The organism is Kitasatospora sp. NPDC001527, from assembly GCF_040298605.1.
Taxonomy (GTDB): Bacteria; Actinomycetota; Actinomycetes; order Streptomycetales; family Streptomycetaceae; genus Kitasatospora.
The window spans coordinates 1-57671 of the sequence record NZ_JBEPAM010000023.1 but is presented as its reverse complement, the minus strand read 5'-3'; the positions used below and the strand labels follow the sequence as shown (position 1 = coordinate 57671).

Annotated in this window: 46 protein-coding genes and 3 tRNA genes (1 of these 49 running past the window's edge); 15 read left to right on the top strand and 34 right to left on the bottom strand. The window is 74.4% G+C overall.

The genetic code is table 11. The features are described 5' to 3' along the window. From ABT238_RS21350 to ABT238_RS21310, 9 genes are all read right to left on the bottom strand, one after another. Nucleotides 1–1032 carry the 5' portion of a polysaccharide biosynthesis protein gene (locus ABT238_RS21350; RefSeq protein ID WP_350557926.1) on the bottom strand. 603 nt of this gene lie to the left of the window's left edge, so the window shows 1032 of its 1635 coding nt (coding positions 1–1032); the start codon lies at nt 1030–1032; the stop codon falls past the left edge of the window. Between the two features lie 88 nt (nt 1033–1120). Then, nucleotides 1121–2101 carry a response regulator gene (locus ABT238_RS21345; protein ID WP_350557929.1) on the bottom strand — a complete coding sequence of 327 codons (981 nt, stop codon included), beginning with the start codon at nt 2099–2101 and terminating at the stop codon, nt 1121–1123. Between the two features lie 310 nt (nt 2102–2411). Beyond that, complete coding sequence (gene galE, locus ABT238_RS21340) at nt 2412–3377, bottom strand: UDP-glucose 4-epimerase GalE (RefSeq protein WP_350559159.1); 966 nt, start codon at nt 3375–3377, stop codon at nt 2412–2414. A 211-nt stretch (nt 3378–3588) separates the two neighbouring features. Further along, complete coding sequence (locus ABT238_RS21335) at nt 3589–4257, bottom strand: LuxR C-terminal-related transcriptional regulator (RefSeq protein WP_350557932.1); 669 nt, start codon at nt 4255–4257, stop codon at nt 3589–3591. Nucleotides 4258–4437: 180 nt separating this feature from the next. Continuing rightward, nucleotides 4438–4510, bottom strand: a tRNA-Thr gene (locus ABT238_RS21330). Nucleotides 4511–4577: 67 nt separating this feature from the next. Further along, complete coding sequence (locus tag ABT238_RS21325) at nt 4578–5924, bottom strand: MFS transporter (protein WP_350775118.1); 1347 nt, start codon at nt 5922–5924, stop codon at nt 4578–4580. Between the two features lie 74 nt (nt 5925–5998). Continuing rightward, complete coding sequence (locus ABT238_RS21320) at nt 5999–7273, bottom strand: S8 family serine peptidase (RefSeq protein WP_350775107.1); 1275 nt, start codon at nt 7271–7273, stop codon at nt 5999–6001. Between the two features lie 98 nt (nt 7274–7371). Then, complete coding sequence (locus ABT238_RS21315) at nt 7372–9054, bottom strand: WXG100 family type VII secretion target (protein WP_350775097.1); 1683 nt, start codon at nt 9052–9054, stop codon at nt 7372–7374. 43 nt (nt 9055–9097) lie between these two features. Beyond that, entirely contained in the window at nt 9098–9589 is a 492-nt protein-coding gene (locus tag ABT238_RS21310) for a DUF2563 family protein (RefSeq protein WP_350775089.1), read from the bottom strand. A gap of 431 nt (nt 9590–10020) precedes the next feature. Here ABT238_RS21310 and ABT238_RS21305 point away from each other — a divergent pair, with 431 nt between their 5' ends. Next, nucleotides 10021–11931 (top strand): FUSC family protein, encoded by a 1911-nt coding sequence (locus ABT238_RS21305; RefSeq protein WP_350775084.1) that lies wholly within the window; start codon nt 10021–10023, stop codon nt 11929–11931. 68 nt (nt 11932–11999) lie between these two features. Here ABT238_RS21305 and ABT238_RS21300 read toward each other — a convergent pair whose 3' ends face one another. The 7 genes from ABT238_RS21300 to rsmI all read right to left on the bottom strand — a co-directional run bounded on the left by ABT238_RS21300 (nt 12000) and on the right by rsmI (nt 20129). Then, entirely contained in the window at nt 12000–13841 is a 1842-nt protein-coding gene (locus tag ABT238_RS21300) for an ABC-F family ATP-binding cassette domain-containing protein (protein WP_350557950.1), read from the bottom strand. Nucleotides 13842–13977: 136 nt separating this feature from the next. Further along, on the bottom strand, nt 13978–14913 hold the full coding sequence (locus ABT238_RS21295) for a 4-(cytidine 5'-diphospho)-2-C-methyl-D-erythritol kinase (protein ID WP_350557953.1): 936 nt from the start codon (nt 14911–14913) through the stop codon (nt 13978–13980). A gap of 10 nt (nt 14914–14923) precedes the next feature. Next, complete coding sequence (rsmA, locus tag ABT238_RS21290) at nt 14924–15820, bottom strand: 16S rRNA (adenine(1518)-N(6)/adenine(1519)-N(6))-dimethyltransferase RsmA (protein ID WP_350557956.1); 897 nt, start codon at nt 15818–15820, stop codon at nt 14924–14926. Nucleotides 15821–15882: 62 nt separating this feature from the next. Beyond that, nucleotides 15883–16761 carry a TatD family hydrolase gene (locus tag ABT238_RS21285; RefSeq protein WP_350557959.1) on the bottom strand — a complete coding sequence of 293 codons (879 nt, stop codon included), beginning with the start codon at nt 16759–16761 and terminating at the stop codon, nt 15883–15885. A 41-nt stretch (nt 16762–16802) separates the two neighbouring features. Then, a complete protein-coding gene (metG, locus tag ABT238_RS21280; protein ID WP_350557962.1) occupies nt 16803–18422 on the bottom strand; it encodes a methionine--tRNA ligase in 1620 nt (539 codons plus the stop codon). Between the two features lie 98 nt (nt 18423–18520). Then, nucleotides 18521–18970, bottom strand: coding sequence for a hypothetical protein (locus ABT238_RS21275; protein WP_350557965.1), 450 nt, complete (start codon nt 18968–18970; stop codon nt 18521–18523). Between the two features lie 304 nt (nt 18971–19274). Next, the gene (gene rsmI / locus ABT238_RS21270; protein WP_350557968.1) at nt 19275–20129 is read right to left on the bottom strand and encodes a 16S rRNA (cytidine(1402)-2'-O)-methyltransferase; all 855 of its coding nucleotides are present in this window, start codon (nt 20127–20129) and stop codon (nt 19275–19277) included. A 106-nt stretch (nt 20130–20235) separates the two neighbouring features. Here rsmI and ABT238_RS21265 point away from each other — a divergent pair, with 106 nt between their 5' ends. Both ABT238_RS21265 and ABT238_RS21260 read left to right on the top strand, forming a co-directional pair. After that, nucleotides 20236–22116, top strand: a complete 1881-nt coding sequence (locus tag ABT238_RS21265) for a dolichyl-phosphate-mannose--protein mannosyltransferase (protein WP_350775034.1) — start codon at nt 20236–20238, stop codon at nt 22114–22116. Nucleotides 22117–22304: 188 nt separating this feature from the next. Continuing rightward, nucleotides 22305–24071, top strand: a complete 1767-nt coding sequence (locus ABT238_RS21260) for a penicillin-binding transpeptidase domain-containing protein (protein ID WP_350775016.1) — start codon at nt 22305–22307, stop codon at nt 24069–24071. Between the two features lie 19 nt (nt 24072–24090). Here the strand turns inward: ABT238_RS21260 and ABT238_RS21255 are convergent, their stop codons facing one another. The 5 genes from ABT238_RS21255 to ABT238_RS21235 all read right to left on the bottom strand — a co-directional run bounded on the left by ABT238_RS21255 (nt 24091) and on the right by ABT238_RS21235 (nt 30901). Then, a complete protein-coding gene (locus tag ABT238_RS21255) occupies nt 24091–25515 on the bottom strand; it encodes a glycosyltransferase 87 family protein (RefSeq protein ID WP_350557977.1) in 1425 nt (474 codons plus the stop codon). Nucleotides 25516–25642: 127 nt separating this feature from the next. After that, nucleotides 25643–27130, bottom strand: coding sequence for an amino acid permease (locus ABT238_RS21250; RefSeq protein ID WP_350557980.1), 1488 nt, complete (start codon nt 27128–27130; stop codon nt 25643–25645). Between the two features lie 249 nt (nt 27131–27379). Beyond that, nucleotides 27380–28840 (bottom strand): penicillin-binding transpeptidase domain-containing protein, encoded by a 1461-nt coding sequence (locus tag ABT238_RS21245; protein ID WP_350775481.1) that lies wholly within the window; start codon nt 28838–28840, stop codon nt 27380–27382. Nucleotides 28841–28893: 53 nt separating this feature from the next. Next, nucleotides 28894–30240: an FtsW/RodA/SpoVE family cell cycle protein gene (locus ABT238_RS21240; protein WP_350774985.1), complete on the bottom strand. Its 1347-nt coding sequence runs from the start codon at nt 30238–30240 to the stop codon at nt 28894–28896. 148 nt (nt 30241–30388) lie between these two features. Continuing rightward, the gene (locus tag ABT238_RS21235; protein WP_350557986.1) at nt 30389–30901 is read right to left on the bottom strand and encodes a DUF1269 domain-containing protein; all 513 of its coding nucleotides are present in this window, start codon (nt 30899–30901) and stop codon (nt 30389–30391) included. Nucleotides 30902–31202: 301 nt separating this feature from the next. On the opposite strand from ABT238_RS21235, the gene ABT238_RS21230 reads away from it, so the two are divergent. Together ABT238_RS21230 and ABT238_RS21225 are read left to right on the top strand one after the other, a co-directional pair. Further along, entirely contained in the window at nt 31203–32519 is a 1317-nt protein-coding gene (locus ABT238_RS21230; protein WP_350774965.1) for a VWA domain-containing protein, read from the top strand. Nucleotides 32520–32521: 2 nt separating this feature from the next. Continuing rightward, the gene (locus tag ABT238_RS21225; RefSeq protein WP_350774955.1) at nt 32522–33394 is read left to right on the top strand and encodes a peptidase; all 873 of its coding nucleotides are present in this window, start codon (nt 32522–32524) and stop codon (nt 33392–33394) included. Between the two features lie 188 nt (nt 33395–33582). On the opposite strand, the gene ABT238_RS21220 is transcribed toward ABT238_RS21225, so the two are convergent. The 8 genes from ABT238_RS21220 to ABT238_RS21185 all read right to left on the bottom strand — a co-directional run bounded on the left by ABT238_RS21220 (nt 33583) and on the right by ABT238_RS21185 (nt 39994). Then, nucleotides 33583–33656: transfer RNA gene (locus ABT238_RS21220), tRNA-Ala, on the bottom strand. A gap of 112 nt (nt 33657–33768) precedes the next feature. After that, the gene (sepX, locus tag ABT238_RS21215; RefSeq protein ID WP_350774945.1) at nt 33769–34806 is read right to left on the bottom strand and encodes a divisome protein SepX/GlpR; all 1038 of its coding nucleotides are present in this window, start codon (nt 34804–34806) and stop codon (nt 33769–33771) included. Between the two features lie 150 nt (nt 34807–34956). Then, complete coding sequence (locus ABT238_RS21210; protein ID WP_350559165.1) at nt 34957–35583, bottom strand: GNAT family N-acetyltransferase; 627 nt, start codon at nt 35581–35583, stop codon at nt 34957–34959. Further along, nucleotides 35580–36083 carry a MogA/MoaB family molybdenum cofactor biosynthesis protein gene (locus ABT238_RS21205; RefSeq protein ID WP_350774937.1) on the bottom strand — a complete coding sequence of 168 codons (504 nt, stop codon included), beginning with the start codon at nt 36081–36083 and terminating at the stop codon, nt 35580–35582. The genes ABT238_RS21210 and ABT238_RS21205 overlap by 4 nt, the downstream gene beginning before the upstream one ends. Continuing rightward, nucleotides 36080–36520 carry a cyclic pyranopterin monophosphate synthase MoaC gene (moaC, locus tag ABT238_RS21200; protein WP_350559168.1) on the bottom strand — a complete coding sequence of 147 codons (441 nt, stop codon included), beginning with the start codon at nt 36518–36520 and terminating at the stop codon, nt 36080–36082. The genes ABT238_RS21205 and moaC overlap by 4 nt, the downstream gene beginning before the upstream one ends. Nucleotides 36521–36707: 187 nt before the next feature. Next, entirely contained in the window at nt 36708–38063 is a 1356-nt protein-coding gene (glp, locus tag ABT238_RS21195) for a molybdotransferase-like divisome protein Glp (protein WP_350558001.1), read from the bottom strand. Nucleotides 38064–38089: 26 nt separating this feature from the next. Further along, nucleotides 38090–39010 (bottom strand): UTP--glucose-1-phosphate uridylyltransferase GalU, encoded by a 921-nt coding sequence (gene galU, locus ABT238_RS21190; RefSeq protein ID WP_350558004.1) that lies wholly within the window; start codon nt 39008–39010, stop codon nt 38090–38092. Nucleotides 39011–39022: 12 nt separating this feature from the next. Then, a complete protein-coding gene (locus tag ABT238_RS21185; protein ID WP_350558007.1) occupies nt 39023–39994 on the bottom strand; it encodes a GGDEF domain-containing protein in 972 nt (323 codons plus the stop codon). A gap of 119 nt (nt 39995–40113) precedes the next feature. Between ABT238_RS21185 and ABT238_RS21180 the strand changes: the two genes are divergently transcribed. Continuing rightward, a complete protein-coding gene (locus ABT238_RS21180; RefSeq protein WP_350559171.1) occupies nt 40114–40689 on the top strand; it encodes a 5-formyltetrahydrofolate cyclo-ligase in 576 nt (191 codons plus the stop codon). A 75-nt stretch (nt 40690–40764) separates the two neighbouring features. Here the strand turns inward: ABT238_RS21180 and ABT238_RS21175 are convergent, their stop codons facing one another. Further along, nucleotides 40765–43503 (bottom strand): penicillin acylase family protein, encoded by a 2739-nt coding sequence (locus tag ABT238_RS21175; RefSeq protein ID WP_350774884.1) that lies wholly within the window; start codon nt 43501–43503, stop codon nt 40765–40767. 286 nt (nt 43504–43789) lie between these two features. Here ABT238_RS21175 and ABT238_RS21170 point away from each other — a divergent pair, with 286 nt between their 5' ends. The 5 genes from ABT238_RS21170 (at nt 43790) to mscL (ending at nt 48424) form a co-directional block, all read left to right on the top strand. Then, nucleotides 43790–45280 (top strand): potassium/proton antiporter, encoded by a 1491-nt coding sequence (locus ABT238_RS21170; protein ID WP_350558014.1) that lies wholly within the window; start codon nt 43790–43792, stop codon nt 45278–45280. A 460-nt stretch (nt 45281–45740) separates the two neighbouring features. Then, the gene (locus ABT238_RS21165) at nt 45741–47000 is read left to right on the top strand and encodes an MFS transporter (protein WP_350775452.1); all 1260 of its coding nucleotides are present in this window, start codon (nt 45741–45743) and stop codon (nt 46998–47000) included. 139 nt (nt 47001–47139) lie between these two features. Continuing rightward, the gene (locus ABT238_RS21160; RefSeq protein ID WP_350558017.1) at nt 47140–47442 is read left to right on the top strand and encodes an FmdB family zinc ribbon protein; all 303 of its coding nucleotides are present in this window, start codon (nt 47140–47142) and stop codon (nt 47440–47442) included. 191 nt (nt 47443–47633) lie between these two features. Beyond that, nucleotides 47634–47975 carry a hypothetical protein gene (locus tag ABT238_RS21155; RefSeq protein WP_350558020.1) on the top strand — a complete coding sequence of 114 codons (342 nt, stop codon included), beginning with the start codon at nt 47634–47636 and terminating at the stop codon, nt 47973–47975. A gap of 29 nt (nt 47976–48004) precedes the next feature. Then, nucleotides 48005–48424: a large conductance mechanosensitive channel protein MscL gene (mscL, locus tag ABT238_RS21150; RefSeq protein WP_350558023.1), complete on the top strand. Its 420-nt coding sequence runs from the start codon at nt 48005–48007 to the stop codon at nt 48422–48424. A 20-nt stretch (nt 48425–48444) separates the two neighbouring features. Here the strand turns inward: mscL and ABT238_RS21145 are convergent, their stop codons facing one another. Together ABT238_RS21145 and ABT238_RS21140 are read right to left on the bottom strand one after the other, a co-directional pair. Then, nucleotides 48445–48681, bottom strand: coding sequence for a hypothetical protein (locus ABT238_RS21145; protein ID WP_350558026.1), 237 nt, complete (start codon nt 48679–48681; stop codon nt 48445–48447). A 151-nt stretch (nt 48682–48832) separates the two neighbouring features. Beyond that, on the bottom strand, nt 48833–49804 hold the full coding sequence (locus ABT238_RS21140) for a sigma-70 family RNA polymerase sigma factor (protein WP_350558029.1): 972 nt from the start codon (nt 49802–49804) through the stop codon (nt 48833–48835). A gap of 392 nt (nt 49805–50196) precedes the next feature. Here ABT238_RS21140 and ABT238_RS21135 point away from each other — a divergent pair, with 392 nt between their 5' ends. Beyond that, nucleotides 50197–51009: a phosphatase PAP2 family protein gene (locus tag ABT238_RS21135; RefSeq protein ID WP_350558032.1), complete on the top strand. Its 813-nt coding sequence runs from the start codon at nt 50197–50199 to the stop codon at nt 51007–51009. Between the two features lie 98 nt (nt 51010–51107). Here ABT238_RS21135 and ABT238_RS21130 read toward each other — a convergent pair. Further along, nucleotides 51108–51180: transfer RNA gene (locus ABT238_RS21130), tRNA-Arg, on the bottom strand. Between the two features lie 200 nt (nt 51181–51380). Here ABT238_RS21130 and ABT238_RS21125 point away from each other — a divergent pair. Continuing rightward, nucleotides 51381–52946 carry a glycosyltransferase family 39 protein gene (locus tag ABT238_RS21125; RefSeq protein ID WP_350774826.1) on the top strand — a complete coding sequence of 522 codons (1566 nt, stop codon included), beginning with the start codon at nt 51381–51383 and terminating at the stop codon, nt 52944–52946. A gap of 89 nt (nt 52947–53035) precedes the next feature. Then, the gene (locus ABT238_RS21120; protein WP_350558038.1) at nt 53036–54004 is read left to right on the top strand and encodes a YhjD/YihY/BrkB family envelope integrity protein; all 969 of its coding nucleotides are present in this window, start codon (nt 53036–53038) and stop codon (nt 54002–54004) included. A 35-nt stretch (nt 54005–54039) separates the two neighbouring features. On the opposite strand, the gene ABT238_RS21115 is transcribed toward ABT238_RS21120, so the two are convergent. Beyond that, nucleotides 54040–56382, bottom strand: coding sequence for a hypothetical protein (locus ABT238_RS21115; protein WP_350774806.1), 2343 nt, complete (start codon nt 56380–56382; stop codon nt 54040–54042). Nucleotides 56383–56682: 300 nt separating this feature from the next. On the opposite strand from ABT238_RS21115, the gene ABT238_RS21110 reads away from it, so the two are divergent. After that, nucleotides 56683–57447 (top strand): GOLPH3/VPS74 family protein, encoded by a 765-nt coding sequence (locus ABT238_RS21110; RefSeq protein ID WP_350558044.1) that lies wholly within the window; start codon nt 56683–56685, stop codon nt 57445–57447. The last annotated feature ends 224 nt before the right edge of the window (nt 57448–57671 follow it).

Genomic DNA, 57671 nt, shown 5'->3' with positions numbered 1-57671 from the left:
GTTCGCCTGGACGATCAGCTCGGCCAGCCGCTTGCTCGCGCCGAGCACCGAGGTCGGGTCGGCCGCCTTGTCGGTGGAGATCAGCACGAACCGCTCGACGCCAGTGGCCAGCGCCGCCTCCACCAGGTGGTCGGTGCCCAGCACGTTGGACTTCACCGCCTCGCTGGGGTGGCGCTCCAGCAGCGGCAGGTGCTTGTGGGCGGCGGCGTGGAAGACCACCTCGGGCTTGAGGTCGCGGAAGATCTGCTGGATCCGCGGCCGGTCCCGGATGTCGGCGATCACCAGCGACTCGTCGGTGAGCAGCGCCTCGCCCCAGATCTCCAGCTGCAGCCGGTGCAGGTTGGACTCGTCGTGGTCGAGCATGTAGAGCGCGCTGGGGCCGAACGCGTGCACCTGGCGGCAGAGTTCGCTGCCGATCGAGCCGCCGGCACCGGTCACCAGCACCCGCCGGCCCTCGATCACGTCCCGGACGTCGGCGGAGACCACGTGCACCTCGTGCCGGCCGATCAGCCGGTTGACGTCCAGGCTGCGCATGTCGGAGCCGACCACCTCGCGGCGCAGCGCGGCGAGGAAGGACGGCAGGTAGCGGACGGCGGCGCCGGCCGCGGCGGCGGCGGTGGCCAGCGCGCGGACGCGCTGCGGGGCGAGCCCGGGGATGGCCAGCGCGACGACCTGGGCACGGTGCTGGACGGCCAGCGCGGTCAGGTCGGCCAGCGTGCCGAGGACGGGGACGGCGTCCACCGCCTGACCGGCCTTGGCCGGGTCGTCGTCGAGCAGGCCGATCGGGGCGAGGCCGAACTCCGGGGTCCGGCCGAGGTCCCGCACCAGCGCGGTGCCGGCCGCCCCGGCACCGACCACCAGGGTGCGCAGCCCCGTCGGCGGTGCGGCGGGGCTGCCGGAGGCGGGATCGGACGGACCGGACGGTGTGTCCGGGCGGGCGCCGGCGCCCGGGGCGCTCGCGGTGTCCTTCGCGCCCTCGTTCGCGCCCTGCGGGGCCGTGTGCGGGCGTGCGGGAGTGCTGTGCGGCGACATCTGTCCTCCGGAGTTCCCTGACCTGACGGACCTGAGTCGGCGCCGGGAGAGGACCCGGGCCGGTACCTGGGTGTGACGGACGGGCGGATCAGCCGGCGCCGGGAGAGGTGGTCGTGGCGACGGACGGCGGTGCGGGGGGAGCCGCGAGTTCGGACGGGCTGACGCCCGCCCGGCGGGCCACCGCGACGGCGGCCAGGGTGGAGTGCACCCCGAGCTTGCCGAGGACGTTCTGCATGTGCGTGCGGACGGTGTGCGGGGAGAGGTAGAGCCGCTCGGCGACGGCCTGCCGGCCGAGGCCCGCGACCATGCAGCGCAGGATCTGCTTCTCCCGCGGGGTGAGCGTGTCGACCAGGCGCTCGCTCTCGGTGCGGTCCCGGCGGGCCGTGGTGAGTTCGCGGATCACGCCGGTGAGCAGCGCGGGCGGCAGATGGGTCTCGTCGCGCAGCACGCCGCGGATCACCGCCAGCAGGCGGGCCAGCGAACTCTCCTTGGCCACCCAGCCGGTGGCGCCGGCGTGCAGGGCGCGGGCGGCTCGCTGCGGGTCGTCGGCGGTGGCCAGGACGATCGCCCGCAGGCCGGGGTGGTGGCGGCGGATCCGGGCCAGCAGGGTGATGCCGTCGGGAACCGGAGCGGTGGGCGCCGCCGGGGGCGGCGGGGCGGTGGACGGGGTCGCCGTCACGGAGTGCGGTTCGGCCGGGCGCGCGGCGGCCGGGTGGCGGGCCGCGCCGCCGGGGGCACCCGCGGTGCCGGCGGCCGGGAGCGCCGGGGGGCGGCGGGGCGAGGGAACGGTCGGAGACGGACGGCGGCGCAGCGCGTCGGGCGGGTCGGCACCCGGCTGGCGGGGCTTGCGCGCGATCGCGGATCCGCCCTCGGCCCCGCCGAGGTCGGCGTCCACCAGCACGACGTCGAACGCCCGTCCCTCGGTGGCCGCGCGCTCCAGCGCGCGCTCCGCGGCGGCCGCGCTGCCCGCCGCACCGACCTCGACGTCGGGCTCGGCGGCGAGCGCCGCGGCCAGTGCCTCGGCGAAGATCCGGTGGTCGTCGACCACCAGGACGCGGATCCGCCCCATCGTCACTTCCCCCCTGCTCAGCTCCGGCCCGCGTCCGGGACGGCGCCCCACGTCCCGCCACCGCCGTCCGGGCGCTCCTGCGCCGATCGCCTCCCGGATGCCCGGAGGCGCCGAGGTGCCGGCCCCCACCGGTACCGGAATCAGCGTACGGGGTGGGCCCGGGCTCGGTGGGGGTTTGGTGAAGTTTCGTCAGGAGGTGCGAAATTGGCGTGACTTGGTGCCTCCTGACCGCACCGGGGGTGGCCGGAGGAACAGCGAGCGCCGCCCCGTCGGGACGGGGCGGCGCTCGGCGGGTACCGGACCGGCGGGCCTACAGGCCGTTCTTCTCCAGCGTGAACTTCCAGGCGTCGGCGACGATGTCGTCCAGGTTCGGACGGCGCGGGGTCCAGCCCAGCGCCTGGTGGGCGCGCTCGGCGGAGGCCACCAGCACGGCCGGGTCGCCGGCGCGGCGGCCGGAGACCACCACCGGGATCTCCCGGCCGGTCACGCGCTTGACCGACTCGATCACCTCGCGGACCGAGAAGCCGCTGCCGTTGCCCAGGTTGCAGATCAGGTGCTCGCCCGGCTCGGCGGCGGCCAGCGCCAGCAGGTGCGCGTCGGCCAGGTCCGCGACGTGGATGTAGTCGCGGATGCAGGTGCCGTCCGGGGTCGGGTAGTCGTCGCCGTACACCGCGATGTGCTCGCGCTGGCCCAGCGCCGCCTGGAACACCAGCGGAATCAGGTGCGACTCGGGGTCGTGCCGCTCGCCGTACACCCCGTACGCGCCGGCCACGTTGAAGTAGCGCAGCGAGACCGCGGCCAGGCCGTGGGCGACGGCCTCGCTGGTGATCAGGTGGTCGACGGCCAGCTTGGTGGCACCGTAGGTGTTGGTCGGCGCGGTGCGGGCCGTCTCGGCGATCGGCACCGACTCCGGCTCGCCGTAGGTGGCGGCGGTCGAGGAGAACACCAGCTTGCGCACGCCCGCCGCGCGCATCGCGCTGATCAGCTCCAGCGAGCCGGCCACGTTGTTGCGCCAGTACTTCTCCGGGTCCGCGACGGACTCGCCGACCTGCGAGGAGGCGGCGAAGTGCAGCACACCGTCGAAGGAGCCGTCCAGCACCTTGCCGGCCTCCTGGATCCGGCCCTCGACGAACTCGGCACCGGCCGGCACGCCCTCGCGGAAACCGGTCGAGAGGTCGTCCAGGACGGTCACCTGGTGCCCCGCCTCCAGCAGGTGGGCGGCGACCACACTGCCGACATAGCCGGCGCCACCCGTGACCAGGTACTTACTCATGATGCGACCTCCAGCGGGCGATGGGCCGCCCTCGGCGGACCATCGGGGACGTACGTACGACTGCGGCCTATTCTCCCTGGCCTCCGGGGGTGCTTCGAACCACCCCGGGGGCCGTCCGCGCCCCGTTCCCGGCCCGCCCGCGGCCCGCTCCGGCGGCGTCCACCGGCCGGTCCGCCGCCGGTCGCCCGCCCTTCGCCCGACCGCCGCCCACCCGTCAGCCGCGCGCCATCCGCTCCAGCAGGCCGGTGCGCGCCGCCACCGCCGCAGCCTCCAGCCGGGTCCGCGCGCCGAGCTTCATCAGCACCCGCTGGACGTGCGTGCGGGCGGTGCTCGCCGCGATCCGCATCCCCGCCGCGATCGCCGCGGTGTCCTCGCCGTCGGCGATCCGCGCCAGCACCTGGACCTCCCGCCGGGTCAGCAGCCGCAGCAGCCGCAGCGCCTCGTCGTCCGGCTCCGCCGCCGGCCTCAGCAGCTGGTCGAACGCGCCCCGCAGCACCTCCACCGCGACCGCCGCCTCCCCCGCCCGGGCCCGCGCGATCGCCCGCTCGACCACCTCGATCCGCTCGTCGCTCGGTACGTACCCGGCCGCACCCGAGGCGAACGCCCCTGCCACGCCCCGCAGTTCACCGACCGGCCCGAGCACGATGACGGCCACCTCGGGCCGCTCCCGGCGGATCCGCCGCAGGCCGTCGAAGGCCCCCGGCTCCCCCGGCGCGGCCACCCCCAGCAGACACACCTCCGGCCGCCGGCCCGCCACCAGATCGGCCGCCGACGAGGCCGGCGACCCCACCGCGAGCACCCGGTGACCACGCAGTTGGAGCGCGGTGGCCAACGCCTCGGCCAGCAGCCGGTGGTCGTCGACCACGACGAGGCGAACACCCATGAGACCCTCCAGGTCGGCGTCCCGCCCGCAGCCCCGCCCGGCTGGGGAAGGCGGCCGATGACGCACCATCACAGCGCATTCCGTACCCGACCTGCCAGACCGTCTCATCGGACCGTCTCACCACCCGACCGTGCGGGCACAACGAAAAGGACCCCCGCCCGAAGGCGGGGGTCCTGACCGAGCCCCCATGCGGAATCGAACCGCAGACCTTCTCCTTACCATGGAGACGCTCTACCGACTGAGCTATAGGGGCCTGTTCCCTGTTCTCGCTCCCCTGCTTCGCGTTTCCGCTCCGCCCGTTCGCTCGAACAAGGAAGACCTTACACGGCCGGGGGGCCGATTGGGAAATCGGTCCCGGCGGTCCGGCCGCGCGACACAGCGGCGCCCGCGCCCGCCCCCGCGAGGTCCGTTCCGCTGGTCTCCGGCAGCAGGCGCAGACAGAACAGCGCCACCACGCCCCACACCGCCAGGTACCAGCCGACCGGCTCCGCCGTCCCGTACGCCTCGGTCAGCCTGGTCGCGATCAGCGGCGTGGTCGCCCCGCCCACCACCCCGCCCAGGTTGTACGTCAGCGCCGCCCCCGTGTACCGCACCCGGGTCGGGAACAGCTCCGGCAGGAACGCCGCCAGCGGCCCCAGCAGGCACCCCAGCACCACCATCGCGCCGGCCAGCGCCAGGAACATCAGCCCCCGCCGCTCCGTCTCCAGCAGCGGGAACAGCACCAGCCCCCACACCACCGCCAGCCCCGTCGCCCCCTGCAGCGTCCGCCGCCGGCCCCACCCGTCGCTGCGCCGCGCGCTCAGCCACACCGTCACCGCCTTGCCCGCCGCACCGGCCAGCAGCATCGACAGCACCACCGTGCTCGGCACGCCCAGCCCGGTCGTCGCGTACGCCAGGGCGTAGGTGGTGGTCAGGTAGAACAGCGCGTACCCCACCGTGATCGCCCCGCAGCCCACCAGCACCGTCCGCCAGTGCCCGCGCAGCACCTCCACCACCGGTGCCCGCTCGGCCCCGGTCCGCTCCTCGCCCCGGAACAGCGGCGTCTCCTCCAGCCGCAGCCGCACGAACAGCCCCACCGCCACCAGCGCCAGCGACGCCAGGAACGGCACCCGCCAGCCCCAGGACCGGAACGCCCCCTCGTCCAGCCCGAGTTGCAGCGCCAGGAACACCCCGTTGGCCAGCACGAACCCGGTCGTCGGCCCCAGCTGCAGATACGCCCCGTACCGCCCCCGCCGCCCCGCCGGCGCGTTCTCCGCCACCAGCAGCGCCGCACCGCCCCACTCCCCGCCCAGCCCCACCCCCTGGCACACCCGCAGCACCACCAGCACCACCGGCGCCCACCACCCCCACGCCGCGAATCCCGGCAGCACCCCCACCGCCGCCGTCGACAGCCCCATCAGCAGCAGCGACACCACCAGCGTCGTCTTCCGCCCCAGCCGGTCCCCGAAGTGCCCGAACACCACCGCCCCCAGCGGCCGCGCCAGGAACGCCACAGCGTACACCGAGAACGCCGCCAACAGCGCTCCCACCGTGCCCAGTTCGGGAAAGAACACGTCCCCGAAGACCAGCGCCGCCGCCGTCCCGTAGATGAAGAAGTCGTAGAACTCGATCGCCGTACCGATCAGCGCCGCCGCAGCGGCCCGCCGCATCTGCCCCGTCGCACCCATGCCCCCAACCCTGGCGACCCCACCCCACCCCCGACAGCACCCACCCGAGTGACACCCGCGCGCCGCCCCACTCCCTACGCCCCCCTACGCCTCCACACCACCCCACCCACCCCGGCCACCACCAGCAGCCCCACACCCACGGCCACCCCGATGAGCAGCCCGTTCCCCGAGCCGGACGGCTCCCCCTCCGCCACCGGAGCCGGCACCGGGGCCGGCGTCCCCGCGATCGTCCCGCTCGGGCTCGCGCCCGGGCCGGACGGCGAGGCCGACGGCGAAGCCGAGGGCGCCGAGGAACTCGCCGCAGGCGAGGCCTCCACCACCGGGACCGGGTTCACGTCGGCCGGGCCTGGGTCACCGGGATCCGTCAGGGCGACCCGCGGCCGCACCGCGCCGTACCCGGCATCATCCGTCCGCACCGACCCGTCCGTGGGCTTCCCCGCCGTGTTGATGAGCACCCGCAGAACCTGGTTCGCGCTCCAGTCCGGGTGCACCGCCCACACCAGAGCCGCCGAGGCCGAAACCAACGCCGCCGAGTCCGACGTGCCGTGGCTCTTGCAGTAGCCCGTCGCACCGGTGCACGACTCGATCATGTCCATACCGGGCGCGACGAGCATGACCTGCGGCCCGCGCTGCGACTCCGCCGTCACCGTGCCGTTCCGGTCGGCGGCTCCCACACCGACCACGTTCGGGAGCGCCCCGGGATACTCGATCTGGTTCCCCGACTGAGCCGAGTTTCCCACGCTGGACACCACGAGTGAGCCCTTGGCCCTGGCCCGGCCGAGGGACGCGTTCAGCTTCGCCACGTCGGAGTCGGACGCCCTGAACGCCGCGATTCCCTGGGAGACGTTGATCACCCGAGCTCCCTGATCCACCGCGTAGTCGATCGCCTGCCCGATCTGGCCGAGGAACTCCGTGGCGACCATCGGCTTCTCGGAACCATTGGCGATCTTCAACGGGAGGATCTTCGCCCCAGGGGCGAGACCGTACGCCCCCTTGCCCCCATCACCCTTACCGGTACCTGCGATGAGAGCGGCCATCTGCGTGCCGTGCCCCTCCGCGAAGCTGCCCACCCCACCCGCACTTCCGCTGAAGTCCTTGCCGGGCAGGAACTGCCCCGCCAAATCCGGATGGTCCAACTTGAAACCGCTGTCGATCACCGCGACCGTGACGCCCTGCCCCTTGGTGATCTTCCACATGTCCGACGCATGCATGGCATCCAGATGCCACTGGTCCTCGCGAATCGGACCGTCCGCAGCCGCCGATACCGCGATCGGGCCGACCACGAAGCCCGCTGCCATGAGCGCCGCAACCAGCACCCGCCGACGAACTCCCGTGATCGTCCGATACATCACAAACTCCTCGTCAATTCCCCGTCACCCGAGAACCACACCCGGTGCAGGACTGCCCGGCCACCGGGTGGGCCCAGTGGCCGGGCAGTCGTTCCGGACTACTCAATCACGCCCGGGTTGCTCTTCGGAGTACCGCTGGTCCAGGTCTCCTCGTCCTCGTGCAGGTAGTCGGCCCGGCGGCGGCGCTCACGCTCGCGCCGCTCCCCCGCGCCGCCCATCATGCCCGGGCCCATCATGCCGTTCTGGCCCGGCCGGGCCGCGCCCTCGGCGGCCGCCGCCCCGGCCGCGGCCGCCCGGTTGCGCAGTCCGCTGCCGCCCGGGGTGAACTCCCCGCCGGCCACCGGTCCCTTCGCCCCGCCGACCACACCGCCGACGGTCGAGCTGTACCCCCGGCCGCGCGAACCGCCGACCGCGCCACCGCCGTGGCCACCGCCACCCGGATGCATCGCGCCGCCCGGACCGCCGAAGCCGCCCCCGCCACCGGGCCCACCGGCCCGGCCCTGAGCGGCCTCGCGCGCCCCGAAAACGTTCCCGCCGTTGACCGGGCCGCCCGGGCCACCGCTCTTCGCCGGCGTGTTCCCGCCACCGAAGGGGCCGGTCCGGGCCAGGGGAACGGGGCCACCGCTGCCACCTTTCAGCGGCACGGTTCCCCCGGTGAACGGGCCGGTGCCGCCCATCGGGATCGGCCCGCCGCCGGGGAAGGGGCCCGGCCCCCCGCCCGGAGTACCGGGTTGCCCGGGGCCGCCGCCCTGGGGGAACGGCGACACGGGTCCACCGCCGTTCGGCCCCACCGGACCGGTCTGCCCGGGCAGCGTCGGCACCGACGGCAGACCGTCCAGCCCGGTGCTGGGCCGGTCCCCGGGGAACGTGGCCGGTGGAGTCCCCACCCCGGGCGTGCTCGGATCGCCCGGCAGCGGCACCGAACCCGGACCACCGCGCGGCGGGATCGGCGTACCGTGGCCCGGGGCCTGCGGCCCGTCCGGCACCGACGTCCGCGGGCGCGGGGGCACAGAACCACCACCGCCGGACCCGCCGCCGACCTGGGTGCTGCTTCCGCCACCTCCCGACCGATAGCTACGAGGGGTACCGCCGCCACCACCGACGAGGCCCCCGCTACCGCCGTCCTTCGAGTAGTCCGACGAGCTGTCCCGACTGCCGGATTCAGGCGTCCCCGGCAGCGTCACATCGCCCAGGGAGTTCAGCTTCGTCGTCGCGGCGTCGTACGCCTGCCCCAGCTTCTCCATCTGGTGGATGGCTTCCTGATGCGCCAGGTACACCCGGTGGGCCGCCGCCTGGGCGTCCGCCTCGGAGACCCAGTTGGCGTTGTAGCTCCGCTTCATGATCGCGTCGATGTTGGCAGTGGTCCCGCCGTCGAACGTGAGGTTCGCCTTGGTGAGCGCCATCGGGTTGGGCGAGCCCTGCGCCTGGCGCCCGTTGACCGTCTTGATGTCCTGCTCGGGCACGTCGGGCACCGCCGCCTTCGCCGTGCTGAGCGCCTCGCCCGCCTGGTGCATCGCGTCGCCGGCGGCCTTGGAGTAGTCGCCGAGCAGTGCGGCCGACTGCTGGAGGTTTCCGGCCCAGGTCTTGAAGCTCTCCGCGGCCGGCCCCTCCCAGGCGATCTGGGAGACATGGGCCTTGAGCGCCACGCTCAGGTCCTTGAGGACGCGACCGGCCGCCTGCAGCTGGGTTCCCCGGCTGAGCACCTTGGTGGGGTCGCTGCCCTTGACCATGTTCTTGAGCCCGGCGTGGTGAATGCTCTCGAAGTTCGTTCCGCCTGCCACTACTTACTCCCCGTCTCCCCGAGATCCGCTCCCCGGACCGCCATCAGTAGCTGACGCTGGTGGGCTTCGGCGCCGGGCCGTTCGGGCCGGCCGCCGGAGTCGCGACGTCCGCGTTCTTCGCGATCGTGTTCTGCGCGGCGGTGGTGTGCTCCTCGTTGCCCGCGTAGTTGCCCGCCGTCTGCGCGACCGCGTTCTTCATCGCCTCGATCTGGGACATGAAGTCCTTGTGCAACTTGACGAGCTGGGCGTGCACCTTGTCGTAGGCGGACGTCAGCGCCGTCGCCTCCACGAACTCCGCACTGGCGAAGCTCCCGCCGGTCAGCTTCTGTTCCTGGAGCTTGTACGGCGCGGCCGCCGAACCCTCCATGGCCGCGAGCAGCGCCTCGATCTTGTTCGCGAACGTCGTGAGCGTCTCCAGCTCGACCGTGACGTCCTGCTTGCCGAACGCGGACACCAAGCCGGCGGCGCTGACATTGGTCTGCGCGTAGCTGATCGTGCGCCCGATCCACGTCTCGTTGAGCGAATACGGATTCACCTCACCGGGCACGTCCGGCTTGGGCTCCGTGCGCGGCGGAACCTCACCTGGCACAGCTGTTCACCTCTCCCCCGTACGAGCGGCGCCTCCAGAGTCCCGGACCGCCGCCGCACACAACGCAACGTCAACTACTCGGTCGTACCGGCCGCAGACCGTCCACTCCTCGGGACGGACGGTGCCTCGTTCATCGTAGCCACCGCCTCCGTCGGACGGGCAGGGCCCATGGCCCGCTTGTACGCGATCGGTACGAACTTGACACGTGCTCCCCGGCGGAGGCCGGCGAGGGGCCGGTAGAATGGCCCGGTCCGGTTTGCGCCGGACGCGTCCTCATCTGCCGCGCAGCGTCGCACAGCAGCGACCCCGGCCGCCCCTGCCCGCCCGGTCCAGTACCGCCCCGGGCCCGGCGGCCCCGCCGCGGATCGGATGGTCCCGTGAGCCGCAACCCCGCCCCGGACGCCCCCTGGTGGGCGCGTGCCGCGCGCCCGGCGCGGCCGGTGCCGCCCGTCGCCCCGATGGTGCGGGCCGCGCTCGCGATGGCGGTGGCGCTGGCCGCCGGGGTGCTGGTGCACCGGGTGGACCTGGGGGTGTTCGCCGGGCTGGGCGCGATGCACGCCACCATGAACGACCGGGTCGAGCCGGTGCGGCTGCGGGCGAGGCGGATCGCCACCGCCGTGTCCGCCTCGGCGCTGGGGATGCTGCTGGGCACCACCCTCCAGCACCTCCAGGCCGGCGCGCTCGCCCTGGGCGCGGCGCTCACCGTGACGGCGTTCGTCTCCGGGGCGTTGAGCGCGACGGGGCCGCGCGGTTCGGCGGCGGGCCTGCTGCTGCTCGTCTCCGCCGCGCTCGGCAGCGGCATGCCGCTGCCGCACCCGTGGTGGGCGGCGGCACCGATGATGCCGGCGGGCGCCGCGCTGGTCCTGCTGCTCGGCCTGCCGCCGTACGGCCGCCGAACACCCCGCGCCGACCCCGTCGCCCGGGCGCTCGCCGCCGCGTACGACGCGCTCGGCCGGATGCTCGCCGATCTGGGGACGCCGCGGGGCGCGGCCTCCCGCCAGGTGCTGACCGCCCGTCTGAACCAGCTCCAGGACATGCTTCCGCCGCCCCGCCACCCCCACCCCGGCCAGCCGGTGTACCGGGCCGCGCTGGCCGCGACCGAGGCCGCCACCGGACTGCTCTGGGCCTGGCGCCCGGTGCCGCCCGAGGTCGCCGCCGTCCCCGGCCGGCTGGCCCGGGCGGTGGAGCGCGGCGGCGGCGAGGTGGCGGTGCCCGGCTGGGCGCCGGACACGCCGTCCCGGCGGGCCCTGGACGCGGCGCTGCGCGCGGCCGCCGACACCGTGGCGGGCAGGGAGGCGGTGCTCGGCACGGCGCCGGTCCCGCCGCCGGACCCGTGGCGGCTGCGGGTGCGACTGGTGTCGCCCGGCGCGGCCCGGTACGGGGCCCGGCTCGCGCTGTGCATCGCGGTCGGCGCGGCGGTGACGGCCGCGCTGCCGCTGAGCAAGGACTACTGGGTGCCGATGACGATCGCCTTCGTGCTGAAGCCGGACCTCGGCTCGGTGTTCCTGCGCGCGGTGAGCCGCTCGGTCGGGACGGTGCTGGGGGTGGCGGTCACGGCGGCGGTGCTGGCCCCGGCCGTCGGCCCGTGGGCGCTGGTGGCGATCGCCGCGCTCTGCGTGGCCCTGCTGCCGTACGCGACGGCGGCGCACTACGGGCTGAACACCGTCGTGATGACGCCGATGGCACTGGTCCTGCTGCAACTGGGCGGTCAGGACGGGGCCGCCGAGTTCCGGCCGCGGGTGCTGGACACCGTGCTGGCCAGCGCGATCGTGCTGCTGTTCGGCTACCTGCTCTGGCCCGAGCGGCCGCGGCACCGCATCGAGCCGCGCCTGCTGACGGCGACGACGGCGCTCAGGGCCTACCTCGGCTCGGTGGCCCAGCGGGACAGCCCCGAGCCGCACGCCGAGGTGTGGCTGCGCCGCACCGCCTACCGCGCCCTGGCCGACGCCCGCGCGGAGGTGGAGCAGGGCCTGGCCGAGCCGCCGCCGGCCGGCCGGCTTGCCGCCGAGTGGCTTCCGGCCACCGCCGCCCTGGAGCGGCTGAGCGGCGCGGTGGCCGCGTTCGCGGCGCAGCGCCGCTACGGCGGACGGGTGCCGGACCAGGCGGAGGTGGAGCGGGTCGGCCGGGCGCTGGACGAGCTGGCGGCCGCGGCCCGCGCGCACCGTCCGCCGACCCGGGCGGCGGCGCGCCCGACCCGCCCGCACGACCCGACGCGCAGCGCGCTGGGCCGTGCGGCGGACGAGCTGGACACCCTCCTCGCCGGCACCCGCGGCGGAACCCGCCCCTGACGAACGGGCGATCGACGAACGGGCGATCGACGAACGGACGGCGGACGGCGGACGGCGGACGGACCAGGTCAGACCTGCTCGGCCAGCTCCAGCCAGCTCATCTCCAGCTCCTCCTTCTCCTCCCGCACCGCCCGCAGCTGCCCGTCCAGCTCGGCGACCTTGGAGAAGTCGGCGGCGTGCTCGGCGAGCTGGGCGTGCAGCTTGGACTCCTTCTCGTCCAGCTTGGCGATCTGCCGCTCCAGCTTCTGCATCTCCTTCTTGGCCGCCCGCAGGTCCCCGCCGGACAGCGCGGGCGCCCCGGCCTCGGCGTCGGCCGCCGGCGCCGCCGCACCGGAGACGGCGGCAGCGGCCGACGCGGCCGAGGCGGCGGCCGCGGCCATCGCGGTGCGCCGCTCCAGGTACTCGTCGACGCCGTTCGGCAGCATCCGCATCCGCCGGTCGCCGAGCAGCGCGTACGTCACGTCCGTGGTCCGCTCGATGAAGAAGCGGTCGTGGCTGATGACGACCATCGAGCCGGGCCAGCCGTCGAGCAGGTCCTCCAGCTGGTTGAGCGTCTCGATGTCGAGGTCGTTGGTGGGCTCGTCGAGGAACAGCACGTTGGGCTCGTCCATCAGCAGCCGCAGCAGCTGGAGCCGGCGCCGCTCGCCGCCGGACAGGTCGCCGACCGGCGTCCACTGCTTGTCCTTGCCGAAGCCGAACTGCTCGCAGAGCTGGCCGGCGCTCATCTCCCGGCCCTTGCCGAGGTCGACCCGGGAGCGGACCTGCTCGACGGCCTGGAGCACCCGGGTGGCCGGGTCGAGCTCGGCCACCTCCTGCGAGAGGTACGCGAGGCGCACCGTCTTGCCGACCTTGACGACCCCGGACGCGGGCTGGACGTCGCCCTCCGAGGCGTACGCGTCGCGCAGCGCGCGCAGCAGCGAGGTCTTGCCGGCGCCGTTGACGCCGAGCAGGCCGATCCGGTCGCCGGGGCCGAGCTGCCAGGTGACGTTCTCCAGCAGGAGCTTCGGGCCGGCCTTCACCGTGACGCCTTCGAGCTCGAAGACGGTCCGGCCCAGGCGCGCGTTGGCGAACTTCATCAGCTCGCTCTTGTCGCGCGGCTCGGGGACGTCGGCGATGAGCGCGTTGGCGGCCTCGATCCGGTAGCGCGGCTTGGAGGTGCGGGCCGGAGCGCCGCGGCGCAGCCAGGCGAGCTCCTTGCGGGCGAGGTTCTGGCGCTTCTGCTCCTCGGTGGCCTCGATCCGGGAGCGCTCGGCACGCGCGAAGACGTAGTCGGAGTAGCCGCCCTCGTACTCGTGCACCGAGCCGTGCTGGACGTCCCACATCCGGGTGCAGACCTGGTCGAGGAACCAGCGGTCGTGGGTGACGCAGACGAGCGCGGAGCGGCGGTTCTGGAGGTGCCGGGCGAGCCAGGCGATGCCCTCGACGTCGAGGTGGTTGGTGGGCTCGTCGAGCACGATCAGGTCGGGCGAGCCGAGCAGCAGCTTGGCGAGGGCGATCCGGCGGCGCTCACCACCGGAGAGCGGGCCGATGACGGTGTCCAGGCCGTCGGGGAAGCCGGGCAGGTCGAGGCCGCCGAAGAGGCCCTCGATGATGTCGCGGATGCGGGCGTCGCCGAGCCACTCGTGGTCGGCCCGGTCGGCGATGACCTCGTGCCGGATGGTGGCGGCCGGGTCCAGCGAGTCGTGCTGGGTGAGCACGGCCATCTCCACCCCGCCGGCGTGGGTGATCCGGCCTCCGTCGGGATCCTCCAGCTTGGCGAGCATCCGGATCAGGGTGGTCTTGCCGTCGCCGTTGCGTCCGACGACACCGATCCGGTCCCCCTCGCTGACGCCGAGGCTGACTCCGTCCAGAAGGGCGCGGGTGCCGTAGACCTTCGTGACGGACTCGATGGTGGCGAGGTTGACGGCCACGTGTGCTGCGCTCCTGGGTTCGACGGTCCGGGCTCGGGCGGAGCCCGGAGCCTCCCAGCCTAGTGGGCCCGCCCCTGCTCCCGGCGCGCTCGGCCGGTCGGCCCGGAGGGCCGCCGCACCCCGGCCACCGGAGCCGCTACGCCCCGGACAGCACCGCCGCGCCGGGCACCGGCCCGTACGTGGCGTGCGCCGCCCGGCAGGTGCCGGAGGCGCGCAGCGCCGCGGCGACCGCCTCGGCGGCGTCGGCGTCCTTGGCCAGGAAGGCGCAGGTGGGCCCGGAGCCGGAGACCAGCGCCCCGAGCGCGCCGGCCGAGGTGCCGGCCCGCAGCGTGTCGGCCAGGGCGGGCCGCAGCGACAGGGCGGCCGGCTGGAGGTCGTTGGCGAGCGCGGCGGCCAGCGCGACGGCGTCGCCGCCGGCGAGGGCGGCGAGCAGGGCGGGGTCGGCGTCGGGGGTGGGCACCTCGGTGTCGCCGGAGCCGGTGCCGGCCTCCTCGCGCAGGCGGTCGCACTCGCGGAACACGGCGGGGGTGGACAGGCCGCCGTCGGCGACGGCGAAGACCCAGTGGTAGCTGCCGGCGACGGGCAGCGGCTCCAGGATCTCGCCCCGGCCGCGGCCCAGGGCGACGCCGCCGACCAGCGCGAACGGCACGTCCGAGCCGAGTTCGGCGGCCAGCTCCAGCAGCACCTCGGCGGGGGTGTCGAGCCCCCACAGGGCGTCGCAGGCGACCAGTGCCGCCGCGCCGTCGGCGCTGCCGCCGGCCATGCCGCCGGCCACCGGGATGGCCTTGGCGATGCGCAGGTGGACGTCGGGCCCGGCGAGGCCGTGGCGGGCGGCGAGCAGCCGGGCGGCGCGGGCGGCGAGGTTGCTGCCGTCCAGCGGGACGGCGTCGGCGTCCGGTCCGGTGCAGTCGAGCGTGACGCCCGTGCCGGGCTCGCCCGCCGTCGCCGTCACCTCGTCGCCGAGGGCGACCGCGAAGAAGACGTTGGCGAGGTCGTGGAAGCCGTCGGCGCGCAGCCCGCCGACCCCGAGCTGGACGTTGACCTTGGCGGGCACGCGGACCGTGACGCTCACTGGAAGACCCTTACTCCGGCTTGTGCTCGGCGATGGCGGCGAACTGCTCGACGGTGAGCATCTCACCGCGCAGCTTGTGGTCGATCCCGGCGGCGGCGAGCGCCTGCTCGGCCCCGGCGGCGGAGCCGGCCCAGCCGGTCAGCGCGGCCCGCAGGGTCTTGCGGCGCTGGGCGAAGGCGGCGTCGACGACCGCGAACACCTCGTCGCGGCTCGCGGTGGTCTCCGGCGGCTCGCGGCGGACCAGCGAGACCAGCCCGGAGTCCACGTTGGGGGCGGGCCAGAAGACGTTGCGGCCGATGGCCCCGGCCCGCTTCACGTCGGCGTACCAGTTGGCCTTGACCGAGGGGACGCCGTACACCTTGTTGCCGGGCTTGGCGGCGAGCCGGTCGGCGACCTCGCTCTGCACCATGACCAGGGTGCGCTCGATGCTGGGGAAGGTGGCGAGCATGTGCAGCAGCACCGGCACGGCCACGTTGTAGGGCAGGTTGGCGACCAGCGCGGTCGGCGCCGGCCCGGGCAGCTCGGTGACCAGCATGGCGTCGCTGAACACCAGGTCGAACGCCCCGGCCTTCCCGGGCATCCGGGCGGCGACGGTGTCCGGCAGGTGCCGCGCCAGCACCGGGTCGATCTCCACGGCGGTGACGTGCCGGGCGACCTCCAGCAGCGCGAGCGTCAGCGACCCGAGCCCGGGCCCGACCTCGACCACCGCGTCCTGGCCGGTCACCTCCGCGGCCCGGACGATCCGCCGCACGGTGTTGCCGTCGATGACGAAGTTCTGCCCGCGCTGCTTGGTCGGCTTCACGCCGAACGCGTCCGCGAGCGCCCGGATGTCCGCGCCGCCGAGCAAGGGGGTCCCCCCGGCCGAAGGCTGGGGGTGGCTGTCAGGGGTGGGATCGGTGGTGCTCACCCGCCAAGGATACGGGCGCCCGCCCGGCGCGGCCGACGCCCGAGCGGTCCGGCCGCCCCGGCTCAGTACCCGAACGCCCGGGCCGTGTTCTCCGCGATCGCCGTGGCCAGCTCGTCCTCGTGCAGGCCCAGGGTGTCCGCCATCGAGCGGACGGTGACCGGGATCAGGTACGGGGCGTTGGGGCGCCCGCGGTAGGGGTGCGGGGTGAGGAAGGGGGCGTCGGTCTCGACCAGGATCCGGTCGAGCGGGGTGGCGGTGAGGGCGTCGCGCAGCGGCTGATTGGCCTTGAAGGTGACCGGACCGGCGAAGGAGAGGTACCAGCCGTGCTCGGCGCAGACCTTGGCCATCTCGGCGTCGCCGGAGTAGCAGTGGAAGACGGTCCGCTCGGGGGCGCCCTCCTCCAGCAGGACGGCGATGACGTCCTCGTGGGCGTCCCGGTCGTGGATCACCAGGGCCTTGCCGTACCGCTTGGCCATCGCGATGTGGCGGCGGAACGACTCCTTCTGGATCTCCACCCCCTCCGGCCCGGTGCGGAAGTAGTCGAGGCCGGTCTCGCCGACCGCGACGACCTGCGGCAGCGCCGCGAGCGCGGCTATCTCGGCCAGCGCCGCGTCGAGCGCGGCCTGTCCGCCGGGCTCCCGCCGCTGTCCGGACCAGCCGTCCGGGTCGCCGAGGAAGATCCGCGGCGCCTCGTTGGGGTGCAGGGCGACGGCGGCGTGCACCTGCTCGAACCGGGCCGCCAGCTCGGCGGCCCAGCGCGAGCCCGGCACGTCGCAGCCGACCTGGACGACGGTGGCCACCCCGACCGAGGCGGCCTTGGCCAGGCCCTCCTCGGGGGTGCCGGACTGCATGTCCAGATGGGTGTGCGAGTCGGCGACCGCCACCGCCAGCGGGGCGGGCAGCGGCGGCGGGGTGGCCCGGTCGTCGTCCTTCTTCGGCATCAGTCGTCCCTCTGCGGCGTCGGTCTCGTCGGTCCGCGGCCTCAGGAGGCCGGCTTCTCCTCGAGGCGCGGGAACAGGATCTCGCCCTTGGTGACGGTGGCACCGGCGGGCAGCCGGCCCCACTGCGCGGCCTCGGCGACGGTCTGCGCGGCGAGCGCGCCCAGGCCCGCCTCGGCGCCGAGCGAGACCCAGAGCTTCTCGGCGGTGCCCGGCATCACCGGGTTGAGCAGCACGGCGGTGGCCCGCAGCGACTCGGCCGCGGTGTAGAGGATGGTGGCCAGCCGGGCGCGGCCCTCGGCCGAGTCGTCCTTGGCGACCTTCCACGGCTCCTGCTCGGTGAGGTAGCCGTTGACCTGCTTGACGAAGTCGAAGACCGCCGCGAGCCCGCCCGCGAAGTCCAGCTCCTCGCCGATCTTCCGGTCGGCGGCCGCGACCGCCGCCGCGAGGCCCTCCACGACGGCCCGCTCGGCCTCGCCGGGCGCCGCCGCGGCCGGCAGCACGCCGTCGAAGTACTTGCCGACCATGGCCGCCACCCGGGAGGCGAGGTTGCCGAAGTCGTTGGCCAGCTCGGAGGTGTACCGGGCGGTGAAGTCCTCCCAGGAGAACGAGCCGTCGGTGCCGAACGGGATCGCCCGCAGGAAGTAGTAGCGGTACGCGTCCACGCCGAAGTGCGAGGTCAGGTCGGTGGGCGCGATGCCGGTCAGGTTGGACTTGGACATCTTCTCGCCGCCGACCATCAGCCAGCCGTTGGCGACGACCCGCTTCGGCAGCGGCAGGCCCGCGGCCATCAGCATCGCCGGCCAGATCACCGCGTGGAAGCGCAGGATGTCCTTGCCGACCAGGTGCACCGACGCCGGCCACAGCTCGGCGAACCGCTCCGGGTCGGCGCCGTAGCCGGCCGCGGTGATGTAGTTCTGCAGCGCGTCCACCCACACGTACAGGACGTGCTTCTCGTCCCAGGGCAGCGGGACGCCCCAGTCGAAGGTGGAGCGGGAGATGGAGAGGTCCTGCAGGCCCTGCTCGACGAAGCGCAGCACCTCGTTGCGGGCCGACTCGGGGGCGATGAAGCCGGGGTTGTCGGCGTAGAACTCCAGCAGCTTCGGGCCGTACGCGGAGAGCCGGAAGAAGTAGTTCTCCTCCTCCAGCCACTCGACCGGCTTCTTGTGGATCGGGCAGAGCTTCTCGCCCTCGGTGGCGCCGTCGAGCAGCTCGGCGGGGAGCTTGTACTCCTCGCAGCCGACGCAGTACGGGCCGGAGTAGCCGCCCTTGTAGATCTCGCCCTTTTCGTAGAGGTCCTGGACGAACTCCTGCACCCGGGCGGTGTGCCGCTCCTGGGTGGTGCGGACGAAGTCGTCGTTGGCGATCTCCAGGTGCTGCCAGAGCGGCTTCCAGGCCTCCTCGACCAGCTTGTCGCACCACTCCTGCGGGGTGACGCCGTTGGCCTCGGCGGTGCGCAGGATCTTCTGACCGTGCTCGTCGGTGCCGGTCAGGTACCACACCTTCTCGCCGCGCTGGCGGTGCCAGCGGGTCAGCACGTCGCCCGCCACGGTGGTGTACGCGTGGCCGAGGTGGGGGCGGTCGTTGACGTAGTAGATCGGGGTGGTGACGTAGTACGCGGGGACGGTGCCCCCGGTGGTGCTGTGCTCTGCAGTGGCGGCCATGGTCCGAAGCTTAGTCGGGCCCGCGCACCCCGCCGGACGGCGCGGGTCGGCGGCCCGGGGGCCGCCCGGGCCGCCGACCCGTCGCCGTCACCGGGCTCTCAGCCCCGGATCCGCGCCCAGAACCTCGCCCAGCGCCCGCCCGACGGGGCGGTCCGCACCGGCCCGGCCATCGCCGGGGCCCCGGCCGGCTCGGCGTGCGACGGGTACCCGGGGGCGTGCTGCCAGGGCTGGTCGGCGACGGACACCCGGCCCTCCCGCATGATCCGCACGGTGTGGCCGCCGCAGCCCGGGCAGGTCGGCTTGAGCAGCGGCGACGGCACCCGGACTCCGTTGGCGTGGTACTCGAAGACGACGTGCCCGTCGCGGGCCACGTGGTGCTCGATGTCGTACGCCTGCTCCCAGCCGTACCCGCAGCTCAGGCACGCGAAGGAGTAGGCCTCCCGGACGGTCTCGACGGGAGTGTGCGTCCGGCCGGCCGGGCCGGTGCCGCTCGGGCCGGGGTCGCTCAGGGCGTTGCCACCGCGGGGGCTACCGATCGTCTCGCTCATAGCCGTCTCCCAGCGCCCGCCGGGCGCTCGCCCGGCTGGGTCTTTCCATCCCAGGAAATGCCCGCACCGCCCCGGGCGATGCCCGTCTTGTGAAGACTTGGAGGCGGGTTGGGAATCCCTATACGAAAGGGTGGGTCCTGTCCGAGAACCTCGACCGAAGCTTCAGCTCGACGGGTGTTTACCCGGGGCCTTCTCTCCACGGTACGCGCCCTCGCGCCGTGCGGCACATCGCCGACGAACTGTACGTACCCGCAGCTCAGCGGCTTGTCGCGGCCACCTCAAGCCCCTTTCCGGCGGCCCCGCCTCAGCCGCCCGCGGCCGCCTTCTTGGCCGCCACGACCGCGTCGAAGACCTCCCGCTTGGGCACCGACAGTTCGGACGCGACCGCCGCGATCGCCTCCTTGCGGCCCTCGCCGGCCTCCTCCCGGACGGCCACCAGCCGGGCCAGCTCGGCCGGGGTCAGCTCCTGCGGCGCGGCCGGCGGCGCGCCCGCCACGACCACGGTGATCTCGCCCTTGACACCCTCGGCCGCCCAGGCCGCCAGTTCGCCGATCGGCCCGCGCCGGACCTCCTCGTAGGTCTTGGTCAGCTCCCGGCAGACGGCGGCGGGCCGCTCGGGACCGAACGCCCCGGCCATCGCGGCGAGCGCCTCGGCGATCCGGTGCGGCGCCTCGAAGAAGACCATGGTGCGCGGCTCGGCGGCGACCGAGGCCAGCTGCCGGGCCCGGTCGCCGCTCTTGCGCGGCAGGAAGCCCTCGAAGGTGAACCGGTCGACCGGCAGGCCGGACAGCGCCAGCGCGGTGAGCACCGCGGACGGCCCGGGCACCGCGGTCACCTTGACGTCGGCGGCGACCGCGGCGGCCACCAGCCGGTAGCCGGGGTCGGAGACGGACGGCATCCCGGCGTCGGTCACCAGCAGCACCCGCGCGCCGCCGAGCAGCGCCTCGACGAGCTCGGGGGTGCGCCCGACCTCGTTGCCCTCGAAGTAGGAGACCACCCGCCCGGCCGGGGTCACCCCGAGCGCCTGGGTGAGCCGGCGCAGCCGCCGGGTGTCCTCCGCGGCGATCACGTCCGCGGTGGCCAGTTCGGTGAGCAGCCGGGGCGGGGCGTCCGAGACGTCGCCGATGGGGGTGCCTGCCAGTACGAGTACTCCTGTCACGGACCCCATCCTTCCAGCAACCGGCCGCCGGGCGCTTTTGGTGACGATTCGGGCAGCTTCGGTGGGGGCCTCCGCAGGCTCACGATGCGCCCCTACGATGTGGCGGATGAACGGCGACACGGCGGCGCAGACGCCCACTGGTACAGACCACACCCCACGGGGTGACGTCGGCGTGCCGGTCCTGACGGACCAGCCGTCACCCGGGCTCCCCGGGCCCCGCGACCCGGCCGACGGCGGCACCGACGACGGCGGGCCCGGGGGGCCCGCCGGCGACGGCTCCATACCCCCGCCGCGGCGCCCCGCCTGGCTGCGCGGCCTGGGCCGCTTCGGCTACGCGCCGCCGCCGACCGCGCCCCTGGCCGAGCGCCTGGTCCCGCCGATGCCGGACGGTCCGGGCGTCACCCCGAAGCGGGTGCCGCCCTCCCCGCTGCTGCTGCGCCTGGGCCTGTCCCTGCCGGAGCCGCTGTGGTCCTGGCTGGTCCGCTGGTCCGGCTGGCTCGGCCCGCTCGCGGTGGCGCTGTTCGCCGGCCTGCTGCGGTTCGACGGCCTCGGCTCGCCGAACGCGATCATCTTCGACGAGACGTACTACGCCAAGGACGCCTACGCGCTCTGGCACGGCGGCTACGAGATCAGCTGGCCGGAGGGCGCCAACGAGCAGATCATGGCGGGCGGCGCGGTCCCGTACCGGCCGAACCCCTCGTACGTGGTGCACCCGCCGGTCGGCAAGTGGATCATCGGCGCCGGCATCGAGCTGTTCGGGATGAACCCCTTCGGCTGGCGGTTCGCGGTGGCCCTGCTCGGCACCCTCTCGGTGCTGATGGTGGCCCGGATCGCCCGCCGGCTGTTCCGCTCGACCCTGCTGGGCTGCGTGGCGGGCCTGCTGCTCTCGGTGGACGGCCTGCACTTCGTGATGAGCCGCTCCGCGCTGCTGGACCTGGTGGTGATGTTCTGGATCCTCGCCGCCTTCGGCTGCCTGCTGCTGGACCGCGACCACACCCGGGCCCGGATCGCCGCCCGCCTCGAAGCGCGCGGCGGCGTCCCGGACCCGGAGTTCGCCCGCCGGATGAACCTGGGCTGGCGCCCGTACCGGATCGCGGCCGGTGTCTGCGTCGGCCTCACCTGCGCGACCAAGTGGAGCGGCCTGTACGTGGCGGCCGCCTTCGGCCTGCTGACGGTGCTGTGGGACGCGGGCTCGCGCCGGCTGGCCGGCGCCGAGCGCCCCTACCTGTGGACGCTGGTCCGCGACGCGGTGCCCGCCTTCGTCTCGATCGTGGCGGTCTCGGCGGTCGTCTACATCACCTCCTGGTGGGGCTGGTTCGCCAGCAGCACCGTGCCGAACCAGGGCGGCTACGGCCGTGACTGGGCGGTCGGCCGCTCCACCGACTACCCGTGGATCCCGGAGGGCCTGCGCGCGCTCTGGCACTACCACTCGACGGTCTACGACTTCCACACCCACCTGAGCGACCCGCACACCTACCAGTCGAACCCGTGGAGCTGGCTGGTGCTGGGCCGGCCGGTGTCCTTCTTCTACGAGTCCCCGAAGCAGGGGGCGGCCGGCTGCACGGTGAACGAGTGCGCCCGCGAGGTGCTGGGCATCGGCACCCCGCTGCTCTGGTGGACCGGGGTGATCGCCCTGGTCTACTGCCTGTGGCGGTGGGCGGCCCGGCGCGACTGGCGGGCCGGCGCGGTGCTCTGCGGCCTGGCCGCCGGCTACCTGCCCTGGTTCGCCTACCAGCAGCGGACGATCTTCCTCTTCTACGCGGTCTGCTTCGTGCCGTTCCTGGTGCTCGCCGTGACCATGCTGGTGGGCGCGCTGATCGGGCCGCCCGGGGCCTCCCGGGACCGGCGGATCATCGGCGCCGCGGCCGGCGGACTGGTCGTCCTGCTGATCATGTGGAACTTCCTCTTCTTCCATCCCCTGTACACGGGCGAGACGATCCCGATGGAGGACTGGCGCCGCCGGATGTGGTTCAACACCTGGATCTGACCGCGGCCGGCCGGAAGTCACCCGAACGGCGAAGCGTACCGGTGTGGTGTGCGGGACGTACCAGAACCGTCACAAGACCCGGTCCCTTCGCCGGTGCCCGGAGTCCGGCTGCCTAGGCTGGGCTCCGAACGCGCATCCGGCCACCTCCCGGCTGCGGCCGATCGCCTGACCCTTGGGGGAACATCACCATGCGCAATGGCGCGAAGACCGGCATCATCACCGGCGTGGCCGTCGCCATGCTCGCCGCCGGCGGCTACGGGGCGTACAGCCTCGTCGGCGGTTCGGACGACAAGGGCGGGGAGCCCGCCAAGAAGCAGCGCACCGTGGTCGCCGAACCCCCGTCCGCCGAGCAGGCCGCGGCCGGGGCCAAGGACTTCCTGGACGCGTGGGCCGCCGGCGACATCGCCAAGGCGGCCTCGCTGACCGACGACCCGGCGGCCGCGACCACCGCGCTGAACGCGTTCCGGGACCAGGTGAAGCCGAGCGGGCTCACCCTGGCACCGTCCGGCCCGGCCACCCCGGCGGCCTTCGCCTCGGCGACCGGCACCCCCTCCCCCGCCAAGAGCCCCGGCGCGACCCCCGCCACCACCGCGGCGGCCCCGGGCGCCGCCGACTCGGCCTCCCCCTCGGCGTCCGCCGCGCCGACCGGGGTGCTGATGGGCTTCAAGGCCCGCGCCGAGTTCGAGGGCACCAACCGGGTCTGGGACTACAACGGCTTCCTCGGCGTCGTGAAGATGAGCGACGACACCCCGGCCGTGCACTGGGCCCCGACGGTGATCCACCCGCACCTGGCCGCGGGCGAGACGATCTCCGTCCAGCCGCTGCCCCCGCTGGCGGGCAACGTGGTGGACCGCAACAACAAGGCGCTGAACAGCCCCTCGATCACCCCGCTGATCCCCACCCTGCAGGCCAAGGTCGCCAAGCTGCTCGCGGACCAGAACAAGGACCAGAACGACAACGGCACCGGCGTGGTGATCACCAACCCGGCCGACCAGAACAGCGTCCCGGACCGGCTGTTCACCATCGTCGACCCGAAGCCCCCGAAGCCGTTCAAGCTGACCATCGACGCCAACCTGCAGGCCGCCGCCGAGAAGGCGATGACCGACCTGGGCGGCAAGAAGGGCTCGATCGTCGCCATCGAGCCGAGCACCGGCCAGGTCCTGGCCTTCGCCAACGCGCCGGTCACCGGCCTGAACCGGGCCTTCCAGGGCCAGCTCGCCCCGGGCTCCACGCTGAAGATCCTCACCTCCACCGCCCTGCTGGAGGCCGGCGTCAACCCGGACACCCCGGTGCCCTGCCCGACCCTGAGCAGCAACCCGAAGAAGATCCCGAACTCCTTCCCGGACGCGTACCCGAACAACACGCTCCAGCAGGACTTCATGATCTCCTGCAACACCGCGTTCATCGACCAGGGTCTGACCAGCCTCAAGCCGGGCGCGCTGACCACCACCGCCAAGGACGTCTACGGCATCGGCCTGAACTGGCAGACCGGCCTGCCCAGCTTCGACGCGGTGGTGCCGGACGCCGGCACCAACAAGGACGAGCAGGCCATGCAGTCGATCGGCCAGGGCAAGGTCCAGATGAACCCGCTGGCCATCGCCTCGATCACGGCCACCGTGCAGAGCGGCACCTTCAAGCAGCCGATCCTGGTCGCCGAACTGCCGCAGCAGAAGGCCGCCCGCGACATGACCCCGGACGTCGACGCGAAGCTGAAGGCCATGATGGCCGCCACCGCCACCGGCGGCACCGCCAAGGACGTGATGGCCGGGATCTCCGACAACGCGGGCGCCAAGACCGGCTCCGCCGAGGCCACCGGCATCGCCACCACCAACAGCTGGTTCACCGCCTACCGGGGCAACCTCGCGGTCGCCGCCGAGGTCGAGGGCGGCGGCCACGGCGTGGACGCCGCCGGTCCCGCCGTCGCCTCGCTCATCAAGACCGCCGGCAACCGCTGACGCCCCCGCCGGGCCCGCCCTACCGCGCCGCCGGCAGGGCGGGCTCGGCGTTCGCCAGCAGGCAGGCCGCCGGGACCGGCGGGCGGGCGCTCCACCGCCGGGCGGCCAGCCGGGGCCAGATCACCAGCACGGCCGGCAGCGCCAGATAGCCGAACCGGCCGGCCGGGGCCAGCGTGAAGGCGATCGCGAGACCGGCGGCCAGCAGGTCCGCGGCGCCGATCGCGGAGACCGGCGGCGAGGCGAGCAGCCAGACCGCCACCCCGAGCCCGCCGACCGTCAGCAGCACCAGCGAGGCGGTGTGCCCGGTGGGCCCGAACCCGGCCAGCACCTTGCCGGGCAGCGGGCTGCCGGCCGGCGTCTGGATCGCGGCCAGTCCGAGCGGGAAGCGCACCACCTGATCGCGCAGTTCCTCGGCCCGCGCCAGGGCGTACGGCACCATGACGGCGGACGCCGCGCCGAGCGCGGTCAGCCCGGCCCGGGCGGCCGGCCGTCGGCCGTAGAGCCGCCAGAGCAGCAGCACGGCCACCGGCAGCGCCGGCCAGACCGTCCACTTCAGGGTTCCGGCCAGGGCCAGCACCAGCCCGGCGGCGATGGTCCGGTCCCGTTCGGCCAGCGCCATGGCCAGGCAGCACAGCCCGATCAGCGGCAGGTCCACCCCGCCGCCGACCAGCGCCAGCGCGACCAGCGGCGAGGCGGTGAGCACGGCCAGCGGCAGCAGCGGCGCGCGGTCCCGGCTGGGCCGCAGCAGCCGCCAGCTCGCCAGCAGGCAGGCCACGAAGGCCAGCGCGAACCAGATCCGGGCGTCCCCGGCCAGCCGGGCGAGGGCGCTGCCCTCGCCGAGGAGGGTGTGCGGCACTCCGAACAGCGACATCGCCGGCAGGTACGGGTTGTAGTCGGTGACCACCACCGGGTCCGGCAGGTACGGGCTGCCGGTGGTGAACAGCAGGTGCGCCGAGCGCTCGACCACCATCACCTCGGACTGGTGGCGGCCCTGCAGCACCAGGACCACCAGCGGCACCAGCACGGCGCCCAGCAGCGCGGCCGCCGCCCCCGCCCGGGCGGCGAGGCGGCGCGGCAGGACCACGCAGAACAGACCGGCGAGCAGGTAGGCGGGGGCCGCGAGGGTGCCCCAGAGCCGCTGGTTGGGCAGGTCGGAGACGAGCGGGAAGCCGGCCGCCCAGCCGGCGGCGGCCAGACAGCCGAGCAGCTGGACGCCGCGGTGCGCGACGAGGCCGCCCCGGTTCGGCCGGCCGGCCGGGAGCGGCGGGCCGCTCCCGCCGCGCTGGTGGGGGAACGGCCGACGGGCCGGGCGGCCGCGCAGCCGGCCGGGTCCGGCGGACGGAGCGTCCGGGGGAACGGCCGGGGCGGGCGTCGTCGGGGTCGCGCCCCGGCCGGTGAAGCGGCCGCGCGGGCGGGAGTGGCCGGGCGTGCGGGTGCTCACCATGGTGGAAGGTTAGGGCCGGGGGCGGTGCGCTGTCGCCATGTCGACGGCGGGAGTGTCCGCCGACACGGACGGGGCCGCCGGGGGGTGCGAGTCCCTTGGGCGGCCCCGTCGGCGGCGCACCGCCGGCTCAGCCGACCCTGCTGCCGGACTCGGCCTCCTGGTCCGCCCGCTCCAGCCTGGAGTTCTTGACGCTGTAGCCGAAGTAGACCACCACCGCGAGCACCAGGGCGATCGCGCCCGCCACGAAGGTGTCCTTGTGCAGACCGGTGATCAGGTAGACGCAGAAGCCGACGCTGATCAGCGGGACGACCGGGTAACCCGGCACCTTGAAGCCGCGCGGCAGGTCGGGCTGGGTGCGGCGCAGCACGATCACGCCGATCGCCACGACCGAGAAGGCGATCAGGGTGCCCAGGCTGGTGATGTCGGCCAGCACCCGCAGCGGGACGAAGGCGGCCAGCGCGCCGACCCCGAGACCGACCACGATGGTGTTCCAGACCGGGGTGCCGGAGCGCGGCGAGAGCTCCGCGAAGCGCTTGGGCAGCATGCCGTCGCGGCCCATCGAGTACAGGATGCGGGTCTGGCCGTAGATGACCACCAGGGTGATCGAGAAGATCGAGACGATCGCGCCGACCGCGAAGAGCATGGCCGGCCAGCTCTGCCCGGTGATGTCCTGGAGGATCTGGGCGAGCCCGGCCTCCTGGCCCTCGAACTTCTGCCACGGCTGGGCGCCGATGCCCGCGAGGGCCACCAGGATGTACAGCAGGGTGACCACGATCAGCGAGATGATGATCGCCATCGGCAGGGTGCGCCGGGGGTTCTTGACCTCCTCACCGGCGGTGGACACGGCGTCCAGGCCGATGAAGGAGAAGAAGATGCTGGAGGCGGCGACCTGGACGCCGCCGATGCCCAGCGGCATGAACGGGGTCAGGTTGCCGGAGTGGAAGCCGGTCAGCGCGACGCCGATGAAGAGCAGCAGGATCAGGATCTTGATGGCCACCATGGCCGTGTTGACCTTGACCGACTCGCTGACGCCGCGGATCAGCAGGAAGCAGACCATGGCGACCAGCAGCAGCGCCGGCAGGTTGAACCAATGGGTTTCGTCGGGCGCGCCGGTGAGCACCTCGGGGAGCTGGAAGCCGAAGGCCAGGTCGAAGAACTTGTTGAGGTACTCGGCCCAGCTGACCGCGATGGCGGAGGCCGAGACGCCGTACTCCATCAGCAGGCAGATGCCGACGGCGAAGGCGACGCCCTCGCCGAGGGTGGCGTAGGCGTAGGAGTAGGAGGACCCGGAGACCGGGATCGCGGAGGCCATCTCGGCGTAGCAGAGCGCGGTGAGGCCGGCGGTGACCGCGGCGATCACGAAGGACAGGATGACCGCCGGGCCGGCCGACGGCACGGCGCTGTTCAGCACGAAGAAGATGCCGGTGCCGATGGTGGCGCCGATGCCGATCGCGGACAGCTGCCACAGGCCGATCGAACGGCGCAGGTGGATGCCGGAACGTCCGCCCTCCTCGGGCGCACCGGCGGGCAGGCCCTCGCGGCCCTCGCTCTCGGCGATCAGGGTGGTGACGGGCTTGCGCCGGGTGAGGCGAGCGCCGAGCGTGTTGCTGGCCAAAACGGGGTCTTTCTAGGCGGGGGAGGGTTCCTAGCGGCCGGTCACTCGACGCGCCGAAGGGTGTCATCGGGGGACCAACCGAACAAAGATGGGACAGTACCCCGCGAAAGCACCAGTGTCGCAAACGAACAGTCCCGCCGCGCGCCTTGTACGAACCGTCGCACGGGCCGGTACAAACCGGACACTTCGCAGACGGCGGATCGGTCACCGAGCGGCTAGAGCGGCAGGTCAGCGGGGCTGGTAAGGGGCTCAACCGGCGAGTACCGCCTGCATCACCGCACGGGCCACCGGGGCCGCCGGCCCGCCGCCCGTCACCTCGGTGGCGTCGCTGTCCGCGATCACCACGGCGACCGCCACCGGCGGCACCGCGTCCGAGCCGGCCGGGGCGGCCCAGGCGATGAACCAGGCGTACGGCGTCCCGCTGTTGTCCACCCCGTGCTGGGCGGTGCCGGTCTTGCCGCCGACCACCGCGCCCGGGATCCGGGCGGCGCGCCCGGTGCCGTTCTCCACCGCGTTGGTCATCAGCCGCCGCACCTGCCCGGCGGTGCCGGGGCTGACCGCCTGCCGGTGGACGGCGGGCCGCATCAGCTGCACCGCGGTGCCGTCGCTCCGGGTCAGCCTGTCCACAAGCTGTGGACGCATCACCGTGCCGTTGTTGGCCACCCCCGCGGCGACCATGGCCATCACCAGCGGGGTGGCCGCGGTGTCGAACTGGCCGATCGAGGAGAGCGCCAGCTGCGCCTCGTCCATCCGGGTGTCGAAGACGGAGCGGGCCACCCGCACCGGGGTGTCCAGCCGGGAGTCGTTGAAGCCGAACGCCTCCGCCGTCGCGACCATCCGCTCCAGGCCGACCTGCACCCCGAGGTAGCCGAGCACGCTGTTGCAGCTGAGCGTCATCGCGGTGTCCAGCGACTGGCCGGGCTCGTCGCAGGCCCGGGTGTCGTTGACCAGCGGAGTGCCGGTGCCCGGCAGCAGGTAGGGGTACGGCGCGCCGGTCGGCGCCTCGACGTCGGTGACCACCCCGCTCTCCAGCGCCGCCGCCGCGGTGACCACCTTGAAGGTGGAGCCGGGCGGGTAGGTCTGGCGCAGCGCCCGGTTGAGCAGCGGCTGGCCGGGGTCGGTCCGCAGCCGGTTCCAGGCCTCCTGGTCGCTGGCGGAGGTGCCGGCGAAGCTCCCGGGGTCGTAGGAGGGGGTGGAGGCCAGCGCCAGGATCCGCCCGGTGGCCGGCTCGATGGCCGCGACCCCGCCCTGCCGGCCGCCGAGGCCGCGCACCGCCGCCTCCTGGGCGGCCCGGTCGATGGTGGTGTGGACGTCCCCGCCGGGGTTGCGCCGCCGGGCGACCGCGTCCCACACCGCCCAGCCCGACAGCCGGGGGTCGGTGCCGGAGAGCAGCGCGTCCTCGGTGCCCTCCAGCTGGCTGTTGCCGTAGGTCTGCGAGGCGTAGCCGGTGACCGCGGCGAACAGCGGCCCGTCGGTGTAGGTGCGCTTGAAGTCGAACCGCCCACCGGTGGCCCGCGAGCCGGTGACGCTGTCGCCGCCCACCCGGATGCTGCCGCGCGGCTGCGAGTAGCGCTCGATGACCGGCCGCTGGTTGGCGCTGTTGCGGTTGAGCTCGTCGGCCCGGAACACCTGCACCCGGGTGGCCTGGGCGCACAGCGCCACGATCAGCAGCAGGCAGAAGGTGCCGGCCCGGCGCCCGGTGACGGAGATCCCCGGCAGCCCCTGCGGCCCGTCGCCCGGCCGCCCGCCCCCGCGCCGCCGGCTCACCGCCGCTCCCCCGGGGCCGGCCGCCGGGCGGCATCGCTCATCCGGATCAGCAGCGCGACGATGATCCAGTTGGTCACCACCGAGGAGCCTCCCTGGGCGACGAACGGCAGGGTCATCCCGGTCAGCGGGATGAGGGCCAGCACCCCGCCCGCGACCACGAACACCTGGAGGCCGACGAGCGCCGCCAGCCCGATCGCCAGCAGCCGCCCGAACGGGTCGCGCAGCGCGATCCCGGTCCGGAACCCGCGCGAGACCAGCAGCGCGTAGAGCAGGAACACCGCGAACAGGCCGGTCAGCCCGAGCTCCTCGCCGAGGGTGGCGAGGATGAAGTCGGACTTGGCGGCGAAGCCGATCAGCGCCGAGTGCCCGTTGCCCAGCCCGGTGCCCAGCTCACCGCCCCAGGCGAAGGCGAACAGCGACTGGGCGATCTGGTTGGCCCCGTGCCCCTCGGTGATCGAGCCGAGCGGGTCCAGCCAGTCCTCGACCCGGCTGTGCACGTGCGGCGAGAGCCATCCCACCCCGACCGCGGCCACCGCGGCCAGGAACAGCCCGATCGCGATCCAGCCGGTCCGCGCGGTGGCCACGTACAGCATCACCACGAAGAGGCCGAAGAACAGCAGCGAGGTGCCGAGGTCGGTCTCCAGCACCAGCACCCCGACGAAGGCCGCCCAGATCACCAGGACCGGCGCCAGCACCCGTCCGGGCGGCAGCCGCAGGCGCCCGCCGCGGCTGGGCCGCACCCGGCGCCCGGTGAGCGCCAGCGCGTCCCGGTGCACGGCCAGGTAGGCGGCGAAGAACACCGCCAGCAGGACCTTGGCGAACTCCCCCGGCTGGAGGGAGAGCGGCCCGACGGTGATCCAGATCCGCGAGCCGTACACCGGCGGGAAGAAGATCGGCAGCACCAGCAGGACGAGGGCCGCCAGCGCCCCGACGTAGGCGTACCGCTGCAGCCGCTTGTGGTCCCGCAGCAGGAGCAGCACCAGGACGAACAGGCCCACCCCGAGGCTGGACCAGAGCAGCTGGGTGGGCGCCGCGCTGCCCGGGGTGACCCGGTCCAGCCGGTAGATGGCGACCAGGCCGACGCCGTTCAGCAGCAGCGCGATCGGTAACGGCAGCGGGTCCGCGTACGGCGCCTTCCAGCGGACCGTGCCGTGCGCCAGCAGCGCCAGCACGCCGAGCGCGGCGCCGTACTGGCCCGCGTCGGCGGGCACCTCGGCGTCGATGGTCAGGCCCACCGCGGCGTAGCCGAGCACGGCGATCAGCACGGCGGCGAGGACGAGCGCGAGCTCGGTGTTGCGCCGGGTCGGCACGCTCCGGCGCGGCCGGCCGGCGGTTCTCGTCACGGCGGAGGGTGTCGCCACGGACCGTCCAGGAGGTCGGGGCCGCGGGGGCACCGCCGGAGTGACGGCCGGGGCGGACGGGCGGCGGGCCCGTCCGCCCCGGCGTGAGCGGCTGTTCCGGCGGGATCCGCGGGCCGGACGGAGGAGAGGGTCAGGCGGAGGCCGGGGCGGTGTGCGCCCGGGCGGCCTCGATGGTCGCCTTGAGGTCGGCCTCGGCCTCGGCGGAGAGCGAGGTCTGGATGATCTGGCCGCCGTGGCGGGCCAGCGCCGGGACGACCTTGTCCGCGGTGGCCGTGCGGACCAGCAGGAACACCGCGGCGGTGCCCGGCCGCAGGTGCTCGCCGACCTGGCGCATGAAGTCGTCGTCCACCCCGATGTCGGTGGTGGCGCCGACCGCGGCCCCGGCCGCGCCGCCGACCGCCGCGCCGACGAACGGCATGAAGAACAGCAGGCCGATCACCCCGCCCCACAGGGCGCCCGAGGCGGCGCCCGCCCCGGTGGTGCTGACCTGCTGGTGCAGCTTGATCTTCCCGTCCTCGCGGCGCTCGACGACGACCGCGTCCTCCAGCTCGATCAGCATCTGCTTCTGCAGCCCGACCGCCTCGTTGCGCACCGCCTGGGCGGTGGCCAGATCCGGATAGGCGATCGCGAAGAGGTTGCTCACGTGCGGGTCCTTCCCCTGAAGCGGACGTACCGACCGGGGCGGGCGCCGGTGCGACGGCGCCCTCGCCCCGTTCGTCACCCTAACGAGCAAAATCCATATCAATAGACTTTTCACCCGGTGTGTCCGGTATTGCCCGGCCCTCCGCCACCACCGGGGCCGCCACCGGGCCGCGCGACCGGCGCACCCCGGAGCACCCCCGCACCGATCGCCCACCAGCGCCCGCGAGTTCGCGCCGGGGCCCGCCCGCCCGCGCACCATCGCACGTTGGCCACGGGGAACTGATGATCCCTAGGATCGGCGGGTGATTACCGGACGACGACCGAAGGCCAGGCTCGGCAGCCTGCTGGCCGCCCTGGCGATAACGGGCGGGGCGCTGCTCAGCGGCCTGCCCGCCCATGCCGACGAACCATCAGCCGGCGCTGCCGGCAAGGAAGCCCCCCGGGTCGACCTCGTCCTGGACGTCAGCGGCTCCATGCGGGCCACCGACATCCAGGGAAAGAGCCGCATCGCGGTGGCCCAGCAGTCCCTGAACGACGTCATCGACGCCCTGCCGGCGGAGACCGAGTTCGGCATCCGCACGCTGGGCGCCAACTACCCCGGCGACGACAAGGTCCAGGGCTGCCTGGACACCAAGCAGCTCTTCCCGGTCGGGAAGACCGACAAGACCGAGGCCAAGACCGCCGTCGCGACCCTGCGCCCGACCGGCTGGACCCCGATCGGCCTGGCCCTGCGCGGCGCCGCCCAGGACCTCGGCAAGGGCGAGACCACCCGCCGGGTGGTGCTGATCACCGACGGCGAGGACTCCTGCGCCCCGCCGGACCCGTGCGACGTGGCCCGCGAGCTGGCCTCCCAGGGCATCCACCTGGTGGTCGACACCCTGGGCCTGGCGCACGACGACAAGACCCGCCAGCAGCTGCTCTGCATCGCCAACGCCACCGGCGGCACCTACACCGACGTGCGCACCCAGGAGCAGCTCACCGAGAAGGTGAAGCAGCTGGTCGACCGCTCCAACGACACCTACACGGTCACCCCGGTCAAGACCGCCGGCACCGACAAGTGCGAGTCCGCGCCGGTCCTCGCCCCCGGCGTCTACAGCGACCGCGAGAAGTTCTCCGAGCACCGCGTCTACCGCGTCCCGGTCAAGGCCGGCCAGGAGCTGCGCGCCTCGGTCAGCGTCTCCCTGGACCGCGCGGTGGCCCGCGACTACGGCGTCCTGCTGCAGGCCACCAGCGCCACCGGCCAGGAGCTGGTCCGCGGCACCGACGCCGGCAGCAGCCGCACCGACGTCGTCTCCACCGGCCTGCGCTGGTCCGCCGACGCCTCCAAGGGCTACGCCACCGCGACCGCCTCCGCCTCGCCGAGCGGCAGGCCGGAGACCACCGTCTGCCTGGTGGTCTCCAACTCGCTGGCCCCACAGCCCGGCGTCGCGGCCGACCCCGGCCTGCCGCTGGAGCTGACGGTCGACCTGACCGCCGCCTCCCCCGCCCCGGACGGCCCGGCGATGGGCCTGGGCCGCGGCTGGATCCTGCTGCTCGTGCTCACCCTGGCGGGCCTGGTGACCGGCCTGCTGTTCGGCTGGATCGCCCGCTGGCGCATCGCTGTCTGGCAGGAGAACTGACCATGCGTACGACCTTCCTCCGCACCGCCGCGGCCGCGCTGGTCCTGCTCCCGGCGCTCGCCCTGACGGCCCCGGCCGCCTCCGCCGCCTCGCCCTCGCCGAGCGCGAGCGGTACCCCGGCCCCGGCCAACAAGGCCGGCACCTCCTTCCTGACCGCCGTCAACCTGGCCCCCGGCCAGGACGCCGCGGTCGCCGTCTCCACCGGCGACTACCTGTACTGGGCCTTCGGGGCCGCCGAGGGCCAGACCGCCAAGGTGAGCCTGACCGTCAACCTGGCGCCCTCCGCCGACCGGCACGGTCCGCAGACCTGGAGCGTCGAGGTGTTCGACGGGCTGCGCCGCCGGCAGGCCTGCACCGAGGGCACCCAGAACGCGACCGCCGAGCAGGCCGCCGGCTCGCTGACGCTCAGCTGCACCCTGCGCGAGGTCCGCTCCTGGGCCGAGCCGTGGTCCGGCGACCCGCTGCCGGGCAGCTACTACGTCCGGCTCTCGGTCGCCGACGCCCCGCAGCCCGACCTCGGTCTGGCCGCCTCGGTGCAGCTGCACGTGGCCGCCAAGGGCGACACCGACAACGCCCAGCCGGAGGGCGGCCAGCTCAAGGCGCCGCTGGTCCCGCCGGCCGGCGGCGGCGCCGCGACCGCCAAGGCGGCGGCCCCGGAGGAGCCCGAGGAGCACTGGTACACCGGCTGGTTCTCCGGCTGGAACAGCCGCTGGTTCTGGACCCTGGCCGGCGGCGCCCTGGCCGCCCTGGCCGGCGTCGCGGGCTACACCCTCACCCGGCACCCGCGCGGCCGCCGTCCGGCCCGCTACGGGGCGGTCCCGCCGCAGTCCGGCGCCCCGCAGCCGGGCCCGTACGCGGGCTCCGGCCAGCCCTGACCCGTCCGACCCCCGAGGGCCGGCCCGGACATCCTCCGGGCCGGCCCTCGGCCGTTCCCGGACGTGATCCGTCCCGCACCGGCCCCGAGGCGCCCGTGCGGCACCCCGGCTGACCCCCCGTCGGCCGACGCACCCCCACAACGCGGAAGTCCCGCCCGATCAACCGATCGGGCGGGACTTCCGTTGGGTGGAGCTGAGGGGATTCGAACCCCTGACCCCCTCGATGCGAACGAGGTGCGCTACCGGACTGCGCCACAGCCCCAACGAGAAGAAACTCTAGCACCTTTCGGAGGGGGCCCGTGACCACCCCCCTGGTGGGGGCCGCGCAGGCGGCCCCGGGAAGCGAAGAGGCCCCCGGGGAGGGGGCCTCGGAGCTACTCGTTGGCGGCGCGCGGGCGGGGTTCCGCGGCGGGGGGCTCGGCGTACTGGTCGAACAGCGGGGTCTTCCGGGACTCCGCCGGGCGCCCGGCGGTCCAGGTGCCGGGGGCCGACAGGTCGAGCCCTCGGTTGACCCGGGGAGCCACCGGGGCCGTCACGTAGGTCGGCAGCGGGACGGGCACCGGCTCCCAGGAGTCCGGGCCGGCCGCGCCGCGCTCCCGCATGCCGTCGACCCACTCCTCGTGCTCGGTGGCCTCCGCCACGGCCGAGGCCGAGGCGGCGGCGCCCTCGGAGGCGGCCCGGGCGGCGTCGGCCTCGGTGGCGAGCCGCAGGTGCGGGCGTCCGCGCCCGGCGGGCGCCCCGGCCGCCGGCTCGGCGGCCGCGGGGGCGGGTGCGGGGTCGGCGGCGGGCTTCTCGCGGCCCGCCTCGGCACGCAGCTGCTCGCGCTTGCGCAGCCGCTCGGCGGCCTGGGCCGCCCGGACCCGGTCCAGCTTCACCGCGTACCGCTGGCGCTCCAGCCGGCGCAGATGGCCGATGTAGAGGGTGAGCAGGAGCGCCGGGAGCGCCGGCACCCAGAGGAAGGCCAGACCGGCCACCGCCGCGACCACCGCGCCCACCGCGAAGGCCAGGAAGAGGACGGTGACCATCCGGCGCCGGCGGGCCAGCAGCCGCGCCCGGCGCTCGGAGCCACCGCCCCCGGGTCCGGACCGCACCTCGGCCCGGACCGCCGGGCGGGGGGCCGCCGGGTCGGCGCCCGGCCCCTGCGCGGGGGCGGGCGCGGGGTCGTCGGAGGCGGCCGCGTCCCGCTCGGGGGGGCCGTCCTCGGTCTGCTCGTCGTCACGCGGTTCGTCACCCAGGGCCCGGGACGCCCGCCGCTCCAGCGCCGAACGCCCGGCCAGCAGGCGGATGGCGGTGCTGAAGCGTTCCGTCGGGCGCGCCTCGTTGAGCTCGTCCTGCCTGCGGAGCCACATCGGCACCAGATAGGCGGCCCAGGCCCCTACGATGACGGCGTAGATAAGGCCGCTACTGCTCACGATTCACACCGTACGGGCGTGGAGGAAGGGCCGGTAGCAATTTGGCACGGCGTGTCGTGTGATCAAGCTGATTCTCCGACTATTTTGCCGGTATTTGTGCCCCTCCGTCGCCACGCCGATGCCATATCGATATTTCATTCGAACATGTATTCAATTCCTGGGGCGGCGCCCCGCGCTGAGGGAACGCCAGCGTTCCAGCATCCCCTCGGGGACCTCCTCGGCGGTGAGCGCGAACACCAGGTGGTCCCGCCAGTCGCCGTCGATGTGCAGATAGCGCGGCCGCATTCCCTCCGAGCGGAACCCGAGCTTTTCCACCACCCGCCGGCTCGGACCGTTCTCCGGCCGGATGCACACCTCGATCCGGTGCAGGCCCAGGGTGCGGAAACAGTGGTCCACCGAAAGCGCCACCGCGGTCGGCATGATGCCCCGGCCGGCCACCCCCTCGTCGATCCAGTAGCCGACGTTGGCCGAGCACATCGAGCCCCAGGTGATCCCGCCGACGGTCAACTGCCCGACCAGCCGGCCCCGGTACAGCACCACGAAGGGCAGCATCCGGCCGGCCGAGGCCTCGCCGCGCAGGTAGCGCACCATCTGCCGGTAGGTCGGGCGCGGGCCCGCCGCGAGGCCCGCCGGACCGGGCGGCACGGTGGCCTCCCAGCGTCGCAGCCAGTCCCGGTTGCGACGGCTGACCTCCTGCCACTCGCGCTGGTCGCGGGCCCGGATCGGGCGCAGCACGACGTCCCCCTCGTGGAGTTCTACCGGCCAGCCGGCGTTCAGTGCGCGCTCCCGGAAGCTGGTGCGTCGGACCGGGGGTGGTCCCCGCCGCCGAGCTGGTCGACGGCGTGGCCGAGCAGCGGGGCCAGCACGGCCAGACCGTCCCGGACACCGCCGGTCGAGCCCGGCAGGTTGACGACCAGGGTACGTCCGGCGGTGCCGGCCAGCCCCCGGGAGAGCGCCGCGGTCGGCACCTTCTCCCGGCCGTACGCGCGGATCGCCTCGGGGATGCCGGGGATCTCGCGCTCCAGGACCCGCGCGGTCATCTCCGGGGTGAGGTCGGTCGGCGAGATGCCGGTCCCGCCGGTGGTCAGCACGACGTCGTAGCCGGCCGCCACGGCCTCGCGCAGCACCGCCTCGACCGGTGCGCCGTCCGGGACGACCCGGGGACCGTCGACGGTGAAGCCCATCGCGCGCAGGCCCTCGGCCAGCAGCGGGCCGCCCTTGTCGGCGTAGACGCCGGCCGCGGCGCGGTTGGAGACGGTGACCGCCAGCGCCTTCATGCGGAGGCCTCCGGGGCGGTCCAGTCGCCGCTCTTGCCACCGGTCTTGGCGAGCACCCGGACGGACTCGACGGTGGCGCCCTTGTCGACCGCCTTCACCATGTCGATCACGGTCAGCCCGGCCACCGCGACGGCGGTCAGCGCCTCCATCTCGACGCCGGTGCGGTCCGTGGTGCGCACCGTGGCGGTGATCTCCACCGCGTCGTCGGCGACGGTCAGCTCGACCTTGACGCCGGAGAGCGCGATCGGGTGGCAGAGCGGGATCAGCTCGGGGGTCTTCTTGGCGCCCATGATCCCGGCGATCCGGGCCACCGCGAGTGCGTCGCCCTTGGGCAGGCCCTCGCCGCGCAGCAGCTCCACCACGCGCGGGGCGACCCTGACCCGGCCGGCCGCGACGGCGGTCCTGGCGGTCACGGCCTTCTCGGAGACGTCGACCATCCGGGCCGCGCCCTGCTCGTCGACATGGGTGAGGCGGTCGCCGGGGGGTGAGGTGCTCACGGGTGCTCCAGGGGCGCGCAGGTCGAATACCGCGCTACCGTACCCCCCGTCGCGGCCCCCGCGTGGGACGGGCCGCACCCGTGGACGGCCCGCCCCGGACGGGAGTTCGCCCGGGTACCCCCGCGTCTCAGCCGCCGAGCAGCACCACGTCGACCTCGCTGCCGGCGGGCAGCTCGGTGACGTCCTCGGGCACGGTGATCAGGCAGTCGGCCCGGGCCAGCGCGCCGACGAGGTGCGAGCCCGCGCCGCCGACCGGCTCGACCAGGCCGTCGGCGGCCGCGTACCGGCCGCGCAGGAACTGCCGGCGCCCGGCCGGCGAGCGCAGCGCCACCGGGCAGCGCGCCCGGACGACGGGGCGGTGGACGTCCCCGGCGCCGAGCATCGCGCGGATCACCGGGCGGACGAACAGCTCGAAGGAGATGTACGCGCTGACCGGGTTGCCGGGCAGGGCCATCAGCGGCACGCCCGCCCCGGGGCCGATCCGGCCGAAGCCCTGCGGCTTGCCGGGCTGCATCCGCAGCCGCCGGAAGTCGACCCCGCCGTACTCGGCGAAGACCTCCTTGACCACGTCGTACGCGCCGACGCTGACGCCGCCGCTGGTGACGATCAGGTCGGCCCGGCCGAGCTGGTCCTCCAGCACGGCGCGCAGCCGGGCCGCGTCGTCGGGCACGCCGCCGACCCGGTAGGCGATCGCGCCGGCGTCCCGGGCCGCGGCGGTGAGGGTGAAGCTGTTGGAGTCGGCGATCTGCCCCGGGCCGACCGGATCACCGGGCTGGACCAGCTCGCTGCCGGTGGAGAGCACCACGACCCGCGGCCGGGGGCGGACGGTGACGGTGGCCCGGCCGATCGCGGCGAGCAGGCCGAGCTGGGCGGGGCCGAGCCGGGTGCCGGTGGTCAGCACCAGGCTGCCGGCGGCGACGTCGCCGCCGCGGCGCCGGATGTGGGCGCCCTCGGCGACCGGGCGCAGCACCCGGACCTCCTCGCCCTCGACCGGCGCGGTCATCGCGTCGGCCGGGCGGCCGGTGCCGGTGCCGCCGTCGGTCCACTCGACCGGGGCGACGGCCTGGGCGCCGGGCGGGACGGGCGCGCCGGTCATGATCCGGGCGGCCTGGCCCGGGCCCACCGCGGGGAGCTCACCGGCGCCGGCGGCGATGTCGCCGACCACCGCGAGCACCGAGGGGTACGCGGCGCTCGCGCCGACGGTGTCGGCGGTGCGCAGGGCGTAGCCGTCCATCGAGCTGTTGTCGAAGGGCGGCAGGTCCCCCTCGGCGAGGACGTCCTCGGCCAGCCGGCAGCCCTGCGCGTCGAGCAGCCGGAGCTCGATCGCGGGCAGCGGGCCGACGGCGGCCAGGACGTCGGCGAGGTGCTCGTCCACGGTCCACAGACCGTCCGGACGGGCGGCGGGGCGGGCGGCCGGGGCCGGGTCCGCGGAGTCGTCGCAGCAGGCTGCGGGGGTGGTACCGCTCTCCGTGGACCCGGTCATCGGCGCGCTCGCTCTCTGTGGGGGTGTCAGTCCTGCAGCTCGGAGGCGACGAACTCGCGCAGCCAGCTGCGGAAGTCCGGGCCGAGGTCCTCGCGCTCGGAGGCCAGGCGGACGATGGCGCGCAGGTAGTCGGCGCGGTCGCCGGTGTCGTAGCGGCGGCCCTTGAAGAGCACACCGTGGACCTGGCCGCCGGTGTCGGCGGGGCGGTTGGTCAGCTCGCGCAGGGCGTCGGTGAGCTGGATCTCGCCGCCGCGGCCCGGCTCGGTCTCGCGCAGCACGTCGAAGACCGACGGGTCGAGCACGTAGCGGCCGATGACGGCGTAGTTCGACGGGGCGTCGGCGGTGTCGGGCTTCTCGACCAGGTCGGTCACCTGGAAGACGTCGTCGCCGAAGCCGTTCGGCTTGACGGCGGCGCAGCCGTACAGGTGGATCTGGGAGGGGTCGACCTCCATCAGCGCGACGACCGAGCCGCCGAGCTCCTGCTGGACCTCGATCATGCGGGCCAGCAGCGGGTCACGGGGGTCGATCAGGTCGTCGCCGAGGAGGACGGCGAAGGGCTGGCCGGCGACGTGCTGCTCGGCGACCGAGACGGCGTGGCCGAGGCCCTTGGGGTCGCCCTGGCGGACGTAGTGCATGTTGGCGAGCTCGACGGACTCGCGGACCCGGCGCAGGCGGTCCTCGTCGCCCTTGCGGGCGAGCAGCTCCTCCAGCTCGTAGGCCCGGTCGAAGTGGTCCTCCAGGGCCCGCTTGTTGCGGCCGGTGACCATCAGTATGTCGGACAGGCCGGCCGAGGCCGCCTCCTCGACGACGTACTGGATCGCCGGCTTGTCGACGACGGGCAGCATCTCCTTCGGAGTCGCCTTGGTGGCCGGCAGGAATCGGGTACCCAGACCGGCCGCGGGGACCACTGCCTTGGTGACCGGGGTACGGGAGTTCGTCGTCGTCATGCGTTTACCTTACTAAGGCACGTATTTCGCCTGACCGGGCGCAGTTGACCGATGCTCGGGCAGCACGTCGCCGGACCCGGCCGCGATGGCAGGCATAGGGGACGTGGCGGGCGGGGTGAGGGGGTCCCCTCCGACACAGGGCGACAGACTACCCGCCTTTTCCGAACGGTCACGTTCGGCTGCGAAGACTCCCTCCGTACACGGGGAGGCGGGCGTCCGCGCGGCCGCCGGGGCGCCCTGCGCAACGTCCGCCGCGGGGGGCCGGGGACCGGCCGGGCGCCAGCAGTCGCCGCCGGCCGCGCGGGCCGCCGCGAGCGCCCGGTCGGCGGCCCGCAGCAGCACCGCGGCGTGGGCGCCGTCCTCGGGCAGCACGGCCAGGCCGGCCGCGGCGGTGAGCCCGTTGCCGTACGGGCGCCGGCCCTCCCGGTCGCCGGAGGACCAGTCCAGCAGCAGGTGGCGGCGGACCGACCAGACCAGCCGGTCGGCGACCTGGGCCGCGCCCTCGGCGCCGGTGTCCGGCAGCACCACCAGGAACTCCTCGCCGCTGTAGCGGCCGAGGGTGTCCGAGCGGCGGATCTCCATGCCGAGCCGCTGGGCGAGGTCGCGCAGCACCGTCCCGGCCCGGGCCCGGCCGTGCTCGGCGACCACCGCGTCGAAGCCGCTGATCTCCAGCAGCAGGACGGCCAGCGGACGCGGCCCGTCCTGCTGCTCCTGCCGCTCGGCCCGGCGGGCCCGGTCGATCTCCCGCTCCAGGGTGAGCTGGAGGTGGCGGTAGTTCCAGACGCCGGTCACCGGGTCGCAGGAGGCGGTGCGCTCCAGCTCGGCGCAGCGGGACTCCAGGGCGGCGAGGCGTTCGCGCAGCGCGGCCTCGCGCTGCGCCGCACGGGCCGAGCCGCGCCGCAGGCGGCCGCCGAGCACGGCGGCGCCGGCCAGCGCGGGGGCGCTCAGCACGGCCAGGGCCTGGACCAGCACCGGGGTGGACATCGGGGGCTGCCTTCCGCGTGTCAGGCTCTGGGCGTCCCGGTCGCACGGGCGTCGGGGATCCGGAGCGGTCGTGGTCGAAGCGGTCGAGGTCGAGCGGTGGAGGAGCGGTGGACCATCCCATGCACAACGAGAAGAGCGCGCTGAGGACACGGCTGCTGTCCGAACGGCGGGAACTGCCGCCCGAGGCCCGGGAACGGGCCGCCGAGGCGCTGGCCGGGCACGCCGGGGAGCTGGCGGCCGCGGCGGCCACGGTGGCGGCGTACGTCTCGGTGGGCGCCGAGCCGGGCACCCGTCCGCTGCTGGACGCGCTGCGGGAGCGCGGGGTGCGGGTGCTGCTGCCGGTGCTGATGGCGGACAACGACCTCGACTGGGCCGCGTACGAGGGCCCGCAGGCGCTGGCCCCGGCCGGGCGCGGCCTGCTGGAGCCGGTCGGCGAACGGCTGGGGCCGCGGGCGGTGACCGAGGCGGGCCTGGTGCTGCTGCCGGGGCTGGCGGTGGACCGCCGGGGGCTGCGGCTGGGGCGCGGCGGCGGCTCGTACGACCGGGTGCTGGCCCGGCTGGAGCGGGCCGGGGCGCGGCCGGTGCTGGCGGTGCTGCTGTACGAGCACGAGCTGCTGGAGCGGGTGCCGGCGGAGCCGCACGACCGGCCGGTGGACCTCGCGCTGACCCCCTCGGGCACGCACCGGCTGGGCTGAGCGGGCGGACGGACGGACGCCGACGGCCCCGCGCCCGGGTGATCCGGGGGCGGGGCCGTCGGGGACCGGCCGGCGTCAGCCGTTGGTCAGCGTCAGTCTGTGCTTCGTCGCCTTCTCGACCGCGTCGGGCGAGTAGGACCAGGTCAGCAGCTTGCCCTTGAGCCAGAGGTCGGTCTGGTCGTTGTAGTTCTCGTGGAAGGCGTGCCCGGAGGCGCCGCCGACGTTGATCCAGCGGGAGGCGTCGAGGTCGTTCAGGTCGATCACCATGCGCATCGACGGGATCCAGTCCACCTGGTACCCGGCGGCCGCGTTCCAGCCCGCCGCGTCGACCGCCGCCGAGCCGCCGGAGAGGCGGTAGGGGCCGCGGTTGAGCAGCTTGTGGACGGCGCTCGACGCGATCGAGGAGTCGTCCGAGCCGAGGGTGCGCTCGCGCAGCTCCAGCTTGTGCAGCCGGCCCCAGCTCCAGGTGGTGATGTCCTTGGTGAGCAGCGAGGTCAGCTCCTGGCGGGCGTTGGTCATCGCCTCGCGCAGCAGGTTGTCCAGGCCCTTCTGCTCCTTGTGCTGGGAGTCGATGTACGTCCACCAGCTGCTGTCGGGCTTCTCCAGCTGCTGGCGCACCACCTCGGTCCAGCGGTCGCCGCCGTCCGGCTGGGCCTTGCCCGGGTCGCGGGTGCCGCACTCGGTGACGATCCGCGACTTGCTGTCCGGCTTGGTCGGGTCGGCCTGCTCGCGCACCAGCAGGCAGTTGTCCTCGGCCCGCAGGTCGGCCGGGAACTTCTGGCCGAACGCGAGGGTGAGCAGCTGGCGCCAGACGCCGTTGTAGTAGGCGGCGGCGGCCGAGTCGGCGTCCTGGTGGTAGTTCCAGTCCTTCAGCAGGTCCTGGGCCTCGCGCACGTAGGGGTCGTCGATCTGGACCTTGAGCAGCATCGGGACCAGCGTCTTGGCCAGGATGCTGGTGTTGTCCAGCTGCATCTCCTGCATGTCGTCCGGCGAGATCTTGCCGTTGTTCTTCAGCCGGGCCTCGATCTGGTCGGTGATCTCCTTGGCCCGGGTGCCGTACTCCCAGTCGTGGGTCAGGTCGTACTTGTACGAGGACTCGACGACGGCCTGGTTGGCGGTGACGATGTAGCCGCTGCTCGGGTTGAGGCTCCACGGCAGGGCGCTGAACGGGACCGGGTCCTTCTTCCACTGGTAGGCGGAGTCCCAGCCCGGCGCCGGGTAGCGGCCGTCGCCCTTGCCGCGCACCGGGATGTACCCGGGGGCCTGGTAGCCGATGTTCCTGGCGTCGGCGTAGATGAGGTTCTGGGCCGGGACGGCGAAGTCCGCGGCGGCCTTCTGGAAGTCCTCCCAGCCCTTCGCGCGGTCGAGCGCGAAGACCGCGTCCATGGTCTTGCCCGGGATCAGCGCGGTCCACTGCAGGGCGACGCCGTAGCCGCCGGTGCCGCGGTCCGGGGCGGAGTCACCGTTGGGCGCGTACTTGCCGACGTTCTGCTGCTCGGTGCTCGGGTCGGAGATCAGCGGGGCGCCGGTCCTCGTGGTGCGCACGGTGATGGTGCGGTCCTCGCCCCCGGCGACCTTGATGGTCTCCTTGCGGAGCTCGAACTTCTCCTCCTTGCCGTCCACCAGGTAGGTCTCCGGGCCGGTCACCTTCTCCAGGAAGAGGTCGGTGACGTCGGCGCCGAGGTTGGTGAGGCCCCAGGCGATGTCCTTGTTGTGGCCGATGACCACGCCGGGCATTCCGGCGAAGGTGAAGCCGGAGACGTCGTACTGGCAGGCCGGGGAGACGGACCGGCAGTGCAGGCCCATCTGGTACCAGACCGAGGGCAGGCCGGGACCGAGGTGCGGGTCGTTGGCCAGCAGCGGCTTGCCGGTGGTGGTGTGGCTGCCGGCGACCACCCAGGAGTTGGAGCCGATGCCCTGGCCGTTGCGGCCGAGCAGCTCGGGCAGCGCGTCGATCCGGTCGGTGACGTCCTTGAGCATCGCCTTGGTGGCGGCGGTGCCCTGCGCGGTGCCGGTGCCGGAGCCCGCGGCGGTGCCGGTGCCGCCGGCCGCCGGGGCGGAGCCGTCGGCCGGCTTGTAGCTGGTGCCGTTGACGGCGCCGGTCTTCACGATCGTGCCGTTGCGGGCGTACGGGTAGTCCGGGTAGAGCTCGTCGATCTTCTCCCGGCTGAAGTCCTGGGCGAGCAGCGAGCGGTCGATCTCCTCCTGGAGGTTCCCGGAGAGGTCCCAGGCCATCGCCTTGAGCCAGGCCACCGAGTCGACCGGGGTCCACTGCTCGGGCTTGTAGTCGCCGTTGACGACGCCGAGCAGGCCGTACTCCAGCGAGGCGGAGGAGCCGCCCGGGTGCTCGGCGAGCCAGGCGTTGACGCCGTCCGCGTACGCCTGGAGGTTCTTTTTGGTCTCCGCGCCCAGGACGGTGTCGAACTCCTTCTGAGCGGTCTGGCGCCAGCCCATGGTGCGGATCATGGTGTCGGTCTCGACCTGGCTGTCGCCGAACATCTCGGAGAGCCGGCCCGCGGTGATGTGCCGCCGGACGTCCATCTCCCAGAACCGGTCCTGGGCCTGGACGTAGCCCTGGGCGCGGAAGAGGTCCTCGGAGGTGTCGGCGTAGAGCTGCGGGATGCCGTTGGCGTCGCGCTTGACGTCGACCGGCGCGCTCAGGCCTGCCAGCTTGACGCTGCCGTCGACCTCCGGGAAGGACGCACGGACCGCGGCCACCCCCCGGTAACCGCCGTAGCCGGCGCCGGCCACCAGCAGCACGACCAGCACGATCACGATCAGACGGGCGCGCCGGAACTTCTTCGAGCGGGGCATCTGGGTCCTTGCGGTCCTCACTGGGGGGCGGGCGGACATGTCAAGAGCACGGAGCCGTGACAGGGCACCACATTAGGCCGCCCCGGCTGGCGGCCGTGCACGGGGGACGCTCACGGTGGGAAACAGAGGGGTGGAAGGAGGGCCGGGTGGAGCCGGTGACAAGCAAACTTAAAGATATGGCAAAATGTTAGACTGAGTAACGATCCGCAAGGGGAGTAATCGCCGCTTCCCGGCGCCGCCCCTGTCGGTACCCCGTCCGCCCCTGCCACGCCCGAGGTGCCCCTGCGTGAATGTCGACCACCTGAACCAGCTGCTCCTCGAGTTCTCCGTGATCCTGCTGGTCGCGGTGGTCGCCGTGCGGGTGTCCACGAAATCCGGCCTGCCGAGTCTGCTCATCTACCTGGGCATCGGCGTGGCGCTCGGCCAGAACGGCCTGGGCATCTCCTTCAACAACGCCGAGCTCACCCAGGTGCTCGGGTACGCGGCGCTGGTGGTGATCCTGGCCGAGGGCGGCCTCAAGACCAACTGGCGCGAGGCCAGACCGGTGATGCCGGCCGCCACGGTGCTGGCCACCGTCGGCGTCGGGATCAGCGTCGCCGTCACCGCGGCCGGCGCGCACTGGCTGGTCGGGCTGGACTGGCGGACCTCGCTGCTGCTCGGCGCGATCGTCTCCTCCACCGACGCCGCGGCCGTCTTCTCGGTGCTGCGGACGGTGCCGCTGCCCCGCCGGCTGACCGGCCTGCTGGAGGCCGAGTCCGGCTTCAACGACGCGCCCGTGGTCATCCTGGTCGTCTCCTTCGCCACCGTCGGCGCGCACGACTCCTGGTACGTCCTGCTCGCCACGATCGCCGCCGAGCTGGCGGTCGGCCTGGCTATCGGACTGCTGGTCGGCAAGCTGGGCGCGTTCGGCGTCAAGCGCGTCGCGCTGCCGTCCTCCGGCCTCTACCCGATCGCCGTCATGGCGCTCACCGTGCTCGCCTACGCCGGCGGCGCGCTGCTGCACGGGTCCGGCTTCCTCGCCGTCTACGTCAGCGCGGTGGTCCTCGGCAACGCCAAGCTGCCGCACGGGCCCGCCGTGCGCGGCTTCGCCGACGGCCTGGCCTGGATCGGCCAGATCGGCATGTTCGTGCTGCTCGGCCTGCTCTGCACGCCCGAGTCGATGGGCTCGGCCGTGGTGCCCGCGCTGGTGATCGGCGCGGTGCTGGTCTTCCTCGCCAGGCCGCTCTCGGTGGTGCTGACGCTCACCCCGTTCCGGCTGCCGGCCCGCGAGCAGGCCCTGCTCAGCTGGGCCGGACTGCGCGGCGCGGTGCCCATCGTGCTGGCCACCATCCCGCTGGTCTCCGGCGCGCCGCTGGCCCAGGACGTCTTCAACATCGTCTTCATCCTGGTCGTGGTCTTCACCCTGCTCCAGGGGCCGACCCTGCCCTGGGTCGCCAAGGCCCTGCGGATCGGCGAGGGCTCGATGGGCCAGGACCTCGACATCGAGTCCGCGCCGCTGGAGAAGCTGCACGGGCACCTGCTGTCGGTCGCGCTGGCGCCGGGCTCGAAGATGTCCGGCGTGGAGATCGGCGAGCTGCGGCTGCCGGCCGGCGCGGCGGTGACCCTGGTGGTGCGCGAGGGGAGCAGCTTCGTGCCGGACAGGGCCACGGTGCTGCGCGGCGGGGACGAGCTGCTGGTGGTGACCACGGACGAGGTCGGCGAGGCCGCCGAGCGGCGGCTGCGGGCCGTCGACAAGGGCGGCAAGCTGGCCGACTGGCTGAACGGGCGCGGGGACTGAAGGGGCGCGGGACTGAACGGGCGCGGGGTTGAAGGGGCCGGGGGGCGCGGCGGCCCGAGGTCTCACCGGGCGTTCACCAGGACGTCACGGGACAAGCCGGGACCGCTCCTGTAGTCTCGGTAAGGCGCGCCTTCTACGCGCGTAAATCACGTGATGACCGATACACCAACCCGAGCATCTGCCTGATGCAGAGTTGGCGCGACCGCCCGGCGGCCGCGGCCCGGCCCCGGCCCACCGCCGGACCGGCCCGGTATCTACCCCGGTCGACGCGCGAGAGGACGACTCTCGGCGCCGTCGGGGCCCTCCCCTGCCCTGCCGCGCTACCAGGCAGCAGGAAGGACCGTCCGTGACGGCCCGCCGAACGGACGAGAGCGTCGAGGACGCCCGGAACACCAGCACCACCGCACCCGCCCAGGACGCCGCGCCCGCCGCCGCGCCCGCCCGCGTCGGCTACGGGACGCTGCTGCGCACACCCGGCGCCTGGACGTTCCTGGCTCCCGCGTTCGTCGCGCGACTGCCCTACGCGATGCTCAGCATGGGCATCCTGCTGCTCGTCAAGGACACCCACGGCTCGTACGGCACCGCCAGCACCGTCGCGGCGGTGGCCGCCGTCGCCCAGGCGCTGGTCGGCCCGCAGACCGGTCGGCTCGCCGACCGGTACGGCCAGGCCCCGGTGCTCGTCCCGACCGTCGTGGTGCACGCGCTCTCGGTCGGCGCGCTGATCGCGCTCGCGCTCGGGCACGCGCCCGCCTGGAGCCTGTTCCTGGCCGCCGCGCCCGCCGGGGCGAGCGTGCCGCAGATCGGCGCCATGGTCCGGGCCCGCTGGATCGCCACCTTCTCCGCCGAGGGCGCCTCCGCCGGCTCCGCCGCCAAGGTGAGCACCGCCTTCGCCTTCGAGTCCGTGACGGACGAGTTCACCTTCGTGATCGGCCCGATCCTGGCCGCCGCCGTCGCCACCTCGGTCAGCCCCTCGGCCGGGCTGGTCGCCGAGGCCGCGCTGACCCTGGCCGGCGGTCTGGCCTTCGCCGCCCAGCGGCGCACCGCGCCCGCCCGGGTGGTGCGCGAGCCGGGCACCCGGCAGGCCTCCGCGCTCGCCTCGCCCGGCGTCCGGCTGCTGGCCGGCGCCTTCCTCGGCGTGGGCGCCGTCTTCGGCGGCATGCAGGTCTCGGTGAACGCCTTCGCCGACTCGGTCGGGCAGCACGGCGCGGCCGGCACCGTCTACGGCATCTTCGCCGGCGGCTCGATGGTGGCCGGTGTGCTGTACGGCGTGATCGCCTGGCGGCGGTCCGTCCAGCAGCGGATGATCATGAGCTACGGCCTGCTGGTGCTGGGCTGCTCGACCCTGTGGGCGATGCCCGACCTGGTCTCGCTCTCGGCCGCCGGGCTGGTCTGCGGCCTGGCCATCGCCCCCACCCTGATCAGCGGCTACACCCTGGTGGAGACGCTGGTCGAGGACGGCGCCAAGACCGAGGCCTTCACCTGGCTGACCGGCGCGATCGGCCTGGGCCTGGCGACCGGCGCGACGGCGGCCGGGCGGCTGATCGACGCGCACGGGCCCTCGGTCGGGTTCCTGGTGCCGGTGGCCGGGGCCGGGCTGGGCCTGATCGCGCTGGTGACGCTGCGCGGGCTGCTGGTCCCGCGCGGCGCCCGAGGCACGGGGGCCGCGGCCCCCGCGGAGCGCGGCGTGCCGGCCCGGCTGGTGGGCGCGGCCGAGGGCTGAGCGCGGTGGCCGGATCGGACCGGGACCGGGCACGGCACCGGACTCATCTCACATTCGAGTCGCTGGACTGATCCACCGGAATGCCGCATCATTGACCATCGTTAGCACTCATCAGGCGAGAGTGCCAGGAGGAAGACAAGTGCCCACGTACCAGTACCAGTGCACCGAGTGCGGCAACGGCCTGGAGGCGGTGCAGAAGTTCACCGACGAGCCGCTGACCACGTGCCCCGACTGCCAGGGACGGCTCCGCAAGATCTTCTCCGCGGTGGGCGTCGTCTTCAAGGGCTCCGGTTTCTACCGGACCGACAGCCGATCCTCCTCCAGCAGCTCGGTGGGCGGGGGTTCGTCCTCGTCCTCCTCCTCGTCGACGTCGGCTTCCTCGTCCTCGTCCTCGTCGAGCACGCCGGCCCCCGCCGCGAGCCCCGCTCCGGCGGCCGGCTGATCCCCGGCCGGGCACACCGGCACCGGTTTTCCGGACGGCCCGTCGCTCCCGCTTCCCTGCGGGCGCGACGGGCCTTTCGCCGTTTCCGGGGGTGTTCGCCTCACTCGTCCGGGTGAGGCGGTTTTTCCACAGCCCCGGGTTTTCCACAGGCGGGGGAAAGCGGCTTCCGGCCAGGGCGCGGGCGGCCCAGAGTGGCGGTCACCGGAACCCCGAAGCCGATCCTGGAGGTGCCCGTGCGCACCGGTTCGCCCGCCCTGTCCCCCCGTCCGCTGCCGATCCCGCCGCTGCCCGCGCCGAGCGTCCCGCCCCGGCAGCCGGTGCCGCCGTTCGCGCCGATCGGCGGCCGGGCGGGCCCGCGCTGCCGGCTCCGGCAGGTGCTGCGCTACCGCGCGCCGGTTCCGGCCGTGCTGCTGTTCGCGGCGGCCGCGCTCACCCTCGGACCGGCCTGGGCGGGCCCGCCCGCGACCGGGGCCGCACCGCCCGCGGTGGGCCGAACGGGTTGTCCGTCGGAGGGGGGAGAAAATCACCCGTGACCGGGGGGCGACTTCGTCGTTCACGCGGCATGAAAGGCTTCAAGGAATTCCTGCTGCGCGGAAACGTGGTCGAACTCGCCGTCGCCGTGGTCATCGGCGCGGCCTTCACCAACATCGTCAACGCCTTCGTCAAGGGCGTGATCAACCCGGTCGTCGGCGCGTTCGGAGCCAAGGACCTGGCGTCCTACCGCTCCTGCCTCAAGGGGCCCTGCGAGGTGACGCCCACCGGCGAGGTCGCGTCCGGCATCCCCATCCTCTGGGGCAGCGTGCTGAGCGCCGTCCTCCAGTTCCTGATCACCGCGGCCGTCGTCTACTTCTGCCTGATCCTGCCGATGAACAAGTTCACCGCCCGGCGCAAGACGCTGGCCGAGGTCCAGGCGGAGGCCGAGGCCAAGGAGGTGCTGCTGCTCGCCGAGATCCGCGACGCCCTGGTCACCCGGGCCGGCTGAGGCCCGGCCGGGGCCGCCGGTCAGTCCCCGTGGTGCGGCGGGCGCTGGCTCAGGTACCAGTCCAGCCCCCGCCCACCGGACTCCCCCGCGCCGGGGCGGTCGCCCCAGCCCGCGTCGGTGTCGTCGCTGGACTGCCGCTCCAGCGGGTCCCCGAAGACCAGCCGGGCCTTCGCCGCCTTCCCCGCTCCGTCCACCGCCGTCTCCCCGGCCGCCTCCGGCCGGTCCGGCCTCTCCTCGCCCGACTTCTCTTCCGACACCTTCGCCTCCACCGTTCTCGCCCCCGCCGCCGTTCCCGCCCGCTCCCACCAGCCTAGAAGGCCGCCCGGCACGACGGCGGGCCCGGTGCGGAGTGCTCCGCGCCGGGCCCGTCCACCGCCGTCACCCCTGCCGTCGTCCCGCAGGCCCGCGTCACGCGGCCTCGAAGCCCGCGTGGTCGGCGATCTTCTTCAGCTCGGCCAGCGCGTGCTTCTCGATCTGGCGGATCCGCTCGCGGGTCAGCCCGTGCTGCTTGCCCACCTCGGTCAGGGTGCGCTCGCGGCCGTCCTCCATGCCGTACCGCGACCGGATGATCGAGGCCGTCCGGTCGTCCAGCCGCCCGATCAGGCCGTCCAGCTCCTCCCGGCGGAGCATCACCATCACGGCGTCCTCCGGGGAGGTCGCCCCGGTGTCCTCGACCAGGTCGCCGAACTGGGTCTCGCCCTCGTCGTCGACCGACATGTTCAGGCTGACCGGGTCGCGTGCCCAGTCCAGCACGTCCTTGATCCGGGCCTCGGTGGTGTCCAGCTCGGCCGCGATCTCGGCGGGCTCGGCCTCCCGGCCCAGCTCCTTGGACTTCTCCCGCTGCACCCGGCGGATCCGGCCGAGCTCCTCGACCAGGTGGACGGGCAGCCGGATGGTGCGGGACTGGTCGGCGATCGACCGGGTGATCGCCTGGCGGATCCACCAGGTGGCGTAGGTGGAGAACTTGAAACCCTTGGCGTAGTCGAACTTCTCCACCGCCCGGACCAGGCCCGCGTTGCCCTCCTGGATCAGGTCGAGCAGCGGCAGGCCGCTGCGCGGGTAGCGCCGGGCGACGGCGACCACGAGGCGGAGGTTCGACCGGATGAAGACGTCCTTGGCGCGTTCGGCGTCCTCGGCTATCGCCTCCAGCTCCTCGCGCCGCACGCCCTCGGGAAGCCCGTCCTCGTCCAGCAGGTGCTGGGCGTAGACACCGGCCTCGATCCGCAGCGAGAGCTCGACCTCCTCGGCGGCATCGAGCAGGGGCGTCCTGGCGATCTCGTCGAGGTACATGCCGACCAGGTCACGGTCGGCCTCGAGGTTGGTCGGGCGGGCCGCGCGAGTCCGGTCGGCCCTGTCGCGAACGACGGCACGGGTGGCCATGCTTGCTCCCTTTGCTGGTGTTGCCGCGGTCTGGCTGCCTGCCCGCAACGGGCAAGAAGTGCGGGCCCTCCGGGGCTCACACGTAACGATCCAACGAACAGAATCCGGACAACATTCCCAAGTCGCTCAGATTCTTCGGGCGATGCAGTATCCTGCCCGATCCCGCCCCCGATCCGGACGCAGGGTGACCCGAGCGACACCCGACGTGTCCTTCCGGGCCACCGGGCGCACCCCCGCGCGCATCCCTCATCGGCTCAACCCCGCGGGACCCGGGCGCGTTCCCGCGCAGGGCGCGCCCACACCCCGGCGCACGCAGGTCCTCCGCACAAAAGATGCCAAATCGCTATCACCGCGGCGCACGATCGGCGGGGGCGGCTGGGAAGGTGTCAGCCATGCACCTGACCAACAGCTCGCCCTCCATCACCCCGCGTGACCGCCACCTGCTCCGGCACGCGGCACTCGCGGTCTGCTGCGCCGTGCTGTTCGCCGTCCTGGCAGCCATGGTGCAGACCGGCTGGAGGCCGCTCTCCCGGATCGACCACAGGCTGATCGACGATCTGCACGACTTCGCGGCCGGTCACACCGTGTGGACCGCCTCGGTGCAGCTGTTCTCCGACATCGGCGGAACGGTCACCATGCGCTCCGTGCTCGGCGCGGCCGCCCTCTGGCTCTGGCTGATCGGCGCCCGGACGCTCGGCGGCTGGGTCGCGGCCCAGGCCCTGATCGGCTGGGGCGGCCAGTGGGTGCTGAAGCTCTCCGTCGGCCGCCAGCGCCCCACCTTCTCCGACCCCGTCTCGCACGCCGGGGGCCCGGCCTTCCCCTCCGGCCACGCGATGGCCTCCGCGATCACCTGTGCCGTCCTGGTCGGCCTGATCTGGCCCCGGGTCGGCCGGGCGGGCCGGATCACCGCCTGTTCGATCGCCGCGCTGACCGTCCTGGGGATCGGCGCCTCCCGGGTCTTCCTGGGCGTCCACTGGCCCAGCGACGTGGTGGCCGGCTGGCTCGCCGCCGGCATCGTCCTCGGCAGCGTCACCGTGCTCGTCGAACTCGCCCGGCCCGGCGCGCTCGCCCGCGACTTCCGCCGGGTGAACTGGCGCACCCGCCCCCGGGTCCAACGCGTCCTGGTGTCGGCCCACCCGCCCCGGGACACCGCCGGCCCCACCCCGGGCCCCGCCGCCGACCACCCCGACGGCCTGCTGCGCTGACGCCCCCTCACCCCGGTCGCCCGGGGGAAAGGACCGCGGGCCCCCTCGATCGCAACCGAGGGGGCCCGCACTCACGTCATCCGCCGTGACCGGCGCTGTGCCCCAGGCAGGATTCGAACCTGCGACACCGGCTTTAGGAGAGCCGTGCTCTATCCCCTGAGCTACTGAGGCGGGGACGACCGCAGACAGCCTAGCGGATCGGGGCGCGGCGGTGGGCGGGGCGGGCTGCGCGGGCGGGCCGCCCGACGGGGGGTCAGGTGGGACGGGGGCGACCCGCGCGGCCGGAGGCGGCGCGGATAGCCTGGGAGGACGGACTCCCGGAGCGACGGGCCCGGACCCCTCCGGCAGGGGGAAGAGAACGGGGGCGGCAGATGGCGTCGGGTGACCGGTGGGACCGGGGCCCCGTCCGCCTCGCGCGGATGGCGGCCGGGCCGGTGGTGTGGCTCGCGCCGGCGCTGGTCATGCTGGCGGTCGGCGCGTACCGGCTGGGGACGCCCGCGCTGTGGCGGGACGAGGTGGCGAGCTGGGCCTCGGCCACCCGGCCGCTCGGCGACCTGCTGCGGATGCTGCAGCACGTCGACGCCAGCAACGGCGCCTACTACGTCCTGCTGCACGTCTGGACGGCGCTGTTCGGCGACTCGGAGATCGCGCTGCGGCTGCCCTCCGTCCTGGCGATGGCCGGAGCGGCCGCGTTCACCGCGCTGACCGCCGAGCGGCTGTTCGGTGGGCGGGTCGCGGGCGTCTGCGCCGGCCTGCTGTTCGCGATGGTGCCGCTGATCTCCCGCTACGCCCAGGAGGCCCGCTCCTACGCGCTGGTGACCTGCGCCGTCGCGGCGGCGACCTGGTTCCTGCTGCGCGCGCTGGAACGGCCGACGCTGCTCCGGTGGGCGCCGTACGGTCTGGCGATGGCGGTGGCGGGCGCGGCCCACCTGGTCTCGCTGAGCGCCCTGGCCGGCCAGGCGGCGCTGGTCGCGCCGTACCTGTGGCGGACCGGCGGCCGGGAGCGCCGCCGGCTGCTCGGCGGCCTCGCCCTGGTGCTCGCCGCCCTGGTCGCGGCGGTGCTGCCGGTGGCGCTGCTGGGCCGGCGGCAGTCCGAGCGGCAGCTGGGCTGGCTCGGCAAGCCGCCCCTGGACCAGCTGTGGCACTTCGGCGAGCCGCTGTTCGGCTCGGCCCGGGTGTTCCACGTCTTCCTGGTGCTGGGGCTGCTGGCCCTGGTGCTGCCCGGGCGGCGCGGCCCGGCGCTGCGGCTGCTGCTGCTCGCGGTGCTGCCGGTGCTGGCGGTCTGGGCGTTCTCGTTCGGCCCGACCTCCTACTTCCTCGACCGGTACCTGCTGTTCACGGTGCCCGCCTGGGCGGCGCTGGGCGGCTGCGGGATCGGCGCGGGCTACGCGGCGGTGACCGCGGCGGCCCGGCCCGGCCGGACCCCGCCGGAAGTGCGGGCGGCCGGCCTGCTGCTGGCGGTCGGCGTGGTGGCGGTGGCCGGGGTGACGGCCCTGCCGAAGCAGTCCCTGGTGCGCTACGCCGGCTCGCACGCGCAGTCGAAGGAGCCGTACCGGGAGGTGGCCCGGCTGATCGCGGCCGGTTACCGGCCGGGGGACGGGCTGGCGGTGCCGCTCGGCGACCAGGCCTGGTCGATGATCGGCCCGGGTGTCTCCTACTACCTGCCGGCCGGCGTGCGGCCGTACCCGCTGTTCGAGGCGACCGGAGCGGTCCAGGCCGAGGACCTCTTCCCGGTGCCGTGCGCGCACCCCGCCGAGTGCACCGGCCCGGGCAGCCGCGCCTGGCTGGTCGTGCTGGGCAACACCTCCGACCCGCTGGCCGCGCTGCCCGCCGACCAGGCGGACGCGCTGCGGGCCCGGTTCGGGACGCCGCAGCAGGTGACGCCGCTGGGCGGGATGACGCTCTCGCTGCTGGACGGGACCCGCCCCGGGCGCTGAGGCCCCTCGCCGGGTGAGCGGCCCGGGTGCGCCGGGTCCGGAGCCGGGTGACCATGGAGCACGACGACCATGGTCCGGGAGGACGGCGGGTGAGCGAGCAGCCGAGCGGGCAGCCGGCCGGCCGGGGCGGCCCCGACGACCGGGACGACCAGGGCGACCGCGGTGATCGGGGCGACCGGGAGGGCCGGCGGACCACCCGGTGGCGGCACCGGTCGGCGGCCCTGGCCGGGTCCGCCCGCGGGCTGCCCGAACAGGTCCCGCTGGTGGGCCGGGCGCTGCACCAGCTGCTCCGGGTCAACCTGCTGGACTGCGCGACCCGGCTGGCCGCGCAGGCCTTCCTGAGCGCGCTGCCCGCGCTGTTCGTGGTGGCGGTCTTCACCCCCGCGGCGGTCCGCGACGGCGTGGTGCACTCGCTCCGCAAGGAGCTGGGCCTGCAGGGCCAGGCGGCGCAGTCCGTGCAGCAGATGCTGGGGACCGGACACGGGCAGGAGACCGGCATCGGGGTGGTCGGCGCGCTGGTGACCCTGCTGTCGGCGACGGCGCTGAGCCGGGCGATGCAACGGGTCTGCGAGCGCTGCTGGGAACTGCCCAAGGCGGGGACCAGGGTGGCGGCCTGGCGCTGGCTGGTCTGGCTGCTGGTCTGGCTGGTCTGCCTGGTGTTCCAGACCCCGGTCAAGGACGGCTTCGGCCTGGGCGCCTGGCTGGGCCTGCCACTGACCTTCCTGCTCGCGACGGCGATGTGGTGGTGGACCCAGCACCTGCTGCTGGGCGCCCGGATCCGCTGGCTGCCGCTGCTGCCGGGCGCGCTGCTCAGCGGCGTGGCGGTGGTGGGGATCGGGGTGGCCTCGCGGGTCTACCTGCCGGGCGCGATGACCCGCAGCATCGGCCAGTTCGGCCCGTTCGGCGTGGTGTTCACCGCGCTCTCCTGGCTGATCGTGGTGTTCACCGCGCTCACCCTGGCGATCGCGCTGGGCCGGGTGGTGGCCGAGGAGGAGGCGATGGCCCGGCTGCTGGGCTCGCGCACCGCGCCGGGACAGTGGGGCGGCCCGCGGTTCTGACCGCGGGCCGCCCGGAGCGGTTCAGCCGGCGCGCCTCACAGGGCGCGGGTCAGCCGGGAGAGGACGGACGGCGGGGCGAGGTCGGACTGGAGCACGACCGGCACCTCCACCCGGTTGTCGCCCTCCCCGGTGCGCAGCACGCCGACCTTGGTGCCGGCCGCCACCCGGTGGCCGAGCTTCAGCGGGTCCAGCACCACGGTGCCGGTGACGCCGGGGAAGCCGGCCACCGTGAGGTCCTGGGCGGCGATCACCGGGACGGAGCCGCCGAGGCCGTCCTGGACCCGGCCGACCACGTCGCCCTGCTTGGCCAGGGTCTGCCCGGTGATCCCGTTCTGCGCGGCCTGGATCTGCTTGGCGCTGACGTTCTGCACCATCTTGAGGATGCTCGGCTCGGCGGTGGTGGCCGGCTGGCCCAGGGTGACGCCGAGGATCAGCCGCCGCACCCCGGCGATCTCCTTGTAGGCGGCCCACATCAGACAGCCGCCGGCCGGGGTGCTGGAGCCGGTCTTGACGCCGATGATGCCGTTCTTCGGGGAGATCAGGGTGTTGGTGTTGGAGATCTTCTGGTTGTTGAAGGTGGTGTCCGGGGTGGAGACGATCTGCCGGAAGATCTCGTCCTGCATCACCTGCTCGGCCAGCTTCAGCTGGTCCTTGGCGGTGCTCTTGGTCTCCGGGCTGAAGCCCGCCGGGTCGGTGTAGGTGGTGTTGGTCATGCCGAACCGGGCGGCGGTGTCGTTCATCTTCTTGACGAACGCCTCCTCCGATCCGGAGTCCCACCGGGCCAGCAGCCGGGCGACGTTGTTGGCGGAGGGCAGCATCAGCAGCTCCAGTGCCTGGTACTGGCTGATCTGCTGGCCCTCGGTCAGGGTGACCCGGGACTCGTCGACGTTGCCGGACTCCTGGGCGGCCTGCTTGTCGACGGTGATCTTCGGACCGGCCTCGCCCTTCTTCAGCGGGTGCGCCTGCAGGATGAGGTGGGCGTTCATGACCTTGGTGACGCTGGCGATCGAGGCCGGCGTCTCCGGGCCGGAGCTGCCCAGACTGCCGATGCCGACCACCTCGGCGGCGGACTGCCCCTTGGCGGGCCACGCCAGGTCGAGCGGGTCGCCGGCGAAGCCGTAGCCGCCGGCGGCGGTCATCGACACCTTGGTGCCCGGCAGCGGGCGCAGCAGCTGGGCGGTGACCACGGCGCCGAGCACGACGGCGAGGAAGAGCGTCCAGATGGTGATCCGCTTGAGGGCGCGGCGCAGCGGCGAGACGGGCCGGCCGTTGAGCGCGGCCAGCACCTCCATCGCCTCGGAGGTGGATTCCGGGAAGGGCGCCGGCGCCGGCAGCGGCTGCGGCTCGGGCACCGGCAGCGGCGGCGGGGCCGGGGCGGGCTCGGGCTTCGGAGCCGGGGCGGGCGTCGGCCGCGGCTCCGGCTCCGGCTCCGGGACGGGGGCCGGCTCGGGCTCCGGCAGCGGCTTCGGCTCGGGGTGCGGCTCGGGAGTCGGCTCCGGGACGGGGGCCGGCTCGGGCAGCGGGCGCGGGGCGGGCGGCTCCGGGACGGTGTCCGTGTCGGAGTCGGCATCGGTGTCCGTGCCGGCGTCCGTCCCGGGAACGGCCGCGGCGGCGGACGCGGCGGACGCCGCCGCGACGACGGGAACGCGCAGGACCTGGGTCCGTTCGGCGTTCTCCCGCTTCTCGAACTTCTCGGCACGCGCGGACGGTTCGGTCTCCGTGGTGGGGGCGTCGGGGCCGCCCGGGCCGTCCTCGCGCTCGGCCGGCCGCCCCGTCCGCATGGCGAGACGGGGGTCGGCGCCGACCGGGCGCTCCGGCGTGCCGGCCGCGGCACCGGCGGGCTTGCGCAGCTCTCCGGGCAGGCGAAGCGCGGTGGTCGCGTCGTCGGCGGGCAGCCGCAGCGCGGTGGTCGCCTGGTCGGTCGGCAGCCGCAGCGCGGTCGTCCGGTTGTCCGCATCCCGGACACGCAGCTCCACCGTGGGCCCGGGCCGGACCACCCGCGCCGCCTCGCCGGGGTCGTCGGAGTCGGCCTCGTCGGAGTCGGCCTCGTCAGGGCCGTCGGGGGCATCGACGTCCGCGACCGCGTCGGTGCCGCCGTCGGCCGCGGCGGCGGAGTCCTCGCCGGCGATCGCGGCGGGCCCGGCCGAGTCCGCGCCCGTGGCACCGGCGTCGGCGGCGGGCCGCTCGGCAGCGGCGTCCGAGTCGGCATCAGCGGCGCCCGCCCCGGCGGCCGTCCCGGCCTGCCCGGACTCCCCCACCGCCGGGTCCACCGCCGACGCGGCCGACTCCTCGACCGCCGCGGCTGCACCGGCCCGTTCGCCGTCCCGCTCCCGCGCCCGCTCGCCGTCCCGCAGCACCCTGTCGGGGGACTCGCCCACGTAACCCAGCCTCCTCAACGCCCGGAGGGGTACCGGCGAACCCCTATTTCGGGAAGCCGGCACCCCGCCCCATGTACCTGTACAGTCTCCGCCACCGGCGACCGATTCGGGTCGCCCACACCCCGCCCGACCGGCGGTTATTGGCGCGGCACGGCCGCACCGCGGCCTGTTCAACGGTCAGACGCCGGGCCCGCCACGGCCGGTTCCCCCGCTCGATCGCAAGGTCACGATTCGGAGGCGTACTCGACAAGCCCGTGTGAGAGGCGTCACGCTGTTTCCCATCCACGCGGGGAGGCTTGGATGGGCAAGAGCCGCAGAACTGTTCCCGAGGAGCTCTTGCTGCTCGCCCTGGACCCGGCCACGGGTACCACGGCGCAGCCGCAGACCCTCGACCTCGGACTCGCCGGGGCGCAGCTCGTCGAGCTGTCCCTGGCCGGACGGATCGTTCCGGAGGGCGACCGGATCGCCGTGGTGCTGCCACGGCCCACCGGCGACCCCACACTCGACCACGCGCTGGAACTGCTGCGACGACGCGGCAGCCCGGTCCGCGCGGCGCACTGGATCGGCGGGCCCCGGCTGGGGCTGCGGCAGACCTACCTGGCGCACCTGGAGCGCTGCGGCATGGTCACCGCCGTGCCCGGCCAGGTGTGCGGGGTGCTGCCGACGACGCGCTACCAGGCGTCGGACGACTGCACCAACGCCGCGATCAAGCAGCGGTTGGACACCGCGATCCGCACCGGCGTGCCGCCGGACCCGCGGACGGCGGCGCTCGCCGCGCTGGCGCACTCGGTCGGGCTGGGCAAGCACCTCTACCCGGGCAACGAGGGGCGTTCCTCGCGCTCCCGGCTGCGCGATCTGATCCGGTACGACCCGCTGGGCGGCATGGTCGCGCACGCCGTGATGGACGTGCAGAACGGCTTGCCGGGCCAGCAGAACCGTTCCGCCCAGGCCGGACCGGCCTCCGCGGCCTCGGGCCCGGGCGGCGGTCGCGGCGGCCAGCGCGCGGCGGCCGGACGCGGCAGCGGCGGCGGACGGGTCGCGGCCTCCCGCGTCGGAGTCCGCTGACGGCTCCGCGCACGAGCCTGCGCACCGGGTCGGCCGCCGGGCCCGCCGTCGGCCCCCGGACCGTGTCCGGGGCCGGCCGCAGCACCCGCGCCCGCCGGGCGCGGACCGGCGCGCACAGCGGCGCACACCGCACCGCTCGCGCCCCACGGCGGCGATGAGCAACCGGCACCACCCGGCAGGGCCACAGGGGCGGTCGCCCGCGACGGCGCCCGTCTACACGACCG

What these genes read in the sequence shown, in the direction of transcription:
- ABT238_RS21320 (WP_350775107.1), bottom strand. Translation starts at nt 7,273, where the DNA reads ATGTATCGGACGATCACGGGAGTTCGTCGGCGGGTGCTGGTTGCGGCG.
- ABT238_RS21285 (WP_350557959.1), bottom strand. Translation starts at nt 16,761, where the DNA reads ATGCCGAAGAAGGACGACGACCGGGCCACCCCGCCGCCGCTGCCCGCC.
- ABT238_RS21205 (WP_350774937.1), bottom strand. Translation starts at nt 36,083, where the DNA reads ATGAAGGCGCTGGCGGTCACCGTCTCCAACCGCGCCGCGGCCGGCGTC.
- ABT238_RS21180 (WP_350559171.1), top strand. Translation starts at nt 40,114, where the DNA reads ATGCACAACGAGAAGAGCGCGCTGAGGACACGGCTGCTGTCCGAACGG.
- ABT238_RS21175 (WP_350774884.1), bottom strand. Translation starts at nt 43,503, where the DNA reads ATGCCCCGCTCGAAGAAGTTCCGGCGCGCCCGTCTGATCGTGATCGTG.
- ABT238_RS21260 (WP_350775016.1), top strand. Translation starts at nt 22,305, where the DNA reads ATGCGCAATGGCGCGAAGACCGGCATCATCACCGGCGTGGCCGTCGCC.
- ABT238_RS21135 (WP_350558032.1), top strand. Translation starts at nt 50,197, where the DNA reads ATGCACCTGACCAACAGCTCGCCCTCCATCACCCCGCGTGACCGCCAC.
- ABT238_RS21125 (WP_350774826.1), top strand. Translation starts at nt 51,381, where the DNA reads ATGGCGTCGGGTGACCGGTGGGACCGGGGCCCCGTCCGCCTCGCGCGG.
- ABT238_RS21345 (WP_350557929.1), bottom strand. Translation starts at nt 2,101, where the DNA reads ATGGGGCGGATCCGCGTCCTGGTGGTCGACGACCACCGGATCTTCGCC.
- moaC (WP_350559168.1), bottom strand. Translation starts at nt 36,520, where the DNA reads ATGGTCGACGTCTCCGAGAAGGCCGTGACCGCCAGGACCGCCGTCGCG.
- ABT238_RS21185 (WP_350558007.1), bottom strand. Translation starts at nt 39,994, where the DNA reads ATGTCCACCCCGGTGCTGGTCCAGGCCCTGGCCGTGCTGAGCGCCCCC.
- ABT238_RS21325 (WP_350775118.1), bottom strand. Translation starts at nt 5,924, where the DNA reads ATGGGTGCGACGGGGCAGATGCGGCGGGCCGCTGCGGCGGCGCTGATC.
- ABT238_RS21225 (WP_350774955.1), top strand. Translation starts at nt 32,522, where the DNA reads ATGCGTACGACCTTCCTCCGCACCGCCGCGGCCGCGCTGGTCCTGCTC.
- galU (WP_350558004.1), bottom strand. Translation starts at nt 39,010, where the DNA reads ATGACGACGACGAACTCCCGTACCCCGGTCACCAAGGCAGTGGTCCCC.
- metG (WP_350557962.1), bottom strand. Translation starts at nt 18,422, where the DNA reads ATGGCCGCCACTGCAGAGCACAGCACCACCGGGGGCACCGTCCCCGCG.
- ABT238_RS21140 (WP_350558029.1), bottom strand. Translation starts at nt 49,804, where the DNA reads ATGGCCACCCGTGCCGTCGTTCGCGACAGGGCCGACCGGACTCGCGCG.
- ABT238_RS21265 (WP_350775034.1), top strand. Translation starts at nt 20,236, where the DNA reads ATGAACGGCGACACGGCGGCGCAGACGCCCACTGGTACAGACCACACC.
- ABT238_RS21110 (WP_350558044.1), top strand. Translation starts at nt 56,683, where the DNA reads ATGGGCAAGAGCCGCAGAACTGTTCCCGAGGAGCTCTTGCTGCTCGCC.
- ABT238_RS21255 (WP_350557977.1), bottom strand. Translation starts at nt 25,515, where the DNA reads ATGGTGAGCACCCGCACGCCCGGCCACTCCCGCCCGCGCGGCCGCTTC.
- mscL (WP_350558023.1), top strand. Translation starts at nt 48,005, where the DNA reads ATGAAAGGCTTCAAGGAATTCCTGCTGCGCGGAAACGTGGTCGAACTC.
- ABT238_RS21275 (WP_350557965.1), bottom strand. Translation starts at nt 18,970, where the DNA reads ATGAGCGAGACGATCGGTAGCCCCCGCGGTGGCAACGCCCTGAGCGAC.
- ABT238_RS21335 (WP_350557932.1), bottom strand. Translation starts at nt 4,257, where the DNA reads ATGGGTGTTCGCCTCGTCGTGGTCGACGACCACCGGCTGCTGGCCGAG.
- glp (WP_350558001.1), bottom strand. Translation starts at nt 38,063, where the DNA reads ATGACCGGGTCCACGGAGAGCGGTACCACCCCCGCAGCCTGCTGCGAC.